The sequence below is a fragment of the Ancylobacter moscoviensis genome, assembly GCF_007559435.1.
Taxonomy (GTDB): Bacteria; Pseudomonadota; Alphaproteobacteria; order Rhizobiales; family Xanthobacteraceae; genus Ancylobacter; species Ancylobacter moscoviensis.
Window position 1 is genome coordinate 332299 of sequence record NZ_VMBP01000002.1, and the last position, 57671, is coordinate 389969.

The following is a 57671-nucleotide window of genomic DNA, read 5'->3' on the forward strand; positions in this document are numbered from 1 at the left end:
TCCAGTTTTCCAACCACACGGGCTATGGCGCCTGGCGCGGCGAGGTCTTCGGCGCGGAGCTGATCCGCGAGCTGGTCGGCGGCATGGAAGACCGCAACGTGCTGCCGCGCTGCGACGGCGTGCTCTCCGGCTACATGGGCTCGGCGGAGATCGGCGATGCCATTCTCGATGCCGTCGGCCGGGTGAAGGCGGCCAACGCGGCCGCGCATTATTGCTGCGATCCGGTCATTGGCGATGTCGGCCGCGGCGTCTTCGTGCGGCCGGGCATACCCGAGTTCATGCGCGACCGCGCGGTGCCGGCCGCCGATCTCATCACGCCCAACCAGTTCGAGCTCGACTATCTCTCCGGGCGCTCCACGGCGACCCTTGCCGATGCGGTGGCGGCCTGCGACGCGGTGCATGCCAAGGGGCCGCGGGTGATCATGGTCACCAGCCTGCACACCGAGGATACGCCGCCCGACTCCATCGACCTGATGGCGTCCGGCCCTGACGGGCGCTTCCGGGTGCGCACGCCGAAGCTCGACATTTCCGTCAACGGCGCCGGCGATGCCATCGCGGCGCTGTTCTTCGTGCACTGGAAGGCCACGCATTCCACCGCCGAGGCATTGTCGAAGGCCGCGTCCTCGGCCTATGGCCTGCTGGCCCGGACGGCGGCGGCCGGATCGCGCGAGATCCTGACCGTCGCGGCCCAGGATGAATTCGTCACGCCGTCCCGCATCTTCACGCCGGAGAAGATCTGACCGCCATGGCACGCCGCTTCGTCGTCCTCGACGTCTTCACCGACCGGGCCCTGTCCGGCAATCCGCTCGCCGTCGTGCTCGATACGGAAGGGCTCGACGGCAACCACATGCAGGCCATCGCCCGCGAGTTCAACCTCTCCGAGACGGTCTTCGTCCTGAAGCCGCAGGAGGAGGAGAACCGCGCCCGGCTGCGCATCTTCACCATTAATCACGAGCTGCCCTTCGCCGGACATCCGACCGTCGGCGCGGCGGTGCTGCTCGCCATCCGCGACGGGGTGGAGACCTCGACGGATTTCGTGCTGGAGGAGAATGTCGGCCCGGTGACCTGCCACGTCACGGTGAAGCGCGAGCGTTCCGGCAGCGCCACCTTCACCGTGCCGCGTATTCCCGAGATCATCGACGCCGAGCCGATGAGCCGCGAGGACTGCGCCCAGGCGCTGGGTCTCGACACCTCCGACATCGGCTTCGACGACTACCGCCCGGTGGTCGCCTCGGCGGGCGTGCCCTTCGTCTGCGTGCCGCTGGCCTCGCGCTCGGCGCTCGCCCGCATCAGCCCGAGCGCGGCGCGGCTGATCTCGACCTTCGGGGGCGGGGCGGATTCGATCTACGTCTTCTGCCGCGACGAGGACGGGGAGGGTGACTTCCGCGCCCGCATGTTTGCCGCCAATATGGGCATCGACGAGGATCCGGCGACCGGCTCCGCCGCCGCCTCGCTGGCGGCCGTGCTGCTCGCCGGAGAGAAGCCGGGCGATGGCTTCCACGCCTTCGACATCCTGCAGGGTGTCGAGATGGGGCGGCCGAGCCTCGTGCGCCTCGGCCTGCAGGTGGCGGATGGCGGGCTCTCCGCCGTCACCATCGGCGGTGGCGCGGTGATCCTCTCGGAGGGGGTGCTCCATGTGTGAGGAAGGCCATGTCTGACGAGAAGCGGCCGGCGCGCCGGCGGGCGGTGGGCGCGTGAACCTGGCGCGGAATCTCGTGCCGGCGGTCGTCGAGATTGACCGCGTGGAGATGGGCGTCACGCCCGCGCCCCATGCCTTCTCGGCGGAGGAGCGCGCCGGCATCGACGCCCTCTATGCCGAGCGCCTCAAGGCCAATCCGGCGCTGTGGAACGGGCGGGTGCTGATCCTCGCCGAGCACCGCTTCGAGGGCGATGCGCTCATCGGGCGCTACTCCGAGTGCGACTACGCCGCGCTCTTGTGGCTGCTGGGCGCGCCGGCCTCCCATTCAAGGCTGCGCAACGGCTTCGCCATGGGCGCGCTGCGCGGCGCGGACGGCGCCTTCGTCATGGCGCGCATGGCGCCGTGGACGGCCAATGCGGGGCGGGTCTATTTCGCTGCCGGGACGCCGGACCTTTCCGATGTGACGACCGATGGCCGCGTCGATCTCGAAGGCAGCCTTCTGCGCGAGTTCAGCGAGGAGACGGGTATTCCCGCCTCTGACGTTGCGCTTACGGCGGGCTGGACGGCGCTCGTGGACGCGCGGCGCATCGCGCTGATGCGCCAGATCGTTGCCCGCGAGCCGGCCGATGCGGTGGCCGCGCGGATCCGCGCCTTCATCGCCCGCGAGCCGCGTCCCGAGATCGACGAGGTGATCATCGTGCGCGGCCCGGTGGATGTGCCGGAGGCCGTGCCCGTCTTCCTGCGCACCTATCTGGCCGCGGTCTGGGAACGAGAGGGAACGCGGGTGTGAATTTTCGGACCAATCAGTTCGAAAATGGCATGCCGTTCGCATAAGTCTGCATCAAGGAGCCCGCAAGGCAGCGGGCCGTCACCTTTGCTCGAGGAAGGTCTTCAAAAATGCGCAAGTCGTCTCGAAACCTGCCGCTTTTTTCCTCAACCATGCTGGACCGGCGGCAGATGCTGGCGCTGGGCGCCGGGGCCGCGGCGCTTGCCACCCTCGGCGGCGAGGCCTTGGCTGCCCCGAAGGCCAAGCCGATCAAGGTCGCGGCCATCTACACCGTGCCGGTGGAGCAGCAATGGGTCTCGCGCATCCACAAGGCGCTGAAGGCCGCCGAGGCGCGCGGCGACATCACCTACAAATTCTCCGAGAACGTCGCCAACACCGATTATGAGCGCGTGATGCGCCAGTACTCGCAGGAGGGCGCGGACCTCGTGGTGGGCGAGGTGTTCGCGGTCGAGCGCCCGGCGCGCAAGGTGGCGGCGGACTACCCCAACACCGCCTATCTCATGGGCTCGTCCTTCGGACCGACCAAGCCGAACTTCTCCGTGTTCGACAATTTCATCCACGAGCCGTCCTTCCTCACCGGCATGGTGGCTGGCAAGACGACCAAGTCGAACGTTATCGGCCTCGTCGGCGGCTACGCCATCCCGGAGGTGAACCGCCTGATGCAGGCCTTCATGGAAGGCGCGCAGTCGGTGAACCCAAACGTGAAGTTCATCGTCACCTTCATCAACTCCTGGTACGATCCGCCCAAGGCCAAGGAGGCCGCCTTCGCCCAGATCGACAAGGGCGCGGACATTCTCTACGCCGAGCGCTTCGGCGTGTCCGATGCCGCCAAGGAGCGCGGCGTGAAGGCGGTCGGCAATGTCATCGACACCTCCAGCCAGTACCCCGGCACGGTGATCGCCTCGGCGCTGTGGCAGATGGAGCCGACCATCGACAAGGCGATCAAGGAAGTCACGGAAGGCACCTTCGCTGCCGCCGATTACGGACCCTACAGCTACATGGCCGAGGGCGGCGCGAGCCTCGCTCCGCTGGACCCGAAGGTGGTGTCGCCGGAGGTGATCGAGCTCGTCCTGCTCAAGGAAAAGGAGATCAAGGACGGCCTCTTCCGCGTCAACGTCAACGACGCCGAGCCCAAGTCGACGATGTAAAGAACGGCGCTTTTCCGAAGCGACGTCATCCTCGGGCTTGTGCCGGGGATCCACGCCTTGGCCGATGAGGACGTGGATGGCCGGGAGAAACCCGGCCATGGCGGTCTGTTCATATGGATCCCCTCCATGCACCCTGATCCACGTCCCCTTGTCCTCTCGCTGTCCGGCATTACCAAGCGCTTCGGGCCGCTGACGGCGAACGACCATATCGACCTCGACATACGGGCCGGCGAGATCGTGGCTCTGCTCGGCGAGAACGGTGCCGGCAAGACCACGCTGATGAGCATCCTGTTCGGTCATTACGTGGCCGACGAGGGCGCCATTCACATCGCTGATGAGGCCGGCCGGCTCGCGCCGCTGCCGGGCGGGTCCGCCGAGGCGGCGCTGGCGGCGGGCATCGGCATGGTGCACCAGCACTTCGCCCTCGCCGAGAACCTTACCGGCTTCGAGAACATCGTGCTGGGCACGCAGTCGCTGTGGAGTTTCGGGTTAGGGCGCCGCGAGGCACGGGCCAAGATCGCGCGGCTGGTCGCCGAGAGCGGCCTCGCCGTCGATCTCGACGTTCCGGTGGCACGCCTGTCGGTCGGCGAGCAGCAGCGCATCGAGATCCTCAAGGCGCTCTACCGCGACGTGCGCGTGCTGATCCTCGACGAGCCGACCGCCGTTCTGACCCCGCAGGAGGCGGACGGTCTCGTGGCGACGGTGCGCAAGCTGGCCGCGAAGGGGCTCGCCGTCATCTTCATCAGCCATAAGCTGCACGAGGTGCTGGCCCTGTGCGAGCGCGTGGCGGTGCTGCGCGGCGGTGCCAAGGTGGCAGACCGGCCGACCGCCGGCGCGGACCGTGCCACGCTGGCTGAACTGATGGTCGGCCGTGCCATTCCCCAGCGCGAGCGCCCGCCCTCCACGCCCGGCGCGCCGGTGCTGAGCCTGAAGGAGGTCAGCGTCGGCAATCCCGGCCAGCGCGACCGTCTGGAGAATGCCAGCCTCGACGTGCGCGCCGGCGAGCTCGTCGGCATCGCCGGCGTCTCCGGCAACGGGCAGGGGGCGCTCGCCGGGCTGGTCGCCGGCCTCGCGGCCGCCCGCGCCGGCGAGGTGACCCTCGACGGGCAGCGGCTCACATCGGCCGATCCCGCCGGGCGGGTCACGGCCCATGTCGGCCGCATTCCCGAGGACCGTCATCGCGACGGGACCATAGGCGCCCTGTCGGTGGCCGAGAACTACGTGCTGGAGAGCATCGGCGATCCCGAGAACCAGTGCGGCGGCTTCATTCGCCGTGGCGATATCCGGGTCCGCGCCGCCGAGATGATCCGCGCCTATGACGTGCGCTGCCCCGGTCCGGATGCCGCGATCCGCGCGCTCTCCGGCGGCAACATGCAGAAGGTGGTGCTGGCCCGGGCGCTGGAGGGCGAGCCGAGGCTCGTTCTTGCGCACCAGCCCACGCGCGGGCTCGACATCGGCGCAACGACCGACGTCCACCGCCGCCTCATCGCCGCCCGGGCGCGCGGAGCCGCCGTGCTGCTCATTTCTGAGGATCTCGACGAATTGTTCGTACTGTCCGACCGCATCGCCGTGGTCCATGCCGGTCATCTCTCCCCGGCCATGGAGGCCGCCAGCCTGGATGTCCGCACCGTCGGCCTGATGATGGCGGGCCATACCGCCGGGGAGGCCGCATGATCCGCTTCGTTCCCCGCGAGCGCACGCCGGTCTGGCTCACCGTTGCCGTGTCGGTCGGCGCGGGCCTCGTGGCCCTGCTGCTCACCGCCATCCCGCTGGCGCTGTCCGGCGCGCCGGTGTTCACCGCCTTCGCGCTGATGGCGCGGGGCGCGGCCGGCGACGGCTTCGCGCTGGCGGAGACGCTGACGCGCGCCACGCCGCTCATTTTCACCGGCCTCGCCGCCGCCGTCGCTTTCCGGGCGAAGCTCTGGAACATCGGCGCCGAGGGCCAGCTCTATGCCGGGGCGCTCGCCACCGTGGTGCTCGGCGCGGGGCTGGTCGAGGCGCCCTCCTATGTGCTGGTGCCGCTGGTGCTCCTCGGCGCGGCGGCGGCCGGCGCGGCGCTGCTGCTGGTGCCGGTGCTGTTCAAGACCCGCTTCGGCGCCGACGAGGTGGTCGTCACCTTGCTGATGAACTTCATCGTCCTGCTTTTCGTGCAGATGATGCTGGAAGGGCCGGTCAAGGACGAAATGGCGCTGGGCTGGCCGCAGTCGGCTCCCGTGCTGGACGAGGCGACGCTTCCGAAGCTGGTGGCGGGGCTGCGCCTTCACTGGGGTCTCGTGCTGGCGGTCGTCGCCGCCGTGCTGCTGCACGTCTTCATCTCGCGCACCGTATGGGGCTTCCGCATCCGCGCGGTCGGCGAGAATGCCCGCGCCGCCCGCTATGCCGGGCTGCCGGTCGGCAAGGCGATGGCGCTGGTCGGCATCCTCTCGGGTGGTCTCGCGGGCCTCGCCGGGGCGAGCGAGGTCGCCGGGCTCAAGGGCTATCTCACCGCTGACCTGTCGCCCGGCTTCGGCTATGCGGGCATCGTGGTGGCGACGCTCGCCAATCTCTCGCCGCTCGGCGTCGTTCCCTCGGCCATCTTCATCGCCGGCGTCTTCGTCGGGGCGGATTCGATGAGTCGGGCCATCGGCGTATCGAACTACCTGGCCGATCTCGTAGTGGCTTTCTCTCTCCTCAGCGTGCTGGTGGGCGGCCTGCTGACCCGTTTCCGCATCGTCTTCGTCCGCCGGGAGCCCGCCTGATGCTGGAAGCCCTCGACATCTTCACTCAAGCGAATTTCTGGGCCGCCACCCTGCGCATCGCCACGCCGCTGATCTTCGGCGTGCTCGGAGCGCTGCTCTGCGAGCGGGCCGGCGTGCTCAACCTCGGGATCGAAGGCATCTTCGTCGCCGGCGCCATGTCCGGCTGGCTCGCCGTCTATCTGGGCCTGCCGCTCTGGGGCGGCGTCGCGGTGGCGGCCTTCACCGGCGCGCTGTTCGGGCTGATCCATGGCGTGCTCACGGTGCCGCTGGGCCTGTCGCAGCACGTCACCGGCATCGGGGTGACGCTGCTTGCTACGTCGGTCGCCTATTTCGGCTATCGCGTCGCCTTCCCGAATGTGGCGACGCCGCCCCGCATCGAGCCCTTCGCGCCGCTCGACCTGCCGCTCCTCGGCGATCTGCCATTCATCGGCCCGATCCTCGGCCAGCAGACGGCCTTCACCGTCTTCGCCTTCCTGTGCGTCGGCGTCGTCGCGGTGGTGCTGGCCCGCACCCCGCTGGGGCTCGCGCTGCGGGCGGTGGGCGACAATCCCGAGGCGGTGGAGGCGCAGGGCCTGTCCGTCGTCGCGCTGCGCATCGGCGCGGTGATGGCGGGATCGGCGCTGATGGCGCTGGGCGGAGCGTTTCTCACGCTCTCGGCTTTCAACGCCTTCTATTTCGGCATGATCAACGGGCGCGGCTGGGTCTGCATCGCGCTCACCGTCTTCGCCTCCTGGCGGCCGGGCAAGGCGTTGCTCGGCGCGCTGCTGTTCGGGGCGCTCGATGCCTACCAGCTGCGCATCCAGACCATCGCCGGCGGCGTCGTGCCGAGCCAGATCTTCCTGATGCTGCCCTATATCGTCTCCATCGCGGCGCTTGTGCTGGTCGCCCGCCGGGCCGACTATCCCCGCGCTCTGATGAAGCCCTACTTCAAGGGCCAACGGTGAGTCTGGATCCACGATGAGTTTCGACCTGCTTGTGAAGAACGCCCGCCTGCCCGACGGGCGGTCGGCCGTCGACATCGCCTGCGCGGATGGCCGCATCGTCGCGATCGAGCCCGGCATCGAGGCCGAGGCAGGGCAGGTGATCGATGCCGGCGGGCGGCTGGTCTCGCCGCCCTTCGTCGACGTGCATTTCCACATGGATGCGACGCTTTCGCTCGGCCTGCCAAGACTCAATACCTCCGGCACGCTGCTCGAAGGTATCGCGCTGTGGGGCGAGCTGAAGCCGCTGCTGACGCATGAGGCGGTGATCGAGCGGGCGCTGCGCTATTGCGACCTCGCCGTCAGCCAGGGCCTGCTCGCCATCCGCTCGCATGTCGATGTGTGCGACGACCGGCTGCTTGCCGTGGAAGCGCTGCTCGACGTGCGTGAAAAGGTGAAGGACTACATCGACCTTCAGCTCGTCGCCTTCCCGCAGGACGGCTATTATCGCTCGCCCTCGGCGGCGCGAAATCTGGAGCGTGCGCTCGACATGGGCGTCGACGTCGTCGGCGGCATCCCGCATTTCGAGCGCACCATGGCGGACGGCGCCGCCTCGCTGAAGGCGCTGTGCGAGATCGCCGCCGCGCGCGGCCTGCGCGTCGACATCCATTGCGACGAGACCGACGACCCGCTCTCGCGCCATATCGAGGCGCTGGCCTATGAGACGCAGCGGCTGGGCCTGCAGGGCCGCGTGGCCGGCTCGCACCTCACGTCCATGCATTCCATGGACAACTACTACGTCTCGAAGCTGATCCCGCTGATCGCCGAGGCGGGCGTGCACGCCATCGCCAACCCGCTGATCAACATCACGTTGCAGGGCCGGCACGACACCTATCCCAAGCGCCGCGGCCAGACCCGCGTGCCGGAGCTGCGCACCGCCGGCGTGAACGTCGCCTTCGGGCACGACTGCGTGATGGACCCGTGGTACTCGCTCGGTTCCGGCGACATGCTGGAAGTCGCGCACATGGCGCTGCATGTCGGCCAGATGACCTCGCGCGAGGCGATGGCGTGGTGCTTCGAGGCGGTAACGACCAATCCCGCCCGCATCATGGGGCTGGAAGGCTATGGCGTCGCCCCCGGCTGCAACGCCGATTTCGTCGTGCTCCAGGCGGCCGACCCCATCGAGGCGATCCGACTGAAGGCGGCGCGGCTGTTCGTGGTGCGCCGCGGGCGTGTCATCGCCGAAGGGACGCCGCGCGTCTCCGCGCTCGACCTGCCGGGGCGCCCGGCGCTGGTGGACCCGGCCGCCTACGCGCCTCCGGCCGCGAACTGATCGGGTCGCCGGCTACTGGTAGCGGCTGGCCGGCAGCACGATCACCGTCGGCTTGGCGGGCAGCGTCTCGCGCGAGAACACGACCTGCGGGCTCTCCCGCCGCTCGACCGCGTACTGGCTGCCGGCGAGGCGGTCGAGGAAGCGGTTGAGCGTGCTTTCGTTGAAATAGTGCATCGGGATCACCACCGGCGCCTCCATCGCCTTCAGCACCTCGATCATGCCGTCGACGTCCAGCGTGTAGCTGCCGTCGACCGGCGCCAGCACTACGTCGATGCGGCCGAGAACGGCGAGGTCGTCCACCGTCAGCGTATGGTGCAGATGGCCGAGATGGGCGATGCAGATGTCCGCCGCGCGGAAGATGAAGATCGAATTGCCGTTGCGGATCGTGCCGCCTTGCATGTCGCGGATGTTGGTTGGCAGGTTGCCGATCCAGAGGTCACCGACCTCCAGGTCGTAGCGCACGGGGTCGCGATCCTCGCGCCAGCCCTTCAGCACATATCCGATCCCCGGATCGGGGTTGAGCGAGTAATGCGTCGAGTGGGCACGGTTCATCGTGGCGACGCGCGGCACGACGTCGGGGCGCACATAGTCGTTGTAGTCGGTCGTCACGGTGACGCCGCCCGCCGTCTCGATCAAGAAGGTGGAGTGGCCGATATAGGCGAGGCTGACCTGCCGCGGCTCCAGATAGGCGGCGGGCAGGGCCCGCGGCCCGAGGGGCTGGAGGAACGGGCTGCTGGCGACGAGCTTGGGGCAGCGCTCGGCCTGCTGGGCGCGGGCGGGCGCGGATGCGGCAAGGCAGGCGGCAAGAGACGCCAGGGCGAGGAGGCACACGGTCGCGACACGCGTCATGACGGGACTCCGGCTAGGGATTTCCGTCATCATCGGCTGTGCGGCGATACCGTGCGAGTAACAGTTTCGTGGCGCGCTACCCCGCGCCGCTGCCCGCGCCGTCGCCTGTCAACGCAGGAAGGGGTTGGTCCGCTTCTCCAGGGCGATGTTCGTGGCGTTGCCGTGCCCGGGCAGGACGGTGAAGGCGTCCCCGAGCGGCAGGATCTTCTCCTTGATGCCCCGGATCAGAAGCGGGCCATCACCATAGGGAAAATCCGTGCGGCCGACGGAACGCTGGAACAGCGTATCGCCGACGATGGCCAGTCGATTGTCACGGTTCACCAGGACGATATGGCCCGGCGTGTGTCCGGGCACGTGCAGCACCTCGAACGGCACGCCGCCGATATCGACCGTGTCGCCCTCGTCCAGCCAGCGGCCGGGCGTCACGGCGCGGCCGGGGATGCCGGTGCGCACGCCATCGGCGGGGAGGTTGTCGAGCAGGAACTTGTCGCCCTCATGCGGCCCTTCGACCGGAATCTTCAGCGTTTCCGCCAGTTCCGCAGCGCCGGCGGCGTGGTCGATATGGCCGTGGGTCAGCACGATCTTCTCCGCGTTGACCTCCAGTTCCTCCAGCGCCGCGAGGATGCGCGGCAGGTCGCCGCCCGGATCGATCACCGCACCCCGCTTGGTGGTTTCGTCCCAGACGATCGAGCAGTTCTGCTGGAACGGCGTGACGGGTACGACGGCGACCTTCAGTTCGGGCATGACGGTTCCTCGGGAATGGCGGGCGGAATGTGGTCGATTGCATGCCCGCGCGCAAGGAGCGGGAGGGGTCTCCTCCTTGTGGTGCCTTGGCGCCAATGCTATCCCGCGCCCCATGAGCACCGAGCCCATCGACAACATCCGCAACTTCTCCATCGTCGCCCACATCGACCACGGGAAGTCGACCCTTGCCGACCGCCTGATCCAGATCACGGGCGGGCTGTCGGAGCGTGAGATGTCCGAGCAGGTGCTCGACAACATGGATATCGAGCGCGAGCGCGGCATCACCATCAAGGCGCAGACCGTGCGGCTGTCCTACAAGGCGAAGGACGGCAGGGATTACGTCCTCAACCTCATCGACACGCCCGGCCATGTCGACTTCGCCTATGAGGTGAACCGCTCGCTCGCCGCCGTCGAGGGCTCGCTGCTGGTGGTCGACGCCTCGCAGGGCGTCGAGGCGCAGACGCTGGCCAATGTCTACCAGGCCATCGACAACAATCACGAGATCGTCCCGGTCCTCAACAAGGTGGACCTGCCGGCCGCTGAGCCGGACAAGGTGAAGGCGCAGATCGAGGACGTGATCGGCCTCGACGCCTCCGACGCGGTGCTCATCTCCGCCAAGACAGGCCTCGGCATTCCCGACGTGCTGGAAGCGATCGTCACCCGCCTGCCGCCGCCCAAGGGAGACCGCGAGGCGCCGCTGAAGGCGCTGTTGGTCGACAGCTGGTACGACGTCTATCTCGGCGTCGTCGTGCTCGTGCGCATCGTCGACGGCGTGCTGAAGAAGGGCCAGCGCATCAAGATGATGGGCTCGGGTGCCGTCTACGACATCGACCGCGTCGGCGTGTTCACGCCGAAGATGGTGGCGATGACCGAGCTGGGGCCGGGCGAGATCGGCTTCCTCACCGGCTCGATCAAGGAAGTGGCGGATACGCGCGTCGGCGATACCATCACCGAGGAAAAGCGCCCGACCTCGGCGGCGCTGCCGGGCTTCAAGCCGGCGCAGCCGGTGGTGTTCTGCGGCCTGTTCCCGGTCGATGCCGCCGACTTCGAGGATCTGCGCGCCGCGATGGGCAAGCTGCGCCTCAACGATGCCTCCTTCTCCTTCGAGATGGAGACGTCGGCGGCGCTCGGCTTCGGCTTCCGCTGCGGCTTCCTCGGGCTGCTGCACCTCGAGATCATCCAGGAGCGGCTGGAGCGCGAGTTCAATCTCGACCTCATCGCCACCGCCCCGTCGGTGATCTACGAGATCGAGATGAACGACGGCACGGTGCTTGAGCTGCACAACCCGGCCGATATGCCGGACGTGGTGAAGATCAAGGAAATTCGCGAGCCGTGGATCCGTGCCACCATCCTGACGCCGGACGAATATCTCGGCGCGGTGCTCAAGCTTTGCCAGGACCGGCGCGGCAACCAGATCGAGCTCACCTATGTCGGCTCGCGCGCCATGGTCACCTATGACCTGCCGCTGAACGAGGTGGTGTTCGACTTCTACGACCGGCTGAAGTCGATCTCGAAAGGCTATGCCTCGTTCGACTACCAGATCACCGAGTATCGCCCCGGCGACCTCGTGAAGATGTCGATCCTGGTCAACGCCGAGCCGGTCGACGCACTGTCCATGCTGGTGCACCGCACCCGCGCCGAATATCGCGGCCGCGCCATGTGCGAGAAGCTGAAGGACCTGATCCCGCAGCATCTGTTCCAGATCCCGATCCAGGCGGCCATCGGCGCCAAGATCATCGCCCGCGAGACCATCCGCGCGCTGCGCAAGGACGTGACCGCCAAGTGCTATGGCGGCGACATCACCCGCAAGCGCAAGCTTCTGGAGAAGCAGAAGGAAGGCAAGAAGAAGATGCGCCAGTTCGGCAAGGTGGAGATTCCCCAGGAAGCCTTCATCGCCGCGCTGAAGGTCGACGACTGAGGCCGCGTACCTCGGGCATCTGTGCCGCTTCCGGCCCTCGGTGGTAGCCGGGCCTTCCGAATCAGCGGCAATTGTGCTCCCATCGGGCCAGTCGCAGGGCGCGACGGGAGGCAAATCGCATGTCGTACAAGTTCGAAGTCTACGAGGACAAGGCTGGCGGGTTCCGCTTCCGCTTCCGTGCCTCGAACGGCGAGATCATGTTCTCGTCCGAGAGCTACAAGGCGAAGTCGTCGGCCCTGAGCTCCATCGAGTCGCTGAAGAAGAACGTTCCGGAAGCGAACGTCGTCGAGCTGCCGAAGGACGAAAAGAAGGCCTGATCCCGGCCGGGGCAGGTTTTTTCTCAGGTGAACAGGCCGGGCTTGCGCCCGGCCTTTGGTGCTGTCCGCTACGGCTCGTCAGAGCATGTAGGGCGGCACATGGTAGTATTCATTGACCTTGCGATCCCACTCGGGATCCTTCCAGGCGCTTTCGTCGGCGCTGGCGTGCCGCGGTGCACCCTGGAGCTGTTCGTCGGTGATGTCGACGACGTAGCCATCGAGTCCCTCATCATATTTCAGCAGCGACCAGGGCAGTGGGTAGTAGTCCCCGCCGAAGCCCAGAAAGCCGCCGAAGCTCATGACCGCATAGGCGGTCTGCCCGCTCAGCTTGTCGATCATCACCCGCTCGATGGCGCCGATGCGGTCGCCGTTCGGGCGGTAGACGGCGGTGCCTTCCACCTTGTCGCTGCCGATCAGGGTTCGCGTCTCGCGCGCTTCGAGATTGTGCTGAGTGCTCTGCATCGTGTCCGTCCCTCTCTACTCACACTGTTCGGTGGAGAAACGCGGCGTTACGGACGAGGTTCCCCAAAACGGTCGTCTCTATTGTCGCTCTTCGGGCAAAGCGGCGCCGAAACATGCTGGCGCAGCGCCCGGCAGGCGGCTTTACAGGTCGGGACGCGGCGGGTGGCGTGCGAGGTCTCGCGCCGATATCGTCGCGTCGACGATCGAGGGAGAATCAAGTGATGAACGGCAAGCCCGGAGCGCGCGACGCGAAGCCTTTCGCCACGGACCGCCGCAACGTGCTGCGGCTTGCCGGTGCCGCGACGGCATTCGTGCTGGGCGGTTGGCCAGTAGCGGCGCAGGACGCCGACGTCACCGCCGTCGATGAGCTGAAGCCCGGCCAGTATGTCTGGTATCCCGAACGGGCGCCGGAGGGGTTCGTCGCCGTTATCGTGTCGCTGCCCGACCAGCGCTGCTACGTCTACCGCAACGGCGTGCGCGTCGGCGTTTCCACCTGCTCGACCGGCAAGGCGGGCTTCTCGACGCCGGTGGGCGTGTTCACGATCCTGCAGAAGGATGCGACGCACCATTCCTCGATCTATGACGGCGCGTCGATGCCCTTCACCGAGCGCCTCACCTGGTCCGGCGTGGCGCTGCACGCGGGCGGGCTGCCCGGCTACCCGTCCTCGCATGGCTGCGTGCACCTGCCGCTCGCCTTCGCCAAGCTGCTGTTCGGCATCACCCACTACGGGACGCCGGTGATCATCGCCGACTCGCATTCCCAGCCGGTCGACGTGCTCCATCCCGGCCTCGTCCTGCCGGCGGATGCCACCGCGGCGATCCGCAAGGACGATCCGAAGAACCCGAACGGCACACCGGACACGGCCGCGGCGCCCGATCCGACGCAGGATGCCGTGGCGATGATCATCAGCGGGGCGGACAAGCAGCTCACCGTGATCAAGGACGGCGCCGTCGTCTTCACCTCGCCGGTCACCATTCGCGATCAGCACACCCCGCTCGGCAACGTGGTCTACGTGCTGAAGAATGTCGGCGGCGAAGTGTCGTGGACGGCCTTGTCCTTCGAGGGCAACGGCGCCACCGGCGGCAAGTCGGCCAGTGCCATCGACCGCATCACCGTGGCGCCGGCGGCCAACCAGCAGCTCGCCAAGCTGCTGGTGCCGGGCTCGACGCTGTTCGTCACCGAGCTTTCCGCGACGCCCGACACGCGCTCGCCGAAGAACTTCGTCATCCTCTCGCAGGTCGTGAGCTGAGGGCGCGCTCATGAAATCAGAGATGGGAAGGCACATCGTGCGGGCGGCTCTGGTGGGGCTGGGGCTCCTCGTCGCCGGCGCCGCCTCGGCCCAGCAGGACCGCGCGGCGAACATCGACAACAAGCCGGCCAAGCAGGTCTTCGGCGCGGCGCGGGACGCCGCCCCGTTCGAGGCACGTGCCATCGGCTTCTATTCGAAGGGCTGTCTGGCCGGCGCTGAGGCGCTGCCCGTCAACGGCAAGACGTGGCAGGCCATGCGCCTGTCGCGCAACCGCAACTGGGGCCACCCGAACCTCGTCGCCTTCCTTGAGCGCTTCTCGGCCAAGGTGCCGGGTATCTCGAAATGGCCGGGCATCCTGGTCGGTGACATGGCGCAGCCGCGCGGCGGTCCGATGCTGACCGGCCACGCCTCGCACCAGATCGGCCTCGATGCCGACATCTGGCTCACCCCGATGCCGACGCGCGAATTCTCCCGCGACGAGCGCGAGAAGGTCTCCGCCACGATGATCGTGCGGCCAGACCGGCTCGACGTCGACAGCAAGGTGTGGACGCCGTCGCTGGTCGCCGTCATCAAGACGGCGGCGCAGGATGCCGAGGTGGAGCGCGTGCTGGTCAACGCCGCCATCAAGAAGGCGCTGTGCCGGGACGCGACGGGCGACCGTTCCTGGCTACAGAAGGTGCGGCCCTATTGGGGGCATGACTACCACATGCATGTGCGCATCTCGTGCCCCGCCGGCAGCCCGGACTGCCGGGCGCAGGATCCGGTCGTGCCGGGCGAGGGCTGTGGTAGCGAGCTCGACTGGTGGTTCTCCGATGCGAATCTGCATCCCAAACCGCCGAAGGAACCGCCCAAGCCCAAGCCGCCGATGCTGGTGAAGGAGCTGCCGGAAGCTTGCAAGCAGGTCGTGCTGGCGCCGTGAGCGGGCGCCACGGGTCGCCCACCCTTCGCCGATGCTTTAGCGCGCGTCGGCGAGGATCATCCCGGCCGCCTTCTCGGCGATCATGATGGTCGGTGAGTTGGTATTGCCGGAGACGATGGTCGGCATGATCGAGGCGTCCGCCACGCGCAGCCCGGCAATCCCGAACACCCGCAGCCGCTCATCCACCACCGCCGCCGGATCGGAGGCAAGGCCCATCTTCGCCGTGCCCACGGGATGGAAGATGGTGGTGCCGATGTCGCCCGCCGCGCGCGCCAGCGCTTCCTCGCTGTCGTCGATGCCCGCGCCGGGCAGGAATTCGTCCGGCGCGAAGGGAGCCAGCGCCGGCTGGGCGACGATGCGGCGGCCGACGCGGATGCTGTCGGCGGCCACGCGCCGGTCTTCCTCGGTGGACAGGTAGTTGGGCTGGATGCGTGGGGCGGCCGTGCTGTCCGCGCTTGCCAGCGTGAGGCTGCCACGGCTCGTCGGGCGCAGGTTGCACACGCTCATGGTGAAGGCGGGGAACTTGTGCAGCGGCTCGCTGAACTTGCCGAGCGAGAGCGGCTGGACGTGGAATTCGAGGTCCGCGCGCTCCTTCTCCGCGCGTGAGCGGGTGAAGATGCCGAGTTGTGAGGGAGCCATGGTCAGCGGCCCGCGCTGGAACAGCGCGAAGTCGAGCCCCATCTTCGCCCGCCCGAACAGCGAGTGATACTGCTCGTTCAGCGTGGGCACACCGGAGACCTTGTAGATCATCCGCAGCTGCAGATGGTCCTGCAGGTTGGCGCCGACGCCCGGCTTGTCCAGCACCACCGGAATTCCGTGCTGCGCCAGTTCCGCGCCGGGTCCGATGCCGGAGAGCTTCAGCAGGTGAGGGGAGTTGATGGCCCCGGCGGCGAGCACCACCTCGCTCCGTGCGCGGGCGACGCGGGTGATGCCGTCCTGCCGGTAGACGACGCCGACCGCACGCCCGTTCTCGATCAGCACCCGCTCGGTGCGGCAGCCGGTTTCCAGCTTCAGGTTGGGACGGGACAGCACCGGTTTCAGGAAGCCGCGCGCGGCGCTCCAGCGGAAGCCCCGCTTCTGGTTCACCTGGAAATAGGACGAGCCCTCATTGTCGCCGGTGTTGAAATCCGGGATTGACGGGATGCCGGCCTGCCGCGCCGCGTCCCGAACCGTGTCGAGCAGCTTCCAGGTGAGGCGCGGCGCCTCGACCCGCCATTCGCCGCCGCCGCCGTGGAATTCGGCGGCGCCGAGATAGTGGTCCTCATGGCTTTTGAAGACCGGCAGCACATCGTCCCAGCCCCAGCCGGAAAGGCCGAGCTGGCGCCAGTGATCGTAATCGGCGGCCTGTCCGCGCATGTAGATCATGGCGTTGATGGCCGAGGAACCGCCGATGGTCTTGCCGCGGGGGTAGTTGAGCGCCCGTCCGTTCAACCCTGCCTCAGCCTCGGTCTTGTAGCACCAGTCGGCGCGCGGATTGCCGATGGCGAAGAGGTAGCCGACCGGGATGTGGAACCAGATCCAGTTGTCGCGCCCGCCGGCTTCTAGAACCAGCACGCGGTTCCTCGGATCGGCGGAAAGCCGGTTGGCCAGCACGCAGCCCGCCGAACCGGCTCCCACGACGATATAGTCATAGGTCTCGGCATCGTTCGGCATGGCGTGGCTCCTCCTTGCAGTTTGGAGTGCAACCTGCCGGGTCGGTCGACGCCGGGCAATGCGAAAGCGCGCACACGGGCTGTTCGCAAAGCCCGGTAAGCGGCGCGCCTTACTGGGTCAGCTTGGTGGCGAAATAGGCGATGCTGCGGGCGTAGACCTCGGCTTTGTTCCAGCCGCGCAGCGCGCCCATGTTCGCGCCGTTCTCCCAGGAGCGGCCGCTCCAGCCATAGCCGCGCAGATAGTTGGCGGTGGAGGCGAGAACGTCCGGCACGCTGCGGATCAGGTCGGCATGGCCGTTGCCATCGAAGTCGACGGCGAAGCGCACATAGGAGGTCGGCATGAACTGGGTCTGGCCGAGTTCGCCGGCCCAGGCGCCGCGCATTTCGCCCACCGAGAGATCGCCGCGCTGGACGATGCGCAGCGCGTCCAGAAGCTGGCCGGTGAAGAAGCCGGAGCGGCGGCAGTCATAGGCCAGCGTTGCCAGCGAGCGGAACACCGGCATCTTGCCCTGGTTCACGCCGAAGTCGGTTTCCATGCCCCATATGGCGATGAGGATCGGCCCGGGCACGCCGAATCGCCGCTCGATGCGCGCGAGCAGGGCGGCGTGCTGGCGTAGCATCGCTTTGCCCTTGGAAATGCGACCCGCGCCGACGCGGTTGGCGACGAATTGCTCGAAGCTCTGCTTGAAGTGCTTCTGGTTGCGGTCGAGGCTGATCACCCTGGTGTCGTAGCTCAGCCCGTCCAGCGCCCGCAGCGCGCCGGGCGAGATGCCCTGCGCGGCCGCCGCCTGCCGGAAATCGCGCAGCCAGGCATCGAAGCCCGCGCCGGTGTCGCCGCAGGGTGCCGCCAGCGCCGGTGCCGCCGCGAAGGGCGCCAGAAGGGCGAGGGCGAGCCCGCCGCGCCGCAGATGCCTGAAGATGCGTCCGATCATCGCCAATCCCCCGTTAAGGCCAGCTTTGCCCCAGCATGGCTCATGGACATGAATGGCTGGTATCCGGACGACGTCAATCTTCTTTCAAGGCCCCTTTTTCAGAGGCCGATGCGCCCGAAGCCCGGAAGCTTGATGCCGGGGTGCCGCAGATCGAGCCCGGCGATCGCGCCGAGGATGTTGATCTCGACGCCTTCGACCCAGGCCAGCGTCAGCCCGGCATAACCGTCCAGCGTGACGCGCACGCCGGTGCGGGAAGGGGCGAGGCCGATCCACTCGCCGTTCACCGGGTAATCCTTGCCGATGGCGGTCGGGGGGAGGGCGACCGCCATCTCCGGCACCCGGGAGAGCACATAGGCGACGAAGCTGTTGGAGTTTGGCCCCGGCCAGACGTCGTAGTCGCCGGCCTCGGCGTAGGGGTAGGAGGCGATGGCCGCCTGCAGCTTCGGGATGAGCCGTTCCGCTTCCTCGCCCGTCGCCTCGAACACCACTTCCGGCGCGTTGCCGTACCAGCGCCCGTCGGCCGGGTAGCCGTTGTGGCGGATCGGCCGGCCCCAGCCGACCTTGTCGTAGCGCTCATAGGCGTCGGCGCCGGCTTCCTTGAACACGATCCAGCTATGAACCGCGAAGATGCTGCGCCAGCGGCCGACGCGGGCGGCGTAGATGCGCACCATGGCCGGCCTGTGCTCGGCGGCGAGGGGCAGCGTGCCGGTGCTCGACCAATCGGCATTGCGCCAGTTGCGCGTCCAGTCGACCTGCTGCCACTGCACGAGCGCATGCGCGCCGAGCGGCAGGGCGAAGAGCAGGACGAAGCCCAGAAGGGCGAGGCGGGTAAGACGGACGGCGCGCAGCATTCGCCCGAATGTGCGCGGAAATCGACTTCGCACAAGGCTTTGCGAGCTCGCACGCGAAAATGTGTCCGCCGCTTGCCGCGGCTTCGCGCTCCGTTGACAGTCGTTGTGCGGTGCGCCATTTATATTGCAACTCATTCGCAATAGCGGATACCCATAATGCTCGACAAGTTGCAGGCGGAAAGTGCGGGATGGCGCCGGGAGCGTGGAGATCCCTCGCTTTCGGAGGTGCATGGCAGCATCGCCGTGCCGAAGAAGTCGGGCATTTGGCGGTTCTTCGCCTTCATGGGGCCGGGCTATCTGGTCGCCACGGGCTATATGGACCCCGGCAACTGGGCGACCTCGCTCGCCGGCGGTTCGCGCTTCGGCTACGGCCTTCTGGTCGTGGCGTTGCTGTCGAACATGATCGCGATCCTCTTGCAGGCGCTGTGCTCGCGGCTGGGCGTGGCCTCCGGCCGCGATCTCGCCCAGGCCTGCCGCGACGCCTTCCCGCGGCCGGTCGGCTTTGTTCTCTGGCTGCTGGCCGAGGCGGCGATCTGCGCCACCGACCTTGCCGAGGTCATCGGCACCGCCATTGGTCTCAACCTGCTCTTCGGCATTCCGCTGGAGATCGGCGTCGTCGTCACCGCGCTCGACGTGTTCCTCATCCTGTGGCTTCAGAATCTCGGCTTCCGCTTCGTCGAGGCGCTAGTGGTGGCGCTGCTGGCGGTCATCGCCGCCTGCTTCGGCATCCAGATCGCGCTGGCCGATCCCGACTGGGGCGCCGTGATCCGCGGCTTCGCACCGACCACCGAGATCGTCAGCAATCCCGACATGCTCTATCTCGCGCTGGGCATCCTCGGCGCGACGGTGATGCCGCACAATCTCTACCTGCATTCCGCCATCGTGCAGACCCGCCGGCACGATGGCACCACGCAGGGCAAGCGCGAGGCGATCAGGCTGGCGACGTGGGATTCGACGCTGGCGCTGATGTTCGCCCTCACCATCAATGCCTCCATCCTCATCCTCGCCGCCTCGACCTTCCATGCCGGCGGCACCGGCGAGGTCGCTGACCTTGGCAAGGCGCACGAGCTGCTCAACCCGCTGCTCGGCAGCGCCATGGCGCCGACTTTGTTCGCCATCGCGCTTTTGTGCTGCGGCATCAATTCGACGGTGACGGCGACGATCGCGGGTCAGGCGGTGATGGAGGGCTTCCTCAACATCCGCCTCGCGCCGTGGCTGCGCCGGCTGATCACCCGCGCCATCGCCATCGTGCCGGCGGCGGCGGTGACCATCGCCTATGGCGAGCGCGGCGCCGGCTCGCTGCTGATCTTCAGCCAGGTCATCCTCAGCCTGCAATTGCCCTTCGCCATCGTGCCGCTGATCATGTTCACGGCCGACAAGCGCAAGATGGGCACCTTCGTCGCGCCGATCTGGCAGACCGTGCTCGCCGTGCTCGCCGCCGCGCTGATCATCTCGCTCAACATGAAGCTGATCTTCGATTTCATCACCGGCGCTTGACCGCCGGCGCGGGCAGCAGACCATCGTCCGTCTTGCGCGCTTCATCCGCTCGGGGTCTCATTCATCCCGGGCGCGGCAGGATGAGGGGCGACCATGGACAGCGGAACCAGCTTCTTCGGCGATCTGCTCGGCACCATAGCCGAGCGCGGCCGTGCCCTGCTCGACCTCGGGCGCGAACGTCGGCCCGCCGGGGCGGTGCGCGCCGCGCATGTCGCGGAGCTGTGCGAACGGCTGCTGTCGGGCCAGGGGGAGGCGTCCGGCGTTGCGCTGGCGCAGGAGATCCTCGTTGCCTATCGCGGCCTCAAGACCGGCGAGCGCGTGGCCTTCTTCGAGACGCTGGCCGTCGCCTTCGGGCCGGATTCTCTCCGTCTGGACAGGGCCATCGCCGCCCACGCGGCGTCCCCGGGCGCGCGCACGGTGGCCGAGCTGCACGCCGCCAGCGAGCCGCGCCGCCAGGAGTTGATCCGCCGCCTCAACCTCGCCCCCGGCGCCACCGGCCTGCTGGTGGCGATGCGGGCCGATCTGCTCGACAGCCTCACGCGCCGCCCCGATCTCGCCGAGGTCGACCGCGACTTTACCCATCTCCTTGCTTCCTGGTTCAATCGGGGGTTCCTCGTGCTGCGCCGGATCGACTGGTCGACGCCCGCCAACGTGCTTGAAAAGATCATCCGCTACGAGGCGGTGCACGAGATCAGCGACTGGAACGACCTGCGTGCCCGCGTCGACAGCCCGGACCGGCGCTGCTACGCCTTCTTCCACCCGGCCCTGGTCGACGAGCCGCTGATTTTCGTGGAAGTGGCGCTGACCCGTGAGGTGCCCGACGCCATCGCGCCGATCCTCGAGACGAAGCGAACCCCGCTCGATCCAAAGACGGCGAAGGTGGCGGTGTTCTACTCCATCTCGAACTGCCAGAAGGGTCTCGGCGGCGTCAGCTTCGGCAATTTCCTCATCAAGCAGGTGGTGGAGGAGATCTCCCGCGAGTTTCCCGCCCTGCGCACCTTCGTGACGCTCTCGCCCGTGCCCGGCTTCCGCGCCTGGCTCGATGGAGAACTCGCCAACTCGGCCTCCCTCGCCGTCACGGCGGAGGATCGCGCCGCTCTGGAGGCGCTGGGCCGGACGGGCGTGCCGGAGGAGGGGGCCCGCGCCGCTCTGCGCCCCGTCGTCGAGGCGCTCGCGGCCTATTACTTCCTCGTCGCCCGCAGCCCCAAGGGCAAGCCGCTCGATCCGGTGGCGCGCTTTCATCTCGGCAATGGCGCGCGGCTGGAGCGCATCAACGCCTTCGGCGACCTCTCGCCGCGCGGCATGAAGCAGGCGGCCGGGCTGATGGTGAACTACCGCTACGTGCTGGAAGACATCGAGAAGAACCACGAGGCGTTCTTCGACCGCGGCACCATCGTCGCCGCGCCGCAGGTGCGCAAGATGCTGCGCGCGGACAGCCAGCAGAAGCTGCCCGCTGTGCGGGAGGCGGCCGGCTAGCGGTCGCGATCCGGTCGGGTGGGACGCCGCGCGCTTGACAGGGCGGCCGGGCTTGTGGCCGATGCCCGGTAGGTATCCCGGCTGGACGAGCGGAGCGTTTGATGCGTTTTCTTCCCCATCTGCTGAAGCGCTTCGTCCACAAGGGCCGGCTCGTCGTCATTGAGCCGAGCGGCTCGCGCGTCTATTTCGGCAGCGGCGAGGACGGCCCGGAAGTCGTCATGCGCATCCATGACGACAAGCTCGACCGCGAGCTGTTCCTCAATCCCGAGCTGGTGGCGGCCGAGGCCTATATGGATGGCCGGCTGACCTTCGAGGACGGCTCGACCGTCTACGATTTCCTCTATCTCTTCTCGATCAACCGCCGGGGCCTCGCCTCGCATCCGGTGCAGCAGGCGCTGCGCCGCGGCTGGCGGGCGCTGAAGCGCTGGCACCAGTCCAACCCGCTCGGGCGCGCCGCAACGAACGCCCAGAGCCATTACGATCATCCGCCCGAGTTCTACGCCCTGTGGCTGGACTCGCGAATGATCTATTCCTGCGCCTATTTCCCGACTCCCGATGCCTCGCTGGAGGAGGCGCAGGAGGCCAAGCTGCGTCACATCGCGGCCAAGCTGAAGCTGGAGCCGGGCATGCGGGTCGCCGAGATCGGCTCGGGCTGGGGCGCGCTCGCCATCTATCTCGCGAAGCTCGGCGTCGAGGTCACGGCGATCAACGTCGCGACCGAGCAACTGGCGGAATCCCGGAAGCGCGCCCAGGCCGCGGGCGTCGCCGATCGCATCACCTTCTTCGAACGCGACTATCGCGAGCTCACCGGTACCTTCGACCGCGTCGTCTCCGTCGGCATGATGGAGCATGTCGGCGTCAATCATTTCGACGACTACTTCAACACCATCAAGCGGCTGCTGGCGCCCGGCGGCTTTGCGATGATCCATGCTATCGGGCGTATGTCGCCGCCCGGCACGACGGGCCCCTTCATCCGCAAGTACATCTTCCCCGGCGGCTACGTGCCGGCCATGTCGGAGGTGTTCGCTTCGCTGGAGCGCGTCGGCCTGTGGACCGGCGACTGCGAGGTCCTGCGGCTGCACTATTACTGGACCATCCGCCACTGGCGGCTGAACTTCGAGGCGAAGCGGCCGGAAGTGGTGGCGATGATGGGCGAGCGCTTCGCGCGGATGTGGGAGTTCTATCTCGCCGCCGTCGAGCTCGGCTTCCTGCACGGCTCGAACATGGTCTACCAGCTTTTGCTCTCGAACGAGCGCAACGACGTGCCGGTGATCCGCGACTTCATCGTCGACGAGGAGCGCACGCTGGCCGCGCGCTGATCGGCCCGAGCCCTTGCCCGCCTACGCCGTTCAGGCGTTTGGGCGCGCGCCGTAGGTGGCGAGGAAGACGCGCACGGCGAGGTCGACGGTTTCCTCGATCTGCTCCTGCGTCGGCTTGGCCTTGTCGCCGAACAGCAGGCCCTTCACATGCGGGCCCTGGCACATGTTGAGAAACAGGTAGGCGGCCGCCAGATCGTCGTCGAGCTTCAGCCGTCCAAGGTCCGCCTGCTGGCGCAGCAGGTCGGCGAGGCGACGCCCGCCATGGCAGGGGCCGGCGTCGTAGAAAATCTGGCCGATGCGCGGAAATTTCTCCGCGATGCCGATTACCATGCGGATCAGGCGGATGTGATCGGGCTGGATCATCATCGTCATGAAGGACAGGCCGATGCGCCGCAGCAGGCTCCCGACGTCCTCGATGGAGTCGTCCACCTCGAACAGGTGCTCGGCCGAGCGGGCGCGGTCATTGCGCACGAGCGCCTCGAAGAGCTCTTCCTTGCTGCTGAAATAGACGTAGATCGTCGCCTTGGACACGCCGGCCGTCTTGGCCACTTCGTCCATGCTGGCGCCGTCGAAGCCCTTGTCGAAGAACACGCGGCGCGCGCCGTCGATGATGTCCCGGCGCTTGGCGGATTCCGCCTCGGTGCGGGGCGGGGTGCCGACGATCTCCGTATCGATGCTGCTCATGCTGTCCTCCGGACCCTGCTTAGGGCTCTCCGGCCGTCTTTGTCAAAGGTATTGACTAAACTGTTTAGTTTGATATGTAAAGACCAAATCGAACTGAACGGTTTAGTTTCCGTTGCGGAAGGTTAGATATGGCTCAAGCCGAAGCGAAGAGGCAGGAAGGCGCCGAAACCGAGCGCCCGCGCGGCAATGAGCCGGTGCCGATCACCGTGCGCCGGTCTGGCGCGGAGGCTCCGGCGGACCCTGTGGATGCGCCGGCGCCCGCCAAGCCCCGGCGCCGCAGCTTCCTGTTCGGAGCCATCCTCGCGGTGGCTGTGGCAGGAGGCGGCTATTACGGCCTCGACTGGTGGAGGGTAGGGCGCTTCCTCGTCTCCACCGACGACGCCTATGTCGGCGCCGACACGTCCGTCCTCGCCGCCAAGGTGAGCGGGCATATCGTCAGCGTCGACGTGGAGACCAACCAGCCGGTCAGGGCCGGAGACGTCATCGCCCGCATCGATGATGGCGACTACGCACTCGCCCTGCGCGCGGCCGACGGGAAGATCGCCACCCAGCAGGCGACGATCGATCGCTATGGCCAGCAGATCGAGGCGGCGCGGGCCAGCGTCGATCAGGCGAAGGCGCAGCGTGTGTCCGACGAAGCGGAGCTCGACCGCGCCCAGCGCGAGTTCGACCGCCAGTCCGAGCTGGTGAAGTCGCAATTCTCCAGCAAGGCGACTCTCGACAATGCCCGGGCCGACCGGGACAAGGCGCAGGCGGCCGTGGATGCCGCCAAGGCGGCTGTCGCTTCGGCCGAAGCCAATGTCTCGGTGCTGGAAGCCCAGCGTACCGAGGCGGCGCGCCTGCTGGAGGAATACCGCACCGCGCGCGACCAGTCGCAGCGCGATCTCGACTTCACCGTGGTGAAGGCGCCGTTCGACGGCATCGTCGGCAATCGCGCCGTGCAGGTTGGCCAGCTCGTCCAGCCGGGCACGCGGCTGGTGGCGCTGGTGCCGATCACTAGGGTCTATGTCGACGCCAACTTCAAGGAGACGCAGCTCGGCAAGCTGCGGCCCGGCCAGGCGGTGAATGTCGAGGTGGACGCCTATCCCGACGAGGAGTTCCACGGCCGCGTGACCAGCGTCGCGCCGGCGTCCGGCTCGGTGTTCAGCCTGCTGCCGCCGGAGAACGCCACCGGCAACTTCACCAAGATCGTCCAGCGCGTGCCCGTGCGAATCGAGCTCGATGAGGAAGCCCGCGACAAGGCGGAGCTGCGTCCGGGCATGTCGGTGATCGCCACCGTCGATACCCGCACCGGCGGCTGACGAAGGGCGTCCGCCATGTCCGACACCGCCACCATGGGAACCGCGCCGCGCGCCGCCTCCACCGAGGGGCGGCGCATGTTCGCCTTCCTGTGCATGGTGTTCGGCATGTTCATGGCGATCCTGGACATCCAGATCGTCTCGGCCTCGCTCGCCGAGATCCAGGCCGGCCTTGCCGCCAGTTCGGACGAGATCTCCTGGGTGCAGACCAGCTACCTCATCGCCGAGGTGGTGATGATCCCGCTCTCGGGCTTCCTGTCGCGGGCGCTGTCGACGCGGTGGCTGTTCGTCGCTTCGGCGGCGGGCTTCACGCTCATGAGCTTCATGTGCGCGACGGCGACGTCGATCAACCAGATGATCGTCTACCGTGCCCTGCAGGGCTTCCTCGGCGGGGGCATGATCCCGACCGTCTTCGCGGCGGCCTATTCCATCTTCCCGCGCGAGAAGCAGCCGATCGTCGCTCCGCTCATCGGTCTCGTGGCGACGCTCGCGCCGACCATCGGCCCGACCATCGGCGGCTATCTTACGGACCTGTTCTCCTGGCACTGGCTGTTCCTGGTGAACATCGTGCCGGGCATCTTCGTCATCATCGCCACGGCAACGCTGGTCGACTTCGACGAGCCCGACCTTGCCCTGCTCGACCGTTTCGACTGGTGGGGCCTGCTGTTCATGGCAGGCTTCCTTGGCAGCCTCGAATTCGTGCTGGAGGAGGGGCCGACGAATGACTGGTTCGAGGACGAGGCGATCTCTTTCTTCGCCATTGTCGGCACCGTCTCGGCGGTCGCCTTCTTCGCGCGGGTGCTCATGGCGCGCGAGCCGGTCGTGGACCTCCGCGCTTTCGCCAACCGGAATTTCTCCGTCGGCTCGGCCTTCAGCTTCGTGGTCGGCATCGGCCTCTACGGGCTGACCTATCTCTACCCGCTCTACCTCGCCCGGGTGCGCGGCTATTCGGCGCTGATGATCGGCGAGACGATGTTCGTCTCCGGCCTCGCCATGTTCCTCTGCGCCCCCATCGCCGGGCGGCTGATGGGCAAGGTCGATCCGCGCGTGATGATCGCCTTCGGCTTCGGCGCCTTCGCGCTGGGGACATGGCAGGTCACGGGCCTCACCAAGGACTGGGATTTCTGGGAGCTGCTCTGGCCACAGATCCTGCGCGGGGTGGGGATCATGATGGCGATGATCCCGATCAACAACATCTCGCTCGGCACGCTGCCGCCGGCCCAGCTCAAGAACGCCTCCGGTCTGTTCAACCTCATGCGCAATCTCGGCGGCGCGGTCGGGCTCGCGCTGATCAACACGGTGCTGAACGACCGCTGGGACCTCCATCTGGCGCGCCTGCACGAGAACGTGCAGTGGGCGAGCGCGGTCGCGGTCGAGCGGCTCGACGCGATGACGCGCTCGCTGTCCATGCTCGGCTCCGATGCCGACGCGGCGGCGCTGAAGAAGATGGCGGGGCAGGTGCGCATCCAGGCCGAGGTGATGGCCTTCTCCGACGTCTTTCTGGTGCTGACTGTTCTCTTCGTGGCGCTGCTCTTCGCCTCGCCCTTACTGCGCCGCCCGGTCAACAAGGGTGCCGGCGGCGGGCACTGAGCCCGCGGCGGAGAGTGGGGCACGGTCCTCGCCGATCGTCATGCTTGCCGTCGGGCCGTCGGTCGGCTAAACAGCGGAAAGTTAGAGCAACCTCGCGAGAGCCGAGCCGTGACGCCTGCGTCCGTCCGCCGCTATTCCGCGAACCCGGCCGCCCTGCGGATTCCCGGGAAGGCTCTCCTTGCGTCCGGTCTCCTTCTTCTTAGCCGCCCCTGAGGGCCGGCCGGGCTTCAAGCCTGGGCGCTCAGGGGATGACGCCTCCACCATCCGCCGAATAGCCAGATTTGCGCCGGACGATGCCCCTTTGCGGCACCTGGCGCCCGGAGACCAGAAGGAAGCCTGAGCATGTCCACCGACAAGAACCGCGTCGTCATCTTCGACACCACCCTGCGCGATGGCGAGCAGTGCCCCGGTGCGTCGATGACGCTGGAAGAGAAGCTGGAAGTGGCCGAGTTGCTCGACACCATGGGCGTCGACATCATCGAGGCCGGCTTCCCCATCGCCTCCAATGGCGATTTCGAGTCGGTCGCCGAAATCTCCCGCCGCACCAAGAACGCGGTGATCGCCGGCCTGTCGCGTGCCGCCTTCGCCGATATTGATCGCTGTGCCGAGGCGGTGCGCCATGCCCGCCGGCCGCGCATCCATACCTTCATCTCCACCTCGCCCGTGCATATGAAGTACAAGCTCCAGAAGTCGCCGGAGACGGTGCTGGAGATGGTGGCGGCGTCCGTCGCCCGTGCGCGTGGGCATGTCGACAATGTCGAGTGGTCGGCCGAGGACGCCACCCGTACCGAGATCGACTTCCTGTGCCGCTGCGTCGAGGCGGCGATCAAGGCGGGCGCCACGACCATCAACCTGCCCGATACGGTCGGTTATGCCACGCCGTCGGAATATGAGGCGATGTTCCGCACCGTGCGCGAGCGCGTGCCGGATGCCGACAAGGCGGTGTTCTCCACCCATTGCCACAATGATCTCGGCATGGCGGTGGCGAACTCGCTGGCGGGTGTCGCCGGTGGTGCCCGGCAGATCGAGTGCACCATCAATGGCATTGGCGAGCGGGCCGGCAACGCGGCGCTGGAAGAGATCGTCATGGCGATCAACGTCCGTCGCGACGTGCTGCCCTACGAGACCGGCATCGACGCCACCATGCTGACCCGCGCCTCCAAGCTGGTCTCGGCGGTCACGAGCTTCCCGGTGCAGTACAACAAGGCCATCGTCGGCCGGAACGCCTTCGCCCATGAGAGCGGCATCCATCAGGACGGCATGCTCAAGAACAACACCACCTACGAGATCATGACCCCCGATAGCGTCGGCGTCTCCAAGACCTCGCTGGTGATGGGCAAGCATTCCGGCCGCGCCGCTTTCCGCGACAAGCTGAAGGCGCTGGGCTACGAGTTGGGCGAGAACGCTCTGAACGATGCCTTCTCGCGCTTCAAGGACCTCGCCGACCGCAAGAAGGTGGTCTACGACGAGGATATCGAGGCGCTGGTCGATCAGGAGATCGCCGCCGCGCATGACCGCATGAAGCTGGTTTCGCTCAGCGTGATCGCCGGCAGCCACGGTCCCCAGCGCGCGACCATGAAGATGAAGGTCGACGGCCATCTCGTCACCGAGGAGTGCGAAGGCAATGGCCCGGTGGATGCGGTGTTCAATTGCATCCAGGCCATCGTGCCGCACACGGCCAAGTTGGCGCTCTACCAGGTGCACGCGGTGACCGAGGGCACGGATGCGCAGGCGGAAGTGTCGGTGCGTCTGGAGGACGGCGACAAGGCGGTGACCGGGCGCGGTTCCGATCCGGACACGCTGGTCGCCTCGGCGCAGGCCTACATCATCGCGCTCAACAAGCTGCAGACCAAGCGCAACAGCATCAACGCCCAGGCCCAGCCGGCGGCGGAATAGCCGCCGCGCATATGGCGGAAATGAAGAACCCCGGCCTGTGAGGGCCGGGGTTCTTTCTTTGTCGGTCACTGCATGCCCGGCTGCAGCCACCGCGGGTCACGCGGATCGCCCGGCCGGCCCTGAGGATTGCCCTGCGGCCGCTGCTGGGGAGGCCGTTGCTGCTGCGCGCGCTGCTGTTGCTGGGCGGCGCGTTGCTGCATCAGTATCTGCTGTTGCTGGGCGCGCTGCTGTTGGGCCTGCTGGCGCATCTGCTGCTGCTGAACGGCCCGTTCCTGCTGGACATTGCGCTGCTGCTGCATTTGCTGCTGGCGGGCACGCTGCTGTTCCACGGCACGCTGCTGCTGGGCCTGCTGGCGCATCTGCTGCTGCTGAATGGCGCGCTCCTGCTGGACATTGCGTTGCTGCTGCATCTGCTGCTGGCGGGCACGCTGCTGTTCCACGGCGCGCTGCTGCTGGGCCTGCTGGCGCATTTGCTGCTGTTGAATGACCCGTTCCTGCTGGACATTGCGTTGCTGCTGCATCTGCTGCTGGCGGGCACGCTCTTGCTCCGCCGCGCGCTGCTGCTGAAGCTGCTGCTGGCGCACACGCTCCTGCTGGCCCTGCTGCTGCTGCGCGCGCTGACGCTCAAGCTGTTGCTGGTTGGCGCGCATGTCGTCGGGACGCTGGCCCGGCCGCACGCCCGGCATGCCGGGCTGTCCGCCGGGGCGGGTGTTCACCCGTTCGGCCCGTGCGCGCTGCTCGGCGCGGACGCGCTCGAACTGCTGCCGGCGCTGTTCCATCGCCTGCCGGCGCTGCTGTTCCAGCAGGTCGTTCCGTGTCGCCGCCTGCTGCCGCAGATCGCGGAGCTGGTCGGCGCGTTCGCGCTCGATCTGCTCGACCTGCTGGCGGAAGCGGTTGGGATCGCGGAAGCGCTCCTGGCGCAGTTCCCGCCGGCGGTTCGCGTCGATCGCCCCCAGCAGCGCCGCCGAGGGCGCGAACACGCCCGGCAGGTTCTGGTCGTCGCGCACATATTGATGGATCAGCGCGCGGCGGTCGGGGGCGATGTCGCGGTCGAAGCGCGGCGGCGGGACGAAGCGGTCGCCGAAGGCGAGCCGGGGGGCATAGATGCCGAGCCGCTCGTCGCGGTCGTCGTAGAAGATGTCGTCGTAGCGATCGACATAGACGACTTCACGCGTATAGAGGCGATCACGGATCGGCGCATCATAGACGTCGAGCCCGAAGCCGCGGTTAACGTAGTAGCCGTCGTCCCAGCGCGGTTCGTAATAGTCCGGCGCATCCTGCAGATAGATGCTGATCTGCGGGATGGGCGCCACATAGACCGCAAGGTCCTGCTCGGCCATGTAGCGGTCCTCGACGAAGACCCAGCTCTCGGCCACGGGCGGCGCGTAATAGGCGGGGCGCCCGACCGCGTAGCCCGGGCGGTCCGGCCCGACCGGCGCCCAGCCGGTGCGCCCGCCGCCGCGCCGCCAGGTCACCCAGGCCGGTGCCCAGGTATCGCCCGGCACCCAGAACCAGCCATAGCCGGGGTCGTAGCCCCAGCGTCCGTAATGGTAGGCGGCCCAGCCGAAGGGCTCATAGGATTCCCAGTACCAGCCGTACTGGTCCGTCCAGATCCACCGGCCTTCCTGATAGGGGCGCCAGCCCGGGCCGACATTGGCGGGGATGAAGACGTACTGGTAATCGGGATGTTCCACCCACGAGCCATAGGCGCCGAGTTGGTCGTAGAACACGTTCACGTCCATCGGCGCGCGGTCGAGCGGCGGCCCGGCCTGGGCGAGCCGCAGCGGTTCGCTCTGGGCGGCTGCCGGGAGAACGGCACCGGTGGCGGTGGCCAGAAGACCTGCGACGAGACCGGTGGCGAGTAGCGGACGCGCGAGACGGAACATGCAAACCTCATGCGCTGAACCGGGAAGACGCGTGTCGAACGTCCTTCCAGCGGAATGGTTTCAAATATACGTGTGACGGATTGAAGATTAACCGGAAATGAACGTCCGGATGCAGATCATGGCAAAACTATGTTTTGTTATTTTGTCGAAGCTGTTTTTGCTTGTTACAGCGCGTTTTGTAAGTCAATCGCCGTCACAATTTTTCCTCAATGCCAACTTCTGCAAGTAAACCATGCCGCAGCGCGGCAAACGCTTCGCAACTGGCGGTGGCCAATAGGGCGCCGTCGAGTTCGGTCGCGGGGCGCAGGAAGCGCACACTGTTGGTCAGGAACACCGCATCCGCGCCTTTCAGGTCGCCGGGCGCCAGCCCTCGTTCCTCGACCGCCAGCCCGAGTTCCGGCGCGATCTCCATCACTCGCGCCCGCATGATGCCCGGCAGGCACCCCTCCGACAGCGGCGGCGTGCGCAGCATTCCGCTCGTCAGCGCGAAGACATTGGCGATGGTCGTGCAGGCGACACGGCCCTGCGTGTTCAAGATCAGCGCATCGTCCACCCCGGCCGCCGCCGCCTCCCGCGCCGCGAGGATGTGGTCGAGATAGCCGAGCGTCTTCAGGTTGGCGGTGGGCGAGAACTCGTTGCGCCGCCCTGTCGCGGTGACGAGCCGAGCCGGCTGGCCGAGCAGCGCCGGGCTCCACGGGCTGGTGGTGACGACGAGCGTCGGCTCGCCGGTGCTCGCCGGCCAGAGGCCGCGCGCGGCGCTCCCGCGCGTCACCGTGGTGCGTACGATGGTCGACTCGGGCGTTACGGCATCGTCGATGGCGGCCTCGACACGGGCGCGCAGAGCCGCGATGCCGAGGCTGTGCGCGGCGGCCAGCAGCCGGCCGACATGGCGCTCCCGCTCCAGGACGATGCCGTTCAGTGCAACGGCGGTGTCGAACACGCCGTCGCCGAGCGTGAAGCCGCGATCCTCGACACTGATCGTCGCGGTCACGCCGCGCGCTCCCGGGTTCGCGCCAGCTTCAGGAAATTCGCCAGCAGGTCGTAGCCATGGCCGGTGAGCACGGATTCCGGGTGGAACTGCACGCCGTAGGTCGGATGGGTACGGTGGGCGAGCCCCATGATCTCGCCGTCCTCGCTCCAGGCGGTGGCGACCAGCGGTGAGCCATCGTCCAGCTCGACGGCCAGCGAATGATAGCGGCCGGCGGGGAACGGGGAGGGCAGTCCCTCGAAAACGTCCGTCCCGGCATGGCGCACCTGCGAGGCGCGCCCGTGCATCGGCTCCTTCGCCCGTACCACCCGGCCGCCGAAGGCCTGGCCGATGCACTGGTGCCCAAGACAGATCCCGAGGATCGGCAGCCGGCCCGACAGCGCCCGCACGGCATCGAGCGAGACGCCCGCCTCGTTGGGCGAGCAGGGGCCGGGCGAGATCACCAGCGCCTCGGGCCGCAGACGCTCGATGGCGGCGACGTCCAGCGCGTCGTTGCGCACGACCTGGACATCCTCGCCGAGTTCGGTGAGGTAGCGCGCGACGTTGAAGACGAAGCTGTCGTAATTGTCGATCAGCAGGATCATGGCGCCGTCTCCGGCTTGAAGGCGCGGAACAGCCGTTCGGCCTTGGTCAGGCTCTCGGCATGTTCGGCGGCCGGATCGGACAAGGTGGTGATGCCGCCGCCGACGCCGAAGCTGGCGGTGAATCCCTTCCGGCCCTTCTCCACCGTCACGGTGCGGATGGCAATGTTGAAGTCCATCGTGCCGTCGAAGCCGATATAGCCGATGGAGCCGCAATAGACGCCGCGCGGCTGCTGCTCCAGCTCGTGGATGATCTCCATGGCGCGGATCTTCGGCGCACCGGTGATCGAGCCGCCGGGGAACGACGCCGCCATCAGGTCGAGCCCGTCGTGCCCTTCTTTCAGCGTCCCGGTGACGACCGAGACGAGGTGGTGGACATTGGCATAGGTCTCGAGCCCGCACAGGCGCGGAACCTTCACCGTGCCCGGCCGGCACACGCGCGAGAGATCGTTGCGCAGCAGGTCGACGATCATCACGTTCTCGGCGCGGTCCTTCTCACTGGCGGTCAGCTCGCGGCCGCGGAAGGCATCCAGCGTCGGCTCCACCGAGCGCGGCACCGTGCCCTTGATCGGGCGCGTCTCCACCTCGCCGCCCACGAGCTTCACGAAGCGCTCGGGAGAGGAGGAGGCGATGATGCGGTCTTCATTGGCGATCAGCGCCGCGAAGGTGGCGGGGTTGGCGCGGCGCAACTGGTCGTAGAGCGCCAGCGGATCGACCGCCTCGCCGATTCCGGCCTCGAAGCGCTGGGTGAAGTTCGCCTGGAAGATGTCGCCGGCGCGTATGTAAGCGATCACCTGCGCCACGGCCGCCTTGTAGCGCTCGGCATCGAAATTGGAGCGCCAGTCGCCGGCAATGATCGCAGCGCCGAGCGGGACTTCCGGCGCCGCGAGGCGTTCCGCCGCCTCGGCGAGGCGCTCGCGGGCGCGGCGGGCACGCCGGGCCGGCTCGGTTTCCGGCCAGCCGGTCGAGACGATGAAGGCGCGCTCCGACACCACGTCGAAGGCGACGACGAGATCGTAGAAGCCGAGGTCGATCTCCGGCCCTTCGCCGGGTTCCGGCGCCATGGTGGGGAAGCGATCGAACAGTCGGCCCGCCTCATAGGCGATGTAGCCCGCCGCTCCGGCCTGGAAGCCCGCCTCGCCCGGCAGGCGCGGCTGGGCATAGGCGCGCAGCCGCGCCCGCAACGCCTCGACCGGCGTCCCCGCCTCGCGCGCCCCGTCCCAGCGCGGCACGCCGGCTTCCACACGGAAGCGGCCGAAGGGCTCCGCCATGACGTAGGACCACCGGCCCAGCAGCGGATGGCGCATCGCGCTGTCGAGGAAGGTCAGGCCCGGCACGGGCGCGCCGTTCCGCCGGGCAAGACGGCGCGCCGCCCGCCAGGGGTCCTGCCAGGCGATCTCGACGACGAGGGGAGGCGGCTCCTGAATCATGCACGGAATATGGAACGTGCCGGCCTCGCTTCCTAGGGCCCGGCCCCGGAAGCCGAGGGAACCCGGCGCGTGGCGCGTGGAATGAGGCTGGAACCCGCGTTTCTAGGCCAAAGAGCCACTTGACGGTCAGTCATGCCGATGGTGGCCTAGGCAGCATAAACAAAGGCGTGGCCTCGAAGGCGACGCCCATGGCCTGAAACGCGGTCAAGAAGTCTCGGGAGGGACGCATGAAAAACTTCAAGGGGGCAGCCGCCGCCGTCGCGGCGCTGGCGCTGGCGCTCGCGGTACTGCCTTTCTCTGCGGCCAAGGCGCAGGATTTTCCCAATCGCCCAGTCACCATGGTCGTGCCCTTTTCGGCCGGCGGTCCCACCGACACGGTGGCGCGTCTCGTCGCCGAATCCATGTCGCGCACGCTTGGTCAGCAGGTCGTGGTGGAGAATGTCGGCGGCGCGGGCGGCACCCGCGGCGCCGGCCAGGTCGCGAAGGCCGCCCCGGACGGCTACACCGTGCTGCTGCACCATATCGGCCAGGCGACCGCCGCCACCCTCTATCGCAAGCTGCCCTACAACGTGCTGACCGACTTCGAGGAGGTCGGCCTCGTCACCGACGTGCCGATGACGATGATCGCCAAGCCCGATCTCGCCCCGAAGGACGCCGCCGAGCTGATCGCCTTCGTGAAGCAGAACAGGGACGGGGTGATCTACGGCAATGCCGGCGTCGGCTCCGCCTCGCATCTGTGCGGCATGCTGTTCATGTCGGCGCTCGGCGCGCAGATGACCACCGTGCCCTATCAAGGCACCGGCCCGGCGATGAACGACCTCGTCGGCGGCCAGATCGACCTGATGTGCGACCAGACCACCAACACCACCGGCCAGATCAAGGCCGGCAAGGTGAAGGCCTATGCCGTCACCACCAAGCAGCGCGTCAAGTCGCTGCCCGACCTCCCCACCTTCCAGGAGGTCGGCCTTCCCGGCTTCGAGGTTGCGGTCTGGCACGGCATGTATGCGCCCAAGGGCACGCCGCCGGAAGTCGTCACCAAGCTCAACGACGCCCTCAAGACCGCCCTGCAGGATCCGAAGGTCATCGCGCGCTTCGCCGACCTCGGTACCGAGCCGGTGGCCCTCGATCGCGCCACGCCGGAAGTGCACAAGCAGTTCCTGCAGGCCGAGGTGGCCAAGTGGAAGCCGGTGATCGAGCAGGCCGGCGTCTTCGCCGACTGACGTTCCATCCATAAGACCGCCCCGCCCGTCACGCCGGCTCGCCGCCGGCCGGCGGGTGGGGTCCTGCATTCAACATCCCGGGAAAATGGCATGACGCGCTTCGTCAAAAGTCCGAAGGAGGTCGCCAGCGGTCTTCTGCTCATCGTGCTGGCCGCGTTCTTCGCCTGGCAGGCCATGGAACTGCCGATGGGCCGCGCCATCCGCATGGGGCCCGGCTATTTCCCGATGATCCTCGCGGGTCTGCTCGCCTTTCTCGGCCTGGTCGTCCTTCTCTCCGGCCTGACCGTTCCCGCTGACCCGGACGACAATGGAATCCGCTTCCGCAACTGGCCGTGGCAGGCGCTGGCGCTGGTGACGCTCGCCGTTGTGATCTTCGGCCTCGGCATCCGCCCGCTCGGCCTTGGGCCGTCCATGGGGCTGGCGGTGTTCATCTCGGCGCTGGCCAGCCAGCGTTTCCACATCGTCACTGGGCTGATTTCGGCGGCCGTCATGGTCGCCTTCTCCTGGGCGGTGTTCATCAAGGGCCTCGGCCTTCCCCTTCCCATGCTCGGCCCCTGGCTCGGCGGCTACTGATCGGGAGCCGGACCGTTGGAAATCTTCGATAATCTCGCCCTCGGCTTCTCCGTCGCCGTCACCTTCCAGAACATCTTCTACTGCTTCATTGGCGTGCTTCTGGGCACTCTCATCGGCGTGCTGCCCGGCCTTGGCCCCGTGCCGACCATCGCCATGCTGCTGCCGATCACCTTCGGCCTGCCGCCGGTCTCGGCGCTGATCATGCTCTCCGGCATCTATTACGGCGCGCAATATGGCGGCTCGACCACGGCGATCCTGATCAACCTGCCGGGCGAGAGCTCGTCCGTCGTCACCGCCATCGACGGTTACCAGATGGCGCGTCGCGGCCGGGCCGGGGCGGCGCTCGCCACGGCGGCGCTCGGCTCGTTCTTTGCCGGTTCGGTGGCCACCTTCCTGCTCGCCGTCTTCGCCCCGCCGCTCGCGGACCTCGCGCTGAAGTTCGGCCCGCCGGAATATTTCGCGCTGATGGTGCTGGGCCTCGTGGCCTCGGTGGCGCTGGCCTCGGGATCGGTCATCAAGGCGCTGGCGATGGTGGTGCTGGGCATCCTGCTCGGCCTGTCCGGGCAGGACGTCTACACCGGCACGCCGCGCTTCACCTTCGACATGCTGGAGCTGGCCGACGGCATCGAGTTCGTGGCGCTGGCCATGGGCGTGTTCGGCATCGGCGAGATCGTGCGCAATCTGGAGGACGAGCACACCCGCACCGTCATGGTGCAGAAGGTGAAGGGCCTGCTGCTCTCGCGCGAGGACATCAAGCGAATCACCGGGCCGATCCTGCGGGGCACCTTCCTCGGCTCGTTCCTCGGCATCCTGCCGGGCGGCGGCGCGATCCTGTCCTCCTTCGCCGCCTATTCGATCGAGAAGAAGATCTCCCGCCATCCCGAGGAGTTCGGCAAGGGCGCGATCGAGGCGGTGGCAGCACCGGAAAGCGCCAACAACGCCGGCGCGCAGACCTCCTTCATCCCGATGCTCACCCTCGGCATCCCGTCCAACCCGGTGATGGCGCTGATGATCGGCGCGCTCATCATCCAGGGCATCGTGCCCGGCCCGAACGTCGTGAACGAGCAGCCGAATCTCTTCTGGGGCATCATCGCCTCGATGTGGATCGGCAATCTGATGCTGGTGGTGCTCAACCTGCCGCTGATCGGCATGTGGGTGCGGCTGCTCACCGTGCCCTACCACATCCTCTTCCCGCTCATCGTCGGCTTCTGCTGCATCGGCGTCTACAGCGTGAACAACAACGCCATCGACGTCTTCGCCATGGCCCTGTTCGGGGTGGTCGGCTACGTGCTGGTGAAGCTCGACTGCGAGCCGGCGCCGCTGCTGCTCGGCTTCATCATCGGGCCGATGCTGGAGGAATATCTGCGCCGCGCCATGCTGATCTCGCGCGGCGACCCGCTGGTGTTCGTCACCCGGCCGATCTCCGCGACGATGCTGGCCCTGGCGGCGATCGCGCTGATCGTCGTGCTGCTGCCCTCCGTGCGCAGGAAGCGCGAGGAGGCTTTCAAAGAATGAGGATGACGGGCCTGTCGGCTATGGACAGGCCCGAATCCCTTTGCTACATGACGCCCCGCTCGCGACGGTTTCGCCTCGCGAGTTCCGGTCTGGGCGCATAGCTCAGTTGGTAGAGCAGCTGACTCTTAATCAGCGGGTCCTAGGTTCGAGCCCTAGTGCGCCCACCATACTTTCCAGTGTGGAACCTCCAGACCGGCTCCTCCGAGAAATCGGGGCAACTGCTTCACGACACCGCAGCTTGATTGGTCAGCGCTCCGGCGCGCACCTATCATCGAATCACGGCGCCCCGCCGTGGAGGATTCCGCCATCATCGACCGCACCTCCCTCATCTGCGCCCATTGCCCGCGCTGCGGGCGCCGCTCGGCGCTCGGTCATGCGGATGCGGGCATGCTCACTGCGCAGACGCCCGGCGAACCCGCGCCGCGGCTGCGCTGCGACATGTGCGGCGGCCGGCGGGTGCAGCTGTTCAATGCGCGCGGTCCGATGGAAATGCTCGCCTTTCTCTCCGGCCGCCTGTAGGCCGCAACCGCCGCCTGCCGAACAAAATGCCGTCTGGCGCGTTGAATCGCGGGACGCAGCAACATCGAAAGGCGCGGCGATGGCTAAGAACGGCAACGGAATCGACGGCAGCCCCGGCGAAGAACCGGCATCGACCGAGCGCGCATCCGCTCCAAGGACGGCCGCCGGCCCCTCCCGGAACCCGGCAAAGCGGATGGGGCGGGCCGTCTCGCGTCCGGCGCGCGCGAGTGGTGGCGCGGCGGTGCGGGCTTCTCTCGGCTCCGCTCTCGTCGACGAGGGCCTTGTTCGGCCCGAGCGCAAATATTCCTTCCGCGCGCTCGTCACTGTCGGCATGCTGGGCTTCGTCCTCGGCCGGCTCTGCGCCCGCTGACGTTCCGGTCCGGGCGGCGTCGCGACGAATCCCGGTCTCCCCGACCGTCCCCATGGCCGCTTCTGGAACCGCCTCATGCCGACTCTGACCGTCCGCCACGTCACTCAGTACAACTATGCCAATCCCGTCGTCTTCCAGCCCCACCGGCTGATGCTGCGCCCGCGCGACAGCCATGATCTGCGGCTGGTCAGCGCCGAGCTCTCGCTCTGGCCGCACGGCAATGTGCGCTGGCTGCACGATGTGTTCGGCAATTCCGTCACCGTGGTGGATTTCGTCGAGCCGTCGAACGAGCTGAAGATCGAGAGCGTGCTGACCCTCGAACGCTACGGCCTCGGCGGGCTCAATTTCGAACTCGAGGAGAGCGCCAAGGAATATCCGTTCGTCTATTCCTCCGACGACAGGATCGATCTGGGCCGCATGCTGGACTGCCACTATCCCGATGCGAACGGCGAGCTGGAAGCGTGGGCCAAGGGCTTCGTGGCCTCGCGGCCGACCGACACGATGGCGCTGCTGACGGACCTCAACAACGGCATTCATCGCGGCTTCGCCTACAATCTTCGGCACGAGGAGGGGACGCAGGCTCCGCTGGAGACGCTGAAGCTCGGCACCGGCTCCTGCCGCGACTTCGCCCTGCTGCTGATCGAGGCGGCGCGTGCGCTCGGCTTCGGAGCCCGCTTCGTCACCGGCTATCTCTACGACCCGGCACTGGACGGCGATGCTCAGTCCGTCGTCGGCGCCGGCGCCACCCATGCCTGGGCCGATATCTATCTGCCGGGTGCCGGCTGGATCGAGTTCGACCCGACCAACGGCACCATCGCGGCCGACAATCTCATCCGCGTGGCGGTGACGCGCGATCCGAGCCAGGCGGTGCCGGTCGCTGGCGGCTTCACCGGCAATGTCGGCGATTATCTCGGCATGACCGTGGAAGTATCGGTGCGTGCCGTCGCGCCCGCGCCTCTGGCAGCCTAGCGGCGCCCGATCTAGCATCTTTCCGCCGGGCTTCAGGGGGAAGGGTGCGATGTCGATCGGTTTCGAGACGTGGGCGTGGCTTGGCCTGCTCGCCTACACGCTGCACATCATGGAAGAGTTCTCCTTCGACTGGCGCGACTGGGCGCGCGCCGTCATCGGCCTTCCGGTCGAATGGGCTGATTTCTACGTCACCAACGCGGCGGTGATCGTGCTCGGCTTCGCGCAGGCCGAGATGGCACGGCTGCTCCCCATCGCGCCGCTGGTCTTCGCCGCGCTGATGCTGATCAACGCGAGCTTCTTCCATGTGCTGCCGATGATCTTCACGCGCGGACGCTTCTCGCCCGGCACCTTCACCGCCGTCGTGCTGTTCTACCCTGTGGCGATCGGCACCTATTGCGCCGCCGCCGCCGAAGGGCTGCTCACCACCGGCATGCTGCTCGGCTCCCTCGTCGGCGGCGCGCTGTTGATGGCCTATCCGGTCGCGATGCTGCGCCTCAGGGGGCGGCCGTATTTCCGGCAGGCCTCCTGAGGTCGGTACCGGTCAGGCGCCGACGCTCTCCAGCGTCGGGTAGTCGGTGTAGCCCTTGGCGCCGCCACCATAGAGGTGGTCGCGGTCGAGCTCGTTGAAGGCGACGCCCCGGCGCAGGCGCTCCACCGCGTCCGGCGAGGAGATGAACGCCTTGCCGAAGGCGACGAGGTCCGCCTTGCCGCTGGCGACAACCTGCTCGGCCATCGCCTTGTCGTAGCCGTTATTGACCATCCACGCGCCGCTGAAGCGCTTGCGCAGCGCCTCGAAGTCGAAGTCCGGCGCGATGTCGCGCGGACCGCCCGTGGCGCCCTCGATCATGTGGACATAGACCGGGTGCAGGCTCTCCACCACGTCCAGAACATGGTTGAACAGCGGCTGCGGATCGCTGTCCGCCAGGTCGTTGGCGGGCGTGACCGGCGACAGCCGGATTCCGGTGCGCTTGGCCCCGATCTCGCCGACGGTGGCCCCCAGCACCTCCTTCAGGAAGCGCGTGCGGTTCTCGATCGAGCCGCCATAGGCGTCGGTGCGCTTGTTGGCGCCGTCGCGCAGGAACTGGTCGACGAGGTAGCCGTTGGCGCCGTGGATCTCCACGCCATCGAAGCCGGCGCGGACCGCGTTCGCCGCCGCCTTGCGGAAGTCGTCGACGATGCCGGGGATTTCCTCCAGCGTCAGCGCGCGGGGCTCGTCGACATCGGCGAAGCCGTTATTGACGTAGGTCTTGGTGTTGGCCCGCACCGCCGAGGGGGCGAGGGGCGCCGCGCCGCCGGGCTGCAGCGAGCGGTGCGACACGCGGCCGACATGCCAGAGCTGCACGAAGATATGCCCGCCCTTGGCGTGGACGGCGTCGGTGACGCGCTTCCAGCCCTCGACCTGCGCCTCGGTGAAGAGGCCCGGCGTATCCTGGTAGCCTTGGGCGGTGGCGGAGATCTGCGTCGCCTCGGTGATGATCAGGCCGGCAGAGGCGCGCTGGCCGTAATAGTCGACGGCGAGCGGGGAGGGGACGAGGCCGGCGCTCGCGCGGTTGCGGGTCAGCGGCGCCATGACGATGCGGTTCGACAGCGTGACGTCGCCGAGGCGGTAGCTGTCGAACAGGGACGGCGTGGTGGTCATTGGAATGTCCTGTCCATGAAAGGAGGGATGTCTTCGTTGGTCACTTAAGCATTGCCCCTGCGGTATTGAGAGATGCGGGCGTGGCGTGGCAGCCCTGCAACAGCTGCATGAATATTCATTTGCTTGCATATGAAAAAGACGCGTCCCGCCGCCCTGCGCGCCGGCGGCGGCAGGCCCGGCGCTAGGAAGCGCGTACCTCATTCGCTAGAAGGGGAGGCCGGGCAAACGGGGCCTTCCGCATGATCGACATCGCGACGCGCGTCTACAATCACACTTGGAAGATCGACCCGATCGTGCGCTCCGTGCTGGACACGGACTTCTACAAGCTCCTGATGGCGCAGACGATCTATCGCCGGCATTTCCATACCCGCGTGACCTTCGGCATCATCAACCGCACCCAGAGCGTGCGCATCGCCGATTTCGTCGACGAGGGGGAACTGCGCGAGCAGCTCGACCATGTGCGCACGCTGTCGCTCACGCGCGGCGAGTCCACCTGGCTGCGCGGCAACATGTTCTACGGCAAGCGTCAGATGTTCTCGCCGGACTTCATCGCCTGGTTCGAGAATTTCCGTTTCCCCGCCTACCACCTCGAAAAGCGCGAGGGTCAGTACGAGCTGACCTTCGAGGGGCCGTGGATCGAGACCACCATGTGGGAGATCCCGGCGCTCGCCATCATCAACGAGCTGCGCTCGCGCGCGGTGCTGCGCTCCATGGGGCGCTTCGAGCTTCAGGTTCTCTATGCTCGTGCCATGACGCGGGTGTGGGAGAAGGTGGAGCGGCTCAAGGCGCTGGGCGGCGCCAGCGTCGCCGATTTCGGCACCCGCCGCCGGCATGGCTTCCTCTGGCAGGACTGGTGCGTGCAGGCGGTGATGGAAGGGCTGGGCGAGCGTTTCCTCGGCACCTCCAACTGCCTCATCGCGATGCGCCGGGAGGTGGAGGCCACCGGCACCAACGCCCATGAGCTGCCCATGGTCTACGCGGCGCTGGCCGATACGGACGCGGAGTTGGCGGAATCTCCCTATCAGGTGCTCGCCGACTGGCAGAAGGACTATGAGGGCAATCTGCTCGTGCTTCTGCCCGACACCTTCGGCACCACCAGCTTCCTCGATCGCGCGCCGGACTGGGTGGCCGGCTGGACCGGCATCCGCATCGACAGCAAGGACCCGATCGAAGGCGGCGAGGAGGCTATCCGCTGGTGGCGCTCGCGCGGGCAGGACCCCACGCAGAAGCTCGCCATCTTCTCCGACGCGCTGGACGTGGAGGCCATCGAGCGCATCTACCGCCACTTCCGCGGCCGCATGCGGATGGGCTTCGGCTGGGGAACGCTGCTTACCAACGATTTCCGCGGCTTCGCGTGGGAAGGCCGACTCGATCCCATCTCCATCGTCTGCAAGGTCATCTCGGCGGACGGGCGGCCGACGGTGAAACTCTCCGACAACCCCACCAAGGCGATGGGACCGCCCGAGGAAATCGCTCGTTATCGAAGAATTTTTGATACTGCCGAGCAGCCGGCGCGGCCCGTCCTCGTCTGACGTTCGGCGGGGTTCGGGGCCAAGTCCTTGTAGGTACTCCGTTAAATCGGCACAACCTGTCGCACCCCGTGGCCAAGAGTTGCCGCAATCCTTGTTCATAAGGATTCTTCCGGCCTGTGACTTTCTTGCATCAAGTGGCTAAGTGTCGGTAGTGTGTCGCCCGTCGCATTCGAAGACGGGTTACGGAACTCGGCCGCACGTCCCTTTCGGGGGATGGCGGCCCGAACGGACTGGAAGCAACGCATGCGAAGTGTCGAGCACCGCGCCAACGTCCCGGCCGCCAGTATCTCCGGATGCTGCCGGTGTACGTCCCGAGCCGATGCCGACGCTTTCCCGGTGACTCTCTCGCCGGTTCGTTGTTTCCGTCCCGTAGCCTAGAGTCTCCCGCGCCATGTCATCGTCATCGCAAGAGCCGCGCGGAACCGGGCTCTCCTCATCGCTCGTCAGTGACTTCCGGGCGATCCTCAACTCCCTTGAGCAGGAGAAGGCCGCGCGTGACGACGCTGCGCCGCTGCCTTCCGTGCGTCAGGCCGTCTCGGGCCCGAGGCCCATCCCGGCGGTAGTGGCGGCGACGCCGAGCCCGGCGGCTGACGCGCCGGCCGCGCCGGCCGGTTCCCCGGTGGCATCCGTCTCTTCGGCTTCCGCGCGCTCGGCTCCCGGCGCCCCGCTGCGGCCCGCCGGTGAAACGCCGGCTCCGCGTTCCTATGAGGAAGTGCGCGAGCGGCTGGCCTCCCTGGGCGACGTCAGCGACCTGCTCGCCAAGCGCGCGCCGGCGACGCCGGCGTCGAAATCCGACGGTGCGGCCTCGGCGGATGCCGGCAAGCCGCGTCGGCGGGGCTTCGGCACTTCGGCCCGTGCCACCGGTGAGCCCGAGCCGAAACGCAAGCGCAGTGCCTCCACCGACGTTATTACCTGGCAGCGCCTGGGCGTGCTGGCCGTCTTCATGGCGGTGGTCGGCGGTGGTGCGGTGGTGTTGCAATCGCTCGCCGCCCGCGAGGAGGCGAGCGTCGCGCCGGAAGTGATCGGCAACGCCGCTATCGCCAGCGTCGCGCCATCGACCGCCATGCCCGTCGCCGTCGCCGCTGTTCCGTCTCCCGAACCGGCCCACGCGGCCGCGACGCCCGAGGCGGGTGCCGATCGGCCGGCCGATGTCGCGCCGACCTCGGTCGCCGATGCGCTGCCCCCGGTGCTGCGCGATACCGCGCCGCCCTTCGATGCCACCGCCACGCCTCCGCTGGCCGGGGTGACCGCCTTTGCGGCGCCGGTCACGGCCTCAGGCTTCCAGGCTGCCGATCCCGCGCCCGCCGATGCGGCTCCTGCCCAGGCGGTCGCGATGCCGAAGGAGGCGCCGCTGCCGCCTCGCGCCCCGGCGCGTCCGGTGCTCGCCTCGGCCGAGCCCGAGCCGGCTGCGGCGGACACGGAAGAAGCGGCGGACGAGGCCGAATCACAGCCGGGATTCGGCGGCCAGCCGGTCGGCGGCGCCACGATTCGCACGGCGGTGACGATGCGCGGGGCCCCCCGGAACGGCGCGGCGGCGGTCGGCAACCTCACCGCCGGGCAGAAGGTGCAGCTCGTCGCCTGCCACGGCTGGTGCGAGGTCATCGCCGAGGGCAAGCGCGGCTTCATCTACAAGCGTTTCGTCGATGTCGGCACCTCGGCGCAGGCGAACAAGCCGGGCGATGCGGACGCGGCCACGCCCTAGGGGGCGGTAATACGTTGAAGCAATTGTTGAAGCTCTTGCAGCGGCTTTGCGATTCCCCTCGTCTCGCCACGCTTTGGGGCGCGTGTTAGACCCGCGCCAACGATTTGGACTGAAGGAACATACGAATGGTTCTGGGCCCGAGCGGGGCGGACACGCCCGTTCGCGTCGGCGTCGTCGGCGTCGGCATCATGGGTTACAACCATGCCCGCGTGCTCACCGATCTTCCCGGCGCCGAGCTGGTCGGCATCGCCGATCCCTCCCAGAGCCAGCGCGAGAAGGTCGCCGCGCTGCTCGGCTGCGCTGCCTTCGCCAGCCTCGACGAACTGGTCGAGCGCGGCGTGGACGCCGTGGTGATCGCGGCGCCGACCCATCTGCACCATGACATCTCCCTCGCGGCGATTGCCGCCGGCAAGCACGTGCTGGTGGAAAAGCCGATCGCGCCGAGCGTTGCCGAGGCCGAGGCCATCGTCGCCGCCGCCAAGGCCAAGGGCGTGGCGCTGATGGTCGGCCATGTCGAACGCTTCAATCCGGCGGTTGAATCGGTGAAGGCCGCGATCCGCGGCGAGGAGATCCTCTCCATCGGCATCACCCGCGTCGGGCCGTTCCCCCCGCGCATGTCGAATGTCGGCGTGGTGATCGACCTCGCCGTGCACGACATCGACCTGATCTGCCATTTCACCGGCTCGCACATCACCGAGGTGCAGCCGCAGGTGAAAGCGGCGGTGGCCGAGCGTGAGGACATCGCGCTGCTGCAGTTCCGCACCGCCAACGGCGTTCTCGCGCATATCAACACAAACTGGCTCACCCCGTTCAAGGCGCGCACCGTGCACGTCGCGACGGGCAAGAAGTACGTCATTGGCGATCTGCTGACCCGGCAGGTCACCGAGTATTTCGACTACAAGCCGGATGGCAGCTACTCGATGCGCCATCTGCCGGTCGCCTACGCGGAGCCGCTGCGTCTCGAACTGACGCGCTTCCTCGAAGCCGTGCGGGGCGCCGTGCCCGCCGTCACCGGCGAGGACGGCGTGGCGGCCATCGCCACTGCGATGCGCTGCCTGGAAAGCCTTGAAACATCGTCCGCCGTGGCGGCGCCGCCGCGCGCCCGCGCCGCTGGCTGAGAGGAACACGATGAACTCGCATGTGAAGACCGACCTGGCGCCGATCCCCTTCATCGACGTCGCGGCGCAGCGTGCCCGGCTCGGTACGCGCATCGACGAGGCGGTGAAGCGGGTGCTCGATCACTGCCGCTTCGTCAACGGCCCCGAGGTCGCCGAGCTGGAGCAGAAGCTGGCGGCCTTTGCTGGTGCGAAGCATGCGGTGGCCTGCGCCAGCGGCACCGACGCGCTCGCCATGATCCTCATGGCCTGGGGCGTGAAGCCGGGCGATGCGGTGTTCTGTCCGGCCTTCACCTTCTGCGCCACCGCCGAGGTGGTGCCGTGGGTCGGTGCGACGCCGGTTTTCGTCGACGTGCTCGAGGACACCTTCAACATCGATCCGGCGAGCCTTGAAGCCGCGATCAAGGTAGCGAAGGCGAAGGGGCTGACGCCGAAGGTCGTTATTCCGGTCGATCTCTTCGGCCAGCCGGCCGATATGGACGCCATTGGCGCGATCGCGACGGCGAACGGCCTCAAGGTGCTGTGCGACACCGCCCAGGGCTTCGGCGCGACCTGGAACGGCAGGCGTACCGGCTCCTTCGGCGACGCGACCGCCACGAGCTTTTTCCCGGCGAAGCCCCTCGGCTGCTTCGGCGATGGCGGTGCGGTGTTCACGGATGACGATGACCTCGTACCGGTGCTCAAGAGTGTGCGCGAGCATGGCCAGGGCGTCGACAAATACGAGAACGTGCGCATCGGCATGACCGGTCGGCTCGATACCATTCAGGCAGCTATCCTTCTGGAAAAGCTGACGATTTTCGAAGATGAGGTTGCCGCCCGCCAGCGCGTGGCCGAGCGCTACAATGCCGCGCTGAAGGACGTCTGCGTCGTGCCGACGCTCGATCCGCGCGCGACCTCGGTCTGGGCGCAGTACACGATCCGCCTGCCGCACGGCGTGCGCGATGGCCTCGCCGCCGCCCTCCAGAAGGAAGGCGTGCCGACCGCCGTCTATTACCGCATCCCGATGCACCGCCAGCCCGCCTACGCCGAATATCCGAGTGCCGGCAATGGGTTGCCCGTCTGCGAGCGTATAGCGGGCGAAGTCATCAGCCTGCCCATGCATGCCTATCTCGACGAGGCGAGCCAGGACCGTGTCATCGCGGCGGTGCGGCGGGCGCTCGGGGCCTGACGGCCGCGACCGTCGCACCGGACTGGCGGGGCAGGGGCGGGGAGGCTAGCCTTCCTGCCCGAGCCTGATTCCGCTCACCGTGTCCGCGGCCTTGGCGATCTCATGATACGCAGCATCTTCACCGTCGGCGGCTGGACGCTGCTCTCGCGCCTGACGGGCTTCGTGCGCGACATGGTGATGGCGGCGGTGCTCGGCGCCGGACCGCTGGCGGATGCCTTCTACATCGCCTTCCGGCTGCCCAATCATTTCCGGTCCATCTTCGCGGAAGGCGCGTTCAACACCGCCTTCATTCCCGCCTATGCGCGGGTGAAGACGGTGGAGGGCGACGCGCGCGCCAAGCGCTTCGCCGACGGCATCCTCACCGCCGTCGTGCTGGTGCAGCTCGCCATACTGGCACTCGCGCTCATGGCGACGGACTGGGTGGTGGCTACGCTGGCGCCGGGGCTTTCCGACGATCCCGAGCGCTTCGGGCTGACCGTCGATTTCACTCGCATCACCTTCCCCTATCTCGGCCTCATCGCCGTGGTGACGCTGGTCGGCGGCGTGCTGAACGCCAATGACCGCTTCTGGGCCGCCGCCGCCGCCTCGATCCTGCTCAACGTGGCGATGGTGGGCACGCTCAGCGTCGCCGGCCTGTTTCCCACCGCCGGGCACGCGGCGGCGTGGGGCGTGCTGATCTCCGGCTTCCTGCAGCTCGGCCTGCTGGTCTTCGATGCGGAGCGCCACGGACTCGGCCTGCGCTTCGGACGACCGAAGCTCGATCCGGAGATGCGGGCCTTCCTCATTGCCCTCGGCCCGGCGATCATCGGTTCGGCGGGCGTGCAACTCGCTATCTTCGCCGACACCATCATCGCTTCCTTCCTGCCGCAGGGAGCGGTGGCAGCGCTGTTCTACGCCGATCGAATCAACCAGTTGCCGATCGGGGTGGTGGGGATCGCCGCCGGCATCGTGTTGCTGCCGGAAATGTCGCGACGCATCGCCGCGGAGGATTTCGACGGCGCGCGTCATGCGCAGTCGCGGGCGATCGAGCTGACCCTCCTGCTGGTGCTGCCCTTCCTCGCTGCGGCGCTGGTGATTCCCGAGATCATCATGCGCGGGCTGTTCCTGCGCGGCGCCTTCACCGGCGAGGCGGCGGCGGCGGCGGGAGCGACGCTCGCCGCTTACGGCATCGGGCTGGCTCCCTTCGTGGTGACGCGGGCCTTCATGTCGCCCTTCTATGCTCGCGGCGACACCCGCACGCCGGTGATGGCGACGCTGGGTGCGGCGGTCATCAACATCCTGCTCAAGATCCTGCTGATGGACCAGTTCGCGCAGGTCGGCCTTGCCTTCGCGACCTCGGTCGGCGGCTGGATCACGGTGATCGTGCTGGCCGTGCTGGCGCGGTGGCGCGGCTATGAATGCGGGGACGCGCAGCTCCTGCGCAGCCTGCCCAAGCTGGCGCTCATCTGCGCCGCGCTCGCGGCCGTGCTGTGGATGAGCGCCGTCTTCGGCACCCCGCTCGTCGCGAGCTTCGCACATGGCCGCGACGAGGCGCTGCTGGCCTTGTGCGTGGTGGCGGGCGGGGCGGTTTATGCCGGCCTCGTCCTCGTTCTGCTGGGGCCGCGCTATCTGCGCAGCCTGCTGCGCGGACGGCCCTGAAAGGCAACGTTCCGAAATTTTTTATCGCTTACGCAGTGCAACAAAATTGTGCTAGTGGCCTTGGGCGCCAGCGATCCCGAGGCGGGCCGGGCCGTGTCGCATGACTTTGGGCGGAAGACCTGAAGCCGTTGAGGCCTACTCGGAGACGGATGCATGAATAACGCGTTCCCGCGTCTTTCCATTGCCGCGTTCACGCTCGCTGCACTTACCCTGGCTGGCTGCTCCGACCAGAATCAGGGCCAGCAGGCGGCTCCGCCGCCGCCGAGCGTCACGGTCGCCAAGCCGACCACGCGCATGATCACCGACCATGACGAATATGTCGGCCGCTTTGCCGCGGTCGATCTGGTCAACGTCTATGCCCGCGTTTCCGGCTATCTGGAGAAGGTGGCCTTCACCGACGGCCAGCTGGTGAAGCAGGGCGACCTGCTGTTCACGGTCGACAAGCGCCCCTTCCAGGTGGCGGTCGACCAGGCGAAGGCGAATCTTGAGCGCGCTCAGGCGGAGCTCGATTTTGCCCAGTCGGATCTGCAGCGCGCCCAGACCCTGATCGAGGACAAGACCTCGACGGCCATTTCCAAGCAGACCTTCGACCAGCGCTTGCAGGTCGAACGCACAGCGCGGGCGAGCGTCGCCGCCGCCGAGGCGGCGCTGCATTCGGCCCAGCTCGATCTCGAATTCACCGATCTGCGTTCCCCGGTGACCGGGCGCATCGGCGACCGCAAGGTGTCGGTGGGCAACCTCGTCACCGGCGGCGCGGGCGGTGCCAACACCAACACGCTGCTCGCCACCATCGTCTCGCTGGACCCGATCTATTTCGAGTTCACCTATGACGAGGCGTCCTATCTACGCTATGTGCGTCTGGCCAAGGCGATGGGCGACAAGGACGAGTCCATTCCGGTCCGTCTCGAGCTCATCGACGAGAAGGGCTTCCCGCACGAAGGCTCCCTGGACTTCGTGGACAACCGCATCAGCGAGGAGACCGGCACGATCCGCGGTCGTGCCTCGTTCGCCAATCCCGACGGCGTGTTCACGCCCGGCATGTTCGGCCGCATCGAGGTGCCGTCCTCGGCTCCCTACGAGACGCTGCTGGTTCCCGACGTCGCCATAGGCACGGAACAGACCCGCAAGTTCGTCTATGTGATGGAGCCCGGCGACCAGCCGCAGGCGCCGAAGATGAAATACGTCACGCTGGGGCGCGTCTATGACGGCCAGCGTGTCATCGCCAGCGGCCTCGGCAAGGACGATCTCGTGGTGATCAACGGGCTGATGCGCATCCGCCCTGGCTCGCAGGTGGTGGCGAAGCTCGAACAGGCTCCGCCGGCCGGCGCGGCCACGGCGCCCGCCGCAGGGGCGGCCGAGAAGGCCCCGGACGAGAAGACCGCACCCGCCAAGACCCCGGCCAACTGAGCAGGGAGCCGGCATCATGAGGTTCTCTCACTTCTTCATCGATCGCCCCATCTTTGCCTCGGTGGTTTCCATCGTGGTGATGATCCTTGGCGCGGTCGCCTATATCTCGCTGCCGGTCGCGCAGTATCCCGAGATCGCTCCGCCGGTGGTCAACGTCACCGGCCAATATCCCGGCGCCAGCGCCGAGACGGTCGCCGACACCGTGGTCGCGCCCATCGAGCAGCAGATCAACGGCGTGGAGGGGATGCTCTATATCTCCTCCAACTCGACGGCGGACGGACGTTTCTCCATCGCCGTCACCTTCGACATCGGCACCAATCTCGATATCGCCCAGGTGCAGGTGCAGAACCGCGTCGCCACGGCGACGCCGCGCCTGCCGCAGGAAGTGCAGCAGATCGGCGTGACGGTGGCGAAGTCCTCGCCCGACATCCTGATGGTGGTGAGCCTGTTCTCGCCGGATGACACGCGCGACTCGCTGTTCATCTCCAACTACGCCAACCTGCAGATCAAGGATCAGCTCCAGCGCGTCCCGGGCGTGGGCTCGATCACCGTGTTCGGCTCGCGCGACTACGCCATGCAGGTGTGGCTCGACCCGATGAAGCTGCAGGCGCTGAACCTGACAGCGACGGACGTCACCGCCGCGCTGCAGGCGCAGAACCTTCAGGTCGCCTCCGGCGTGCTGAACGCGCCGCCGGTACCGGACCAACTCGCCTTCCAGGTGGCGGTGCGTACCCTCGGCCGTCTCTCGACGCCGGAGGAGTTCGGCAACATCGTCGTGCGCGAGACCGGCAACGCTGTGGTGCGCCTGCGCGATGTCGCGCGTATCGACATCGAGGGACAGGACAACTCTTCGATCTCCTATTTCGACTCCAAGCCTTCGGTGGCGCTCGGCATCTTCCAGCTTCCGGGCTCGAACGCGCTGGCGACGGGCGAGGCGATCGAGCGCGAGATCCGCGAGATCGCCAAGGGTTTCCCTGCCGGCATCGCCTATTCCACCGCCTACAACCCCACCCAGTTCATCGCCGAGTCGGTGCGCGCGGTGGAGGACACGATCATCGAGGCGATCATCCTCGTCGTGATCGTGGTGATCCTGTTCCTCCAGACTTGGCGGGCGGCGATCATCCCCATTCTCGCCATCCCGGTCTCGCTGATCGGCACCTTCTTCATCATGAGCCTGTTCGGCTTCTCGCTGAACAACCTGTCGCTGTTTGGCCTCGTGCTGGCCATCGGCATCGTGGTGGACGACGCCATCGTCGTGGTGGAGAGCGTGGAGCACAACATCTCCACCGGCCTCAGCCCGCGTGACGCGGCCTACAAGACCATGGACGAGGTGGGTGGCGCGCTGGTGGCGATCTCGCTGGTGCTGGCCTCGGTGTTCATTCCCTCGGCCTTCATCACCGGCATCTCCGGCGAGTTCTACCGCCAGTTCGCGCTGACGATCGCCGGCTCGACGCTGATCTCGCTGCTGGTGTCGCTGACGCTGTCGCCCGCCATGTGCGCGCTGCTGCTGAGGCCGCACAAGGGCGAGGATTACAAGCCGGCGTGGTACGCCCGGCCGATCACCGGCTTCTTCCATTATTTCAACAAGGGCTTCGACGGTGTCTCGCGCGGCTATGGCTGGCTGACCGGCCGGCTGGTGCGTATCGCCGTGGTGGTTCTGCTGGTCTACATCGCTATCCTCGCCGGCGGCTTCCAGCTGTTCCGCACGACCCCGCAGGGCTTCATCCCGGCGCAGGACCGTGGCTACCTCATCGTCGCCTCGCAGCTGCCGGGCGGCGCCTCGCTGGCGCGCACCAACGCGGTGATGACCAAGGCGGCGAAGGAAGTGCTGGCGACGCCGGGTGTCGCCCATGTGGTGAACATCGTCGGCTTCTCCGGCGCGACCTTCACCAACGCGCCGAACGCTGGCGCCATGTTCGTCATTCTCGGCCCCGCTGCCGAGCGTGCCAAATTCCCGGACCAGTCGGCGGCGGCCATCCAGGGCAAGCTGTTCGGCAAGCTCGCGGGTATCGAGGAAGCGCAGATGATCGTCGTCATGCCGCCGCCCGTGAACGGCATCGGCAATGCGGGCGGTTACCGCATGATGATCGAGGATCGCGGCGGACGCGGCTATGGCGCCTTGCAGGGCGCGGTCTACGCGATGATGGGGCGCGCCAACCAGACGCCGGGTCTCAAGCAGGTCTATTCGCTGTTCGAGACCTCGACGCCGCAGCTCTTCCTCGACATCGACCGGACCAAGGCGCAGCTGCTCGGCGTCAACATGGCCGATGTCTTCGCGACGCTGCAGACCTTCATCGGCTCGTCCTACGTCAACGACTTCAACCTGTTCGGCCGTACCTACCGCGTGCAGGCGCAGGCCGACGCGCCCTATCGCCTAACGCCGGAGGACCTGTTGCGGCTGCGGGTGAAGAACGCTGCCGGCCAGACGGTGCCGCTCGGTTCCTTCACCACGGTGCGGGACATTTCCGGCCCCTACCGCGTGCCGCGCTACAACCTGTATCCGGCGGCGGAACTCGACGGCGACACCATGCCCGGCACCTCGCAGGGGCAGGCGATCCAGAAGCTGCAGCAGCTCGCCGCCGAGACGCTGCCGGACGGCTTCGCCTATGAATGGACGGCGCTGGCCTACCAGCAGGTTCGGGCGGGCAACACGGCGATCTTCGCCTTCGCGCTCGGCGTGGTGTTCGTGTTCCTGGTGCTGGCGGCGCAGTATGAAAGCCTGACGCTGCCGCTGGCGGTCATCCTCATCGTTCCGATGTGTCTGATCGCGGCGGTGTTCGGCATCCAGCTACGCGGGCAGGACAACAACATCCTCAGTCAGGTCGGCTTCATCGTGCTCATCGGCCTCGCGGCCAAGAACGCGATCCTGATCGTGGAGTTCGCCAAGCAGCTGGAGGACCGCGGCGAGGATCGCTTCACCGCCGCGACCCACGCCGCCCAGCTGCGCCTGCGGCCGATCATCATGACCTCGCTCGCCTTCATCCTCGGCGTCGTGCCGCTGGTGATCGCGCGCGGCGCCGGCGCGGAGCTGCGTCAGGCGCTCGGCACGGCGGTGTTCTCGGGGATGATCGGCGTGACGTTCTTCGGACTGCTGTTCACGCCGACCTTCTACGTGGTCTGCCGCTGGCTCGCCGGCTTCGGCGAGCGCCGCCGGGCCCGCAAGGAAGAGGCCGCCGCAGCTTCGCACTGAGGCGCGTCCGCCGTTTCGAGACTGGATCAACCCCGCCGCGTTCCGGCGGGGTTTTTCTTTGGGCGGTCCGCAGTCGGCTTGGGGGGGCGATTCCGCCGCTCCGGCCATGGCGCATCTTCACCCTCAGGTGCGATCCCGGGACGTGAACCAGAGGGGCTCCAAGGTACCCCTCTCTCCGCGCACCGGGATGAAGTGCCGCCATTACCCTCCCGGAAGAAGGAGAGGTGGCCTGCGCACGAGACCGAGGAGGGCTTCGCGGGTCCGTGGGGAGACAGGATGCAGAGCGGACGAGACCCTTCATCCAACCCCAACCCCAACTCTCTTCCCCCGCCGGAGAGAGGGAGTTCGGTCGCTTTCCCTGCGACGGTGAGCCAGCCTCCAGGTGCGGGCCGCACGAAGAGTCTTTGAGCCCGGCTTCGCGGGCATCTCGGGATGAGGCCCTGCCGTGGGGGCAAGGCGGGCGCCGCGACGACTCCCGCAGCCGAGGCCCGGCCATCTCCACCCAAAACAAAAGCCCCCGCGCGAGGCGGGGGCTTTCGGTATTCGGAGCTTGCTCCGAGGCTTGCCGCGCCGCTCAGTCGAAGCGGCCGGCGGCGTGGGCGAGGAGGGTGTAGACCTTGCCCGTATCCGAGGTCAGATAGGTCTTGGTCATCGCCTGTCCGCGATCGTCGCGGGAGACCTGTTCCAGCAGCCGCTCGAACTCGGCGATGTAGCGATCCACCGTGTCGCGGAACTCGAGGTCGCGCCGGTACTTGCGGCGGATTTCCTCGAAGGTCTGCTGACCCTGCATGGTGTACAGGCGCCGGGTGAAGACGTTGCGCTCACCCTTCTTGTAGCGCTCCCACAGGTCCACGGCCGCCTCGTGGTCGATCATGCGGGCGATGTCGACCGAGAGCGAGTCGAGCGACTCGATGGTGTGGTGCACCGGGCGCTCCGGCTGGCTCGCGCGGTTGTCGTAGCCACGCGGCTGGGCGTTGCGCAGGGGCGGGTTCGCGGGCGCGCCGGCCGGCGGGGTGTCGCCGTCGGAAGCGCGGGCCAGCAGCTCGGAGAGCCAGCCGCCCTTTTCCGCGCCGGCGCCGCCGGCGGCACCGGCCGCATTGCCAGCGGAACCGCGCTCAGGCGCGGGCGGCTGGGGACGACGCGGGGCAGAGGTGCCCCCATTGCCGTTGCCGCCATTGCCGCTGGAGCGCTGGGGCTCGTTGTAAGCCTTGGCGCTGCCGGTGGACACCGGCCGGCTCGGCTCGCTGCGGGGAGCCGCAGCGCGGGGAACCGGGGCCGGGGCGGTCGGCGCAATCGGAGCGGCCGCGACGGCGGCAGGAGCCGCCGCGATCGGGGTCGCCGTCCGCATCCGCGTGCCGGTGTCGACGTCGAGCGTGCGACCGTGGCGCGAGACGATCTCGTTGAGCTCGGCCAGGGCCTTGATCTGCTCGGCGACGGTGCGGCGCATGGCCGAGGCGTTGGCCTCCGTCTCCTCCGGCAGCTCCATGATGCCGCGCTTGAGTTCCTCGCGCGTCGTCTCCAGCAGGCGCTGGATGTCGGTGACGGAGGAACGCAGCGCCTGCGCCGCGCCGGCGAAGCCCTGATTGGCCTGCCGCATGAGGGTCTCCACCTCGCGCACGGCCTGCTCGTAGGTCTCGTGCAGCGACGCCGTGGTGCGCTCGCGCTCGCGTTCGGTCTTGGTGCGGATCTCCTCCTGCTGGCGCAGCACGGTTTCGGTCGAGTTGCTCGCCGTGTCGAGGATCGACTTGGAGATCTCCGCGACGCGCTTCTCGGCGCGGCTGAAGGTGCCCTCCAGCGTGCTGGTGTACTGCGCGAGCCGGGTGTCGAGGTCGGCGGTGCGCGTGTTCACCTGCTCGGCGAGCGCGATCAGCGCCTCGTGACGGCCACCCAGGGTGTCGTCGAGGTTCTCATGCGCGGAGCCGAGGGCGGTCGCGACGTTGGTGATGATGCCGGCCTGTTCGCCGAACGCCTGGCTGAGCTTGGCCACGTCCTGCAGAACCTCGGTCGAGACCGAGCGCAGGTCGCGGATCTGCTCGTCCATGCGGGTGGAGGCGTGCTGGCTGGCTTCTTCCACATTGGTAACGGTGGTGCGGAAGAGGTCGAGGCGCTCGGAGATCGTGCTCTCGATGGCCGAGAGGTTGGTGACCGAGCTGGCGAGCACGTCCTGCAGCTGGACGTTGACGTCGCCCAGCCGTTCCAGCAGGCCCGCCACGTCGCCCTGCAGGGCCTCGTTGGTCGCGGCGATCTCGGCCACGGCCGAGCGGCCGCTCTGCGCGATCGCGGTGATCAGGCCGCTGCCGCCGCCTTCCAGAGCCGCCGCGAACTCATCGGCGAGGCGGGCGAACTCGTTCGTCGCGACGCCGGTGGCCTGGCGGGCACTGTCGACGAGCTGGGCGCCGCGGCCGTCGAATTCCTCGGCGAGGCGGGACAGCTCGCTGGCCGCGATGCCGGTGGCCTGGCGGGCGCTGTCGAGGAGCTGGGCGCCGCGTCCGTCGAATTCCTCGGCGAGACGCGCGATCTCCTCGGCGGCGACGCCGGTGGCCTGACGGGCACTCTCGACGAGCTGGACGCCACGGCCGTCGAACTCCTCGGTGAGACGCGCGATCTCCTCGGAAGCGACGCCGGTGGCCTGGCGAGCGCTGTCGACGAGCTGGGCGCCGCGACCGTCGAATTCCTCGGCGAGGCGGGCGATCTCGCTGGCGGCGAGGCCGGTGGCCTGACGGGCGCTCTCGACGAGCTGCGCACCGCGCCCGTCGAACTCCTCGACGAGGCGGGACATCTCGCCGGCGGCGATGCCGGTGGCCTCGCGGGCGGTCTCGACGATCCGGGAGCCGCGGCCGTCGAACTCCTCGACGATGCGCGACAGCTCGGTCGCCGCCAGTTCGGTGGCCTGGCGGGCGCTGTCGACGAGCTGGGCGCCGCGGCCGTCGAACTCGGTGAGCAGCGTGTCGCCGGCGCGGGCTATCTCCTGCGTGACCTGTCCGCCGATGGCCTGCAGCGAGGACGACACCTCGCTGGTGATCTGCTGCAGCGAGGAGTTCACGTCGCCGCCGACCGCGTGCAGGGAGGTCGTGACCTCGCCGCCGATGGCCTGGAGCGAGGAGGTGACCTCGTTGCTGATGGTCTGCAGCGAGCTGACGACCTCGCCGCTCATCTGCATGAGCTGGTCGGCGCGGCCGGAGGTCGCGGTCTCGAAGGCCGAGACGATGGCTTCCGAGCGCGATTCCAGCGTGGTCAGCAGGTCCTCGCTGGCGCGCATGATGTCGGTCACCGCGCCGCTGCGGGTGGTGTCGAGCGCCTGCACGAGGCTGTCGCGATGGTCGTCGATGGCCGAGAGCAGCTCGGTGCTGGCGCGGGCGATCTCGCTCGTGATGCCGATGCTGCGGTCCTCGAGCGCCGAGAGCAGGCCGTTGCCGCGCTCGGAGACGAGGCGGGTGATCTCCTCGGTGCGGGTGTCGAACAGCGAGGTGACCTCGCTGGCGCGGTCCACCAGTGCCCGGCTGACATTGTCGACGAGCGTGGTGAGGCTGCCCTCGATCTCGCTCGCGTCGTTGCGGAGCTGGCCGGCAACGGCACCGATGCGCTGGCCGAGCAGGTCGGCCATGGCGGCGCCGCGCACCTCGACGGAGGTCGCCACGTTGTCGATGCGGCTGACGATCGTCTCCTCGAAGCGACCCACGCGGTCGTCGAGCGTGGTGGCGATCTCCTGCGCCCGGGCGGCGATGGTGCGGTCGGCCTGCTCGATGTGCTGGGAGAGCTGCTCGGTGACGGCGCCGGCGCGCTCGTCGAAGAAGCCGCTGAGCATCTCCAGCGAGTGGCTCATCGCCTCGTTGGCCTGACGCGCGCCCTCCGACAGGGTCTGCGCGAACTCGACGGTGCGCCCGCCGAGCGTCTCGTTGATCCCTTCCACGCCGCGGTCGAGGACGCCCTCGATATTGGCGATGCGCATGTCGAGCGAGGCCGCGACCTGCTCGGCCTTGGCCGAAACCTGCTCGTCGAAGCCGGACAGGTTGGTGTCGATGGCGCGGGTGACCGCCTCGACGCGGTCGGCGATGCGCTGGACCATGTCGACGCCGTGCGTCTGCAGCACGCTGTCGAACTGGCGCACGCCGTCCATGATCTGGCGTCCGAGCACGGCGCTGTCGCCGGCGATGCGGTCGGCGATCTCGCCGCCGCGCACGCTGACGAGGTCCTCGATGCCGCGCAGCTGCTGCTCGAGCTGCTCGCGGAAGCTGTCGCCGCGCGAGACGAGGTCGGTGGCGAGAAGGTCGGCGGCGGCGCGGAACTGGTCGGTCACGCGGGTGCCGTTCGCCACCAGGTTCTGCGCGGTCTCGGAGCCGACCTGCACGAGCTGCTGGGAGAGGGTGTGGCCGCGATAGTCGATGTCCTGCGCCACGCGGCTGGCCGCGTCGGCGAGGGCGTCGTGGATGCCGGTGCCGGCCTGCGACAGCTCGTGTACGACACGCTGGCCGGTCTCGCCCAGCAGGCGCTCCAGCTCGGCGCCGCGCACGGCGACGGCGTCGTAGATGCGGTTGCCGGTGTCGGCGATGCGGTCGGCTAGGTCGTCGCCGCGCACGGTGATGGTGTCGGCGACCCGGCTGCCGGTCTCTTCCAGCTTGCGCACGACGTCGCCGCCGCGCACCGAGAGGTCGAGCACCAGCGCGTCGCCAGTGCTCTTGAGGGTCTGGTTCACCTCGCTGGCGCGGATGGCGATCTCGTCGGCGAGACGGGTGCCGGTGTTGACCAGCGCGTCGGTGATCTCGTCGGAGCGTGCCGCCAGCGTGGAGCTGAGGTTGTAGGTGGTGGCGGCGAGCTTTTCGCCCATCTCCTCGGTGCGCTGGTTGACCACCTGCGAGAGCTCGGAGGCGGTGCGCAGCAGCCGGTCGCCGATCTCGTCGGTACGGTTGGCCAGCGTGTCGGTGAGGTTCTCGGTGACGCCGGTGAGCTGGCGGCTGATCTCGTCGGTGCGGACCGTGAGAGTGTCGCTCAGGTTCGAGGTGACGCCGGACAGACGCTGGCTGATCTCTTCCGTACGCGAGGTGAGCGTGTCGGTGAGGTTCTCGGTGGCGCCGGTGAGCTGGCGGCTGATTTCGTCTGTGCGGGTCGCGAGCGTGTCGGTCAGGTTCGAGGTGACGCCGGACAGGCGCTGGCTGATGTCGTCGGTCTGCGCCGACAGCGTGGAAATCAGGTGCTCGCTGGCGTCGGAAAGGTTGGTGTTCACCTCGGAGCCGGTGGCCTGGAGGCGGTTGATCAGGTCGCCGCCCTTCTCGGACAGCGCCTCGATGATGGTGTCGCCGACGCGGCCGAGCGCCAGGGTGATGTGCTCGCCACGGTCGGAAAGCGTCGTCGCCACCCGGTCGGCGGCGAACATCACGTTCTCGCTGAGGCGGTCGCTGACGCCGCTCACTTCTTGCGCGAAGGCGTAGTGCGAGGCGGCGATGGTCTCGCGGATGTGCTCGGTCTGCGTGAGGATCGCCTCGCGCTCGACCTGCAGGCGCTCCACCAGCTGATGCATGCGCCGGTTGTTGTCGTCATAGGCCTGCGCGAGCGCGGCGATCTCGCTGCGCACGAAGGCTTCGGTCTCGCTCGCGCGGGTGACCGACTGCTCGAAATCGGCAAGCTGCGCCAGCGCCTCACCGGAAAGCGGCACGGGCGCGGCGGGGGCCACCGGGGCCGGGGCGGGCGCCTGCACGACGACCGGCGCCGGAGCCGGTTCGGCGAGGCGGATGGCGACCTGCGCCATGGAGCGGGCGACGATGCGCATCTCCTGCATGCGGCGCACCATGGCGGCCAGCACGAAGAAGAAGACCGGGGGAATGACAAGCGCCGCGGCGCTGGCAAGGAAGGTCGGCGAGGCCAGCAGCGCGTTCAGGCCGCCTTCCGCGCCGCCGAACTGCGAATAGAGCAGGGCGGCGCCGGCGCCGAGCCAGGCGAGCGAGGCGAGGCCGGCCACGATGTAGGGCGCATTGGAGGGACGGCGCTGCAGCGCCGAGAGAAGCTGTCCGATGCT

45 protein-coding genes and 1 tRNA gene (2 of these 46 only partly in view) are annotated in these 57671 nt (G+C 67.9%); 33 read left to right on the plus strand and 13 right to left on the minus strand.

The genetic code is table 11. The features are described 5' to 3' along the window. From pdxY to FO470_RS07800, 8 genes are all read left to right on the plus strand, one after another. Positions 1-740: the 3' portion of a pyridoxal kinase PdxY gene (gene pdxY, locus FO470_RS07765; RefSeq protein ID WP_144342373.1), read on the plus strand. Its footprint begins 109 nt before the window's first position; 740 of the gene's 849 nt are visible here — the last part of the coding sequence; the start codon falls outside the window, past its left edge; the stop codon is at positions 738-740. Between the two features lie 5 nt (positions 741-745). Further along, a complete protein-coding gene (locus tag FO470_RS07770; protein WP_144342374.1) occupies positions 746-1642 on the plus strand; it encodes a PhzF family phenazine biosynthesis protein in 897 nt (298 codons plus the stop codon). A gap of 52 nt (positions 1643-1694) precedes the next feature. Beyond that, positions 1695-2429, plus strand: a complete 735-nt coding sequence (locus FO470_RS07775) for an NUDIX hydrolase (protein WP_246659511.1) — start codon at positions 1695-1697, stop codon at positions 2427-2429. A gap of 107 nt (positions 2430-2536) precedes the next feature. Next, positions 2537-3574, plus strand: a complete 1038-nt coding sequence (locus FO470_RS07780; protein WP_144342375.1) for a BMP family protein — start codon at positions 2537-2539, stop codon at positions 3572-3574. Between the two features lie 126 nt (positions 3575-3700). Continuing rightward, positions 3701-5248 (plus strand): ABC transporter ATP-binding protein, encoded by a 1548-nt coding sequence (locus FO470_RS07785; RefSeq protein WP_144342376.1) that lies wholly within the window; start codon positions 3701-3703, stop codon positions 5246-5248. Continuing rightward, positions 5245-6312, plus strand: coding sequence for an ABC transporter permease (locus FO470_RS07790; RefSeq protein ID WP_144342377.1), 1068 nt, complete (start codon positions 5245-5247; stop codon positions 6310-6312). Before FO470_RS07785 ends, FO470_RS07790 begins: the two co-directional genes overlap by 4 nt. Continuing rightward, complete coding sequence (locus tag FO470_RS07795; RefSeq protein ID WP_144342378.1) at positions 6312-7256, plus strand: ABC transporter permease; 945 nt, start codon at positions 6312-6314, stop codon at positions 7254-7256. Before FO470_RS07790 ends, FO470_RS07795 begins: the two co-directional genes overlap by 1 nt. 13 nt (positions 7257-7269) lie before the next feature. Continuing rightward, positions 7270-8565 carry an amidohydrolase family protein gene (locus FO470_RS07800; RefSeq protein ID WP_144342379.1) on the plus strand — a complete coding sequence of 432 codons (1296 nt, stop codon included), beginning with the start codon at positions 7270-7272 and terminating at the stop codon, positions 8563-8565. A gap of 12 nt (positions 8566-8577) precedes the next feature. Here FO470_RS07800 and FO470_RS07805 read toward each other — a convergent pair whose 3' ends face one another. Together FO470_RS07805 and FO470_RS07810 are read right to left on the minus strand one after the other, a co-directional pair. Then, the gene (locus FO470_RS07805; protein WP_144342380.1) at positions 8578-9414 is read right to left on the minus strand and encodes an MBL fold metallo-hydrolase; all 837 of its coding nucleotides are present in this window, start codon (positions 9412-9414) and stop codon (positions 8578-8580) included. Between the two features lie 108 nt (positions 9415-9522). After that, the gene (locus FO470_RS07810; protein WP_144342381.1) at positions 9523-10158 is read right to left on the minus strand and encodes an MBL fold metallo-hydrolase; all 636 of its coding nucleotides are present in this window, start codon (positions 10156-10158) and stop codon (positions 9523-9525) included. Between the two features lie 112 nt (positions 10159-10270). On the opposite strand from FO470_RS07810, the gene lepA reads away from it, so the two are divergent. Further along, the gene (gene lepA, locus FO470_RS07815) at positions 10271-12076 is read left to right on the plus strand and encodes a translation elongation factor 4 (RefSeq protein WP_144342382.1); all 1806 of its coding nucleotides are present in this window, start codon (positions 10271-10273) and stop codon (positions 12074-12076) included. Positions 12077-12195: 119 nt separating this feature from the next. Next, positions 12196-12393: a YegP family protein gene (locus FO470_RS07820; RefSeq protein WP_144342383.1), complete on the plus strand. Its 198-nt coding sequence runs from the start codon at positions 12196-12198 to the stop codon at positions 12391-12393. Positions 12394-12471: 78 nt separating this feature from the next. On the opposite strand, the gene FO470_RS07825 is transcribed toward FO470_RS07820, so the two are convergent. After that, entirely contained in the window at positions 12472-12855 is a 384-nt protein-coding gene (locus FO470_RS07825) for a PRC-barrel domain-containing protein (protein WP_144342384.1), read from the minus strand. 221 nt (positions 12856-13076) lie between these two features. Here FO470_RS07825 and FO470_RS07830 point away from each other — a divergent pair, with 221 nt between their 5' ends. Together FO470_RS07830 and mepA are read left to right on the plus strand one after the other, a co-directional pair. Next, positions 13077-14105, plus strand: a complete 1029-nt coding sequence (locus FO470_RS07830; RefSeq protein ID WP_144342385.1) for a L,D-transpeptidase — start codon at positions 13077-13079, stop codon at positions 14103-14105. 22 nt (positions 14106-14127) lie between these two features. Then, a complete protein-coding gene (mepA, locus tag FO470_RS07835) occupies positions 14128-15024 on the plus strand; it encodes a penicillin-insensitive murein endopeptidase (protein WP_144342386.1) in 897 nt (298 codons plus the stop codon). Between the two features lie 36 nt (positions 15025-15060). Here mepA and FO470_RS07840 read toward each other — a convergent pair whose 3' ends face one another. From FO470_RS07840 to FO470_RS07850, 3 genes are all read right to left on the minus strand, one after another. Then, positions 15061-16677: a GMC family oxidoreductase gene (locus FO470_RS07840; protein ID WP_144342387.1), complete on the minus strand. Its 1617-nt coding sequence runs from the start codon at positions 16675-16677 to the stop codon at positions 15061-15063. Between the two features lie 109 nt (positions 16678-16786). Further along, a complete protein-coding gene (locus tag FO470_RS07845; protein ID WP_144342388.1) occupies positions 16787-17608 on the minus strand; it encodes a lytic murein transglycosylase in 822 nt (273 codons plus the stop codon). Positions 17609-17706: 98 nt separating this feature from the next. Continuing rightward, complete coding sequence (locus FO470_RS07850; RefSeq protein ID WP_144342389.1) at positions 17707-18459, minus strand: DUF3750 domain-containing protein; 753 nt, start codon at positions 18457-18459, stop codon at positions 17707-17709. 156 nt (positions 18460-18615) lie between these two features. Between FO470_RS07850 and FO470_RS07855 the strand changes: the two genes are divergently transcribed. The 3 genes from FO470_RS07855 (at position 18616) to FO470_RS07865 (ending at position 22751) form a co-directional block, all read left to right on the plus strand. Further along, positions 18616-19956 carry an Nramp family divalent metal transporter gene (locus tag FO470_RS07855; RefSeq protein WP_144342390.1) on the plus strand — a complete coding sequence of 447 codons (1341 nt, stop codon included), beginning with the start codon at positions 18616-18618 and terminating at the stop codon, positions 19954-19956. Positions 19957-20049: 93 nt separating this feature from the next. Continuing rightward, on the plus strand, positions 20050-21432 hold the full coding sequence (locus tag FO470_RS07860; protein ID WP_144342391.1) for a malonyl-CoA decarboxylase: 1383 nt from the start codon (positions 20050-20052) through the stop codon (positions 21430-21432). Between the two features lie 101 nt (positions 21433-21533). Next, positions 21534-22751, plus strand: coding sequence for an SAM-dependent methyltransferase (locus FO470_RS07865; RefSeq protein ID WP_144342392.1), 1218 nt, complete (start codon positions 21534-21536; stop codon positions 22749-22751). Positions 22752-22781: 30 nt separating this feature from the next. Here FO470_RS07865 and FO470_RS07870 read toward each other — a convergent pair whose 3' ends face one another. Further along, positions 22782-23435, minus strand: a complete 654-nt coding sequence (locus FO470_RS07870) for a TetR/AcrR family transcriptional regulator (RefSeq protein ID WP_144342393.1) — start codon at positions 23433-23435, stop codon at positions 22782-22784. 128 nt (positions 23436-23563) lie between these two features. Here FO470_RS07870 and FO470_RS07875 point away from each other — a divergent pair, with 128 nt between their 5' ends. The 3 genes from FO470_RS07875 (at position 23564) to FO470_RS07885 (ending at position 28219) form a co-directional block, all read left to right on the plus strand. Beyond that, entirely contained in the window at positions 23564-24736 is a 1173-nt protein-coding gene (locus tag FO470_RS07875) for an HlyD family secretion protein (protein ID WP_144342394.1), read from the plus strand. Positions 24737-24751: 15 nt separating this feature from the next. Next, on the plus strand, positions 24752-26323 hold the full coding sequence (locus FO470_RS07880) for a DHA2 family efflux MFS transporter permease subunit (RefSeq protein ID WP_144342395.1): 1572 nt from the start codon (positions 24752-24754) through the stop codon (positions 26321-26323). A 342-nt stretch (positions 26324-26665) separates the two neighbouring features. Continuing rightward, a complete protein-coding gene (locus FO470_RS07885) occupies positions 26666-28219 on the plus strand; it encodes a 2-isopropylmalate synthase (RefSeq protein WP_144342396.1) in 1554 nt (517 codons plus the stop codon). A 65-nt stretch (positions 28220-28284) separates the two neighbouring features. On the opposite strand, the gene FO470_RS07890 is transcribed toward FO470_RS07885, so the two are convergent. The 4 genes from FO470_RS07890 to pabB all read right to left on the minus strand — a co-directional run bounded on the left by FO470_RS07890 (position 28285) and on the right by pabB (position 33104). Continuing rightward, positions 28285-30105: a DUF6600 domain-containing protein gene (locus FO470_RS07890; RefSeq protein WP_144342397.1), complete on the minus strand. Its 1821-nt coding sequence runs from the start codon at positions 30103-30105 to the stop codon at positions 28285-28287. A gap of 193 nt (positions 30106-30298) precedes the next feature. Continuing rightward, positions 30299-31096: an aminotransferase class IV gene (locus FO470_RS07895; RefSeq protein WP_144342398.1), complete on the minus strand. Its 798-nt coding sequence runs from the start codon at positions 31094-31096 to the stop codon at positions 30299-30301. Continuing rightward, complete coding sequence (locus tag FO470_RS07900) at positions 31093-31677, minus strand: anthranilate synthase component II (RefSeq protein WP_144342399.1); 585 nt, start codon at positions 31675-31677, stop codon at positions 31093-31095. Before FO470_RS07900 ends, FO470_RS07895 begins: the two co-directional genes overlap by 4 nt. After that, positions 31674-33104, minus strand: coding sequence for an aminodeoxychorismate synthase component I (gene pabB / locus FO470_RS07905; RefSeq protein ID WP_144342400.1), 1431 nt, complete (start codon positions 33102-33104; stop codon positions 31674-31676). Before pabB ends, FO470_RS07900 begins: the two co-directional genes overlap by 4 nt. 227 nt (positions 33105-33331) lie before the next feature. Here pabB and FO470_RS07910 point away from each other — a divergent pair, with 227 nt between their 5' ends. The 8 genes from FO470_RS07910 (at position 33332) to FO470_RS07940 (ending at position 38799) form a co-directional block, all read left to right on the plus strand. Further along, on the plus strand, positions 33332-34324 hold the full coding sequence (locus FO470_RS07910) for a tripartite tricarboxylate transporter substrate binding protein BugD (protein ID WP_144342401.1): 993 nt from the start codon (positions 33332-33334) through the stop codon (positions 34322-34324). Positions 34325-34414: 90 nt separating this feature from the next. Beyond that, the gene (locus FO470_RS07915) at positions 34415-34897 is read left to right on the plus strand and encodes a tripartite tricarboxylate transporter TctB family protein (protein WP_144342402.1); all 483 of its coding nucleotides are present in this window, start codon (positions 34415-34417) and stop codon (positions 34895-34897) included. A gap of 15 nt (positions 34898-34912) precedes the next feature. Beyond that, positions 34913-36412, plus strand: a complete 1500-nt coding sequence (locus FO470_RS07920) for a tripartite tricarboxylate transporter permease (RefSeq protein WP_144342403.1) — start codon at positions 34913-34915, stop codon at positions 36410-36412. Positions 36413-36503: 91 nt separating this feature from the next. Further along, positions 36504-36579 (plus strand) — tRNA-Lys (locus tag FO470_RS07925). Between the two features lie 124 nt (positions 36580-36703). Then, positions 36704-36931: a hypothetical protein gene (locus FO470_RS07930; RefSeq protein ID WP_246659512.1), complete on the plus strand. Its 228-nt coding sequence runs from the start codon at positions 36704-36706 to the stop codon at positions 36929-36931. A 193-nt stretch (positions 36932-37124) separates the two neighbouring features. Then, on the plus strand, positions 37125-37301 hold the full coding sequence (locus tag FO470_RS19500; RefSeq protein WP_186291884.1) for a hypothetical protein: 177 nt from the start codon (positions 37125-37127) through the stop codon (positions 37299-37301). 75 nt (positions 37302-37376) lie between these two features. After that, positions 37377-38270 (plus strand): transglutaminase family protein, encoded by an 894-nt coding sequence (locus tag FO470_RS07935; RefSeq protein WP_144342404.1) that lies wholly within the window; start codon positions 37377-37379, stop codon positions 38268-38270. A 49-nt stretch (positions 38271-38319) separates the two neighbouring features. Beyond that, a complete protein-coding gene (locus tag FO470_RS07940) occupies positions 38320-38799 on the plus strand; it encodes an HXXEE domain-containing protein (RefSeq protein ID WP_246659513.1) in 480 nt (159 codons plus the stop codon). 12 nt (positions 38800-38811) lie between these two features. Here the strand turns inward: FO470_RS07940 and FO470_RS07945 are convergent, their stop codons facing one another. Beyond that, positions 38812-39909: an alkene reductase gene (locus FO470_RS07945; protein ID WP_144342405.1), complete on the minus strand. Its 1098-nt coding sequence runs from the start codon at positions 39907-39909 to the stop codon at positions 38812-38814. Positions 39910-40148: 239 nt separating this feature from the next. On the opposite strand from FO470_RS07945, the gene pncB reads away from it, so the two are divergent. From pncB to FO470_RS07980, 7 genes are all read left to right on the plus strand, one after another. Beyond that, positions 40149-41441, plus strand: coding sequence for a nicotinate phosphoribosyltransferase (pncB, locus tag FO470_RS07950; RefSeq protein WP_144342406.1), 1293 nt, complete (start codon positions 40149-40151; stop codon positions 41439-41441). A 619-nt stretch (positions 41442-42060) separates the two neighbouring features. Beyond that, a complete protein-coding gene (locus tag FO470_RS07955) occupies positions 42061-43143 on the plus strand; it encodes an SH3 domain-containing protein (RefSeq protein ID WP_246659514.1) in 1083 nt (360 codons plus the stop codon). 125 nt (positions 43144-43268) lie between these two features. After that, positions 43269-44261, plus strand: coding sequence for a Gfo/Idh/MocA family protein (locus FO470_RS07960; protein WP_144342407.1), 993 nt, complete (start codon positions 43269-43271; stop codon positions 44259-44261). Positions 44262-44271: 10 nt separating this feature from the next. After that, positions 44272-45426: a DegT/DnrJ/EryC1/StrS family aminotransferase gene (locus tag FO470_RS07965; protein ID WP_144342408.1), complete on the plus strand. Its 1155-nt coding sequence runs from the start codon at positions 44272-44274 to the stop codon at positions 45424-45426. A 102-nt stretch (positions 45427-45528) separates the two neighbouring features. After that, entirely contained in the window at positions 45529-47064 is a 1536-nt protein-coding gene (gene murJ / locus FO470_RS07970) for a murein biosynthesis integral membrane protein MurJ (RefSeq protein ID WP_144342409.1), read from the plus strand. A gap of 153 nt (positions 47065-47217) precedes the next feature. Then, positions 47218-48471 carry an efflux RND transporter periplasmic adaptor subunit gene (locus FO470_RS07975; RefSeq protein ID WP_144342410.1) on the plus strand — a complete coding sequence of 418 codons (1254 nt, stop codon included), beginning with the start codon at positions 47218-47220 and terminating at the stop codon, positions 48469-48471. A 16-nt stretch (positions 48472-48487) separates the two neighbouring features. Then, on the plus strand, positions 48488-51661 hold the full coding sequence (locus FO470_RS07980; RefSeq protein ID WP_144342411.1) for an efflux RND transporter permease subunit: 3174 nt from the start codon (positions 48488-48490) through the stop codon (positions 51659-51661). Positions 51662-52235: 574 nt separating this feature from the next. Here the strand turns inward: FO470_RS07980 and FO470_RS07985 are convergent. Next, positions 52236-57671: the 3' portion of an apolipoprotein A-IV repeat region-like domain-containing protein gene (locus FO470_RS07985; RefSeq protein WP_144342412.1), read on the minus strand. The gene runs 786 nt beyond the window's last position; the window shows 5436 of its 6222 coding nt (coding positions 787-6222); its start codon lies off the right edge, out of view; it ends in the stop codon at positions 52236-52238.

What these genes read in the sequence shown, in the direction of transcription:
- FO470_RS07780 (WP_144342375.1), top strand. Translation starts at nt 2,537, where the DNA reads ATGCGCAAGTCGTCTCGAAACCTGCCGCTTTTTTCCTCAACCATGCTG.
- pabB (WP_144342400.1), bottom strand. Translation starts at nt 33,104, where the DNA reads ATGATTCAGGAGCCGCCTCCCCTCGTCGTCGAGATCGCCTGGCAGGAC.
- FO470_RS07790 (WP_144342377.1), top strand. Translation starts at nt 5,245, where the DNA reads ATGATCCGCTTCGTTCCCCGCGAGCGCACGCCGGTCTGGCTCACCGTT.
- FO470_RS07795 (WP_144342378.1), top strand. Translation starts at nt 6,312, where the DNA reads ATGCTGGAAGCCCTCGACATCTTCACTCAAGCGAATTTCTGGGCCGCC.
- FO470_RS07820 (WP_144342383.1), top strand. Translation starts at nt 12,196, where the DNA reads ATGTCGTACAAGTTCGAAGTCTACGAGGACAAGGCTGGCGGGTTCCGC.
- FO470_RS07980 (WP_144342411.1), top strand. Translation starts at nt 48,488, where the DNA reads ATGAGGTTCTCTCACTTCTTCATCGATCGCCCCATCTTTGCCTCGGTG.
- FO470_RS07860 (WP_144342391.1), top strand. Translation starts at nt 20,050, where the DNA reads ATGGACAGCGGAACCAGCTTCTTCGGCGATCTGCTCGGCACCATAGCC.
- FO470_RS07840 (WP_144342387.1), bottom strand. Translation starts at nt 16,677, where the DNA reads ATGCCGAACGATGCCGAGACCTATGACTATATCGTCGTGGGAGCCGGT.
- FO470_RS07800 (WP_144342379.1), top strand. Translation starts at nt 7,270, where the DNA reads ATGAGTTTCGACCTGCTTGTGAAGAACGCCCGCCTGCCCGACGGGCGG.
- mepA (WP_144342386.1), top strand. Translation starts at nt 14,128, where the DNA reads ATGGGAAGGCACATCGTGCGGGCGGCTCTGGTGGGGCTGGGGCTCCTC.
- FO470_RS07890 (WP_144342397.1), bottom strand. Translation starts at nt 30,105, where the DNA reads ATGTTCCGTCTCGCGCGTCCGCTACTCGCCACCGGTCTCGTCGCAGGT.
- FO470_RS07805 (WP_144342380.1), bottom strand. Translation starts at nt 9,414, where the DNA reads ATGACGCGTGTCGCGACCGTGTGCCTCCTCGCCCTGGCGTCTCTTGCC.
- pncB (WP_144342406.1), top strand. Translation starts at nt 40,149, where the DNA reads ATGATCGACATCGCGACGCGCGTCTACAATCACACTTGGAAGATCGAC.
- murJ (WP_144342409.1), top strand. Translation starts at nt 45,529, where the DNA reads ATGATACGCAGCATCTTCACCGTCGGCGGCTGGACGCTGCTCTCGCGC.
- FO470_RS07845 (WP_144342388.1), bottom strand. Translation starts at nt 17,608, where the DNA reads ATGATCGGACGCATCTTCAGGCATCTGCGGCGCGGCGGGCTCGCCCTC.
- FO470_RS07960 (WP_144342407.1), top strand. Translation starts at nt 43,269, where the DNA reads ATGGTTCTGGGCCCGAGCGGGGCGGACACGCCCGTTCGCGTCGGCGTC.
- FO470_RS07865 (WP_144342392.1), top strand. Translation starts at nt 21,534, where the DNA reads ATGCGTTTTCTTCCCCATCTGCTGAAGCGCTTCGTCCACAAGGGCCGG.
- FO470_RS07965 (WP_144342408.1), top strand. Translation starts at nt 44,272, where the DNA reads ATGAACTCGCATGTGAAGACCGACCTGGCGCCGATCCCCTTCATCGAC.
- FO470_RS07830 (WP_144342385.1), top strand. Translation starts at nt 13,077, where the DNA reads ATGAACGGCAAGCCCGGAGCGCGCGACGCGAAGCCTTTCGCCACGGAC.
- FO470_RS07935 (WP_144342404.1), top strand. Translation starts at nt 37,377, where the DNA reads ATGCCGACTCTGACCGTCCGCCACGTCACTCAGTACAACTATGCCAAT.
- FO470_RS07855 (WP_144342390.1), top strand. Translation starts at nt 18,616, where the DNA reads ATGCTCGACAAGTTGCAGGCGGAAAGTGCGGGATGGCGCCGGGAGCGT.
- FO470_RS07810 (WP_144342381.1), bottom strand. Translation starts at nt 10,158, where the DNA reads ATGCCCGAACTGAAGGTCGCCGTCGTACCCGTCACGCCGTTCCAGCAG.
- FO470_RS07880 (WP_144342395.1), top strand. Translation starts at nt 24,752, where the DNA reads ATGTCCGACACCGCCACCATGGGAACCGCGCCGCGCGCCGCCTCCACC.
- FO470_RS07940 (WP_246659513.1), top strand. Translation starts at nt 38,320, where the DNA reads ATGTCGATCGGTTTCGAGACGTGGGCGTGGCTTGGCCTGCTCGCCTAC.
- FO470_RS07870 (WP_144342393.1), bottom strand. Translation starts at nt 23,435, where the DNA reads ATGAGCAGCATCGATACGGAGATCGTCGGCACCCCGCCCCGCACCGAG.
- FO470_RS07875 (WP_144342394.1), top strand. Translation starts at nt 23,564, where the DNA reads ATGGCTCAAGCCGAAGCGAAGAGGCAGGAAGGCGCCGAAACCGAGCGC.
- FO470_RS07915 (WP_144342402.1), top strand. Translation starts at nt 34,415, where the DNA reads ATGACGCGCTTCGTCAAAAGTCCGAAGGAGGTCGCCAGCGGTCTTCTG.
- FO470_RS07850 (WP_144342389.1), bottom strand. Translation starts at nt 18,459, where the DNA reads ATGCTGCGCGCCGTCCGTCTTACCCGCCTCGCCCTTCTGGGCTTCGTC.
- FO470_RS07885 (WP_144342396.1), top strand. Translation starts at nt 26,666, where the DNA reads ATGTCCACCGACAAGAACCGCGTCGTCATCTTCGACACCACCCTGCGC.
- FO470_RS07945 (WP_144342405.1), bottom strand. Translation starts at nt 39,909, where the DNA reads ATGACCACCACGCCGTCCCTGTTCGACAGCTACCGCCTCGGCGACGTC.
- FO470_RS07770 (WP_144342374.1), top strand. Translation starts at nt 746, where the DNA reads ATGGCACGCCGCTTCGTCGTCCTCGACGTCTTCACCGACCGGGCCCTG.
- FO470_RS07785 (WP_144342376.1), top strand. Translation starts at nt 3,701, where the DNA reads ATGCACCCTGATCCACGTCCCCTTGTCCTCTCGCTGTCCGGCATTACC.
- FO470_RS07825 (WP_144342384.1), bottom strand. Translation starts at nt 12,855, where the DNA reads ATGCAGAGCACTCAGCACAATCTCGAAGCGCGCGAGACGCGAACCCTG.
- lepA (WP_144342382.1), top strand. Translation starts at nt 10,271, where the DNA reads ATGAGCACCGAGCCCATCGACAACATCCGCAACTTCTCCATCGTCGCC.
- FO470_RS19500 (WP_186291884.1), top strand. Translation starts at nt 37,125, where the DNA reads ATGGGGCGGGCCGTCTCGCGTCCGGCGCGCGCGAGTGGTGGCGCGGCG.
- FO470_RS07900 (WP_144342399.1), bottom strand. Translation starts at nt 31,677, where the DNA reads ATGATCCTGCTGATCGACAATTACGACAGCTTCGTCTTCAACGTCGCG.
- FO470_RS07975 (WP_144342410.1), top strand. Translation starts at nt 47,218, where the DNA reads ATGAATAACGCGTTCCCGCGTCTTTCCATTGCCGCGTTCACGCTCGCT.
- FO470_RS07910 (WP_144342401.1), top strand. Translation starts at nt 33,332, where the DNA reads ATGAAAAACTTCAAGGGGGCAGCCGCCGCCGTCGCGGCGCTGGCGCTG.